The following is a 56,713-nucleotide window of genomic DNA, read 5'->3' as shown; positions in this document are numbered from 1 at the left end:
GCACCGCGGGAATCGTGTGCGGCTCGCCAACCACTTCCATGCGCGACGCGGGATGCTCGATAAAGGTGTCGAGCGGCAGCACCGACAACACCGCGCGGATCGCGCGCGGCGAACTGACGCCGTCGAGACGCAGCGGCTTGCCGAGCACGGTATCGCGCGCGACGGCGTCGGCCGGGAAGTTGGCGTCGCAGATCACGAGCTCGTCACCGTGGCCCATCGAGCGCAGCGCGTGCAGGATATCGGCGTTCAGTAGCGGGTCCAGATTTTTCAGCACGGGGTCTCCAGGTCGTTCGGTTGGGAACATGCTGAGGGGTGAGGTCGTGAGCTTTGCGCAAGACGATGCGTGTCACGCTTCATCCGCACGACGATCGATTGTAGCAAGCGCGCCGGACGTCTTGCGGCGCTGCGCTCGCACCGCATTGCCAGCGCAGCCATCCGACCAGAGCGAGCAGCACGAGCCCCGCGCCGCCGAGCACCGGCTCGCGCCAACCGAGCAGTGCGATGAACATGAACGCCCGCGCGCCGCCGAGCAGCGCGAAACCGGCGATCGCGCTCGATAACGCATCGAGCGCGGCCGCGACGCGCAGCAACGCGAGATGGACTTGTGCGGGCTTGGCAGCGGCGGGCTCATGCATGATCGTCTCCGTGAAAGACGCCTCAGGCGGCGCCGGGGGTTTCGTCGAGAAAACCGGTGACCGCTTGCAGACGCCCATGCGCGTCCACCACGCCGAAGTCCGAGCCCTTCACGATCGCCTCGCCCGCGGGGGTCGTCAGTGCCCACGAGAAGCGCAGGCGATTCGCGAAGCCGTCGACGTCGGTCGTACGGCGAAACGTGTGATGCGGAAAACGCTCATGCACCGCGCGGATCATGGCGTCGATGCCATCGTGGCCCGCGCCCGCCAGCAGCGGGTCGCGATAGTCGGCATCGGCGCTCCACGTTGCCGCGATCAACTCGCGACGACGCGCGCCATCGGTCTCGTTCCAGGTATCGAAATAACGGTCGATCAAATCGGTATGCGCATTCATCTCGAACTCCTCGATTGACAGGACTGAGCACTTCGCGCGGCATACGCATCGCATGCGGCGGGCTCGGAATGAAGATTGACGGCTCGCGTGCATTGCGTCGATTACGTGAGAGGTAATCAAGCGGATGCAGCCTTCGCTGTCACGCAGCGCTTTTCACTGTTTTTCTCGCCAAATAGGTCATTCGGCCGAGTCGTCAAGAAACCTTCGCACCGCTAACCTCAAGTGACTCATCGAAGCCCGCCGACGACATCGCGAGGCGGGCAATGCAATGAACAGGAGGACCGCTTGGACCGCTTTATCGAGACGCTTTTCTCGCTTGCACGACCGTATCCTTGGAGATACAATCATCCGCAGATCGAAACACCGCGCGTGTACACGATCAACTGCACCGAAGAGTTCGACCGTTGGCTTCACGGCCTCACCGACCTCAAGGCGAAGGCGCAAATTCTCGTGCGGATCCGCCGCGCGGAACGCGGGCTTTTCGGCGACGCGAAGTTGCTGGAAAACGGCGTGTTCGAGATGCGCATCGATTGCGGGCCGGGTTACCGGGTCTACTACGCGCGCGAGGAACGCATGATGTATCTGCTGCTCTGCGGGGGTAACAAGTCCACGCAGCAGGCGGATATCAGGCATGCCGGAGCAATGTGGACAACCATCAGAAAGGAACGGTCATGAGCAAGATCAAAACGGCACGCTTCGATGCATCGAAGTACCTCGACAACGACGAAATGGTCGCGGCCTATCTGAACGCCGCCCTCGACGAAGGCGACTCCGATCTGCTGCTCGCCGCCATCGCGGATATCGCCAAGGCACACGGCATCACGAAGATCGCCGCCGCAGCGGGCCTGGGCCGCGAAAGCCTCTACAAGACACTCGCGCCCGGCTCCAAGCCACGCATGGACACGGTCCTCAAACTGGCGAGTGCGATCGGCGTCAAATTCACCGCCGTGCCGTTGCGCCTGGCTGCCGCCTGAGCCGGGCACGCGTCTCGTTGACTGAAATTCGCGGGGCATTACCTCTCAGGTAATCGATTGCTTGCACGCTTTGACTATGATCGGTGGCATGAACACACTCTCTATTGCACAAGCGGCTCCATCATCCGCGCCGATCGGCACTCGGGCGGTCGGCGAACTTCTCCGCGAATGGCGCCAGCGGCGGCGCATGAGTCAGTTGCTGCTCGCCACGGAGGCTGACATTTCGACCCGCCATCTGAGCTTTGTCGAATCGGGGCGCGCGCTACCGAGCCGGGAAATGGTCATGCATCTCGCCGAGCGCCTCGACGTGCCGTTGCGCGCGCGCAATGCTCTGCTCGTCGCGGCCGGTTACGCGCCGCTGTTTCGCGAACGTCCCCTCTCCGACCCGCAGCTCGCCGCCGCACGCGAAGCCGTCGAACTGGTGCTCAGAGGACATGAGCCCTACCCGGCCCTCGCGATCGACCGGCACTGGACCATCGTCGCGACCAACAATGCGATTGCGCCGTTGTTGAGCGGCGCGAGTCCCGAACTGTTGAAGCCACCGGTCAACGCACTGCGCCTGAGTCTGCATCCGCAAGGCATTGCGGCGTCGATCGTCAACTGGCATGCGTGGCGCGAGCATGTGCTGGGCCGCCTGCAACGGCAGATCGACGTCAGCGGCGACGACACGCTGAGCGCACTGCGCGACGAACTGGCCGGCTACCCCGCGCCGCCGGATGCAGACGCCTCGACGCTGGACGATGCAGTCCTCAACCAGATCGCCGTGCCATTGCGGCTGCGTACGCCGCTTGGCGTGTTGTCGTTTTTCAGCACCACCACGGTGTTCGGCACGCCCGTGGACGTTACGCTGTCGGAACTCGCCATCGAGGCGTTCTTTCCGGCGGATCGGCAAACCGCGTCGGCGCTGCGCGAATTTGCCGAACACCAGCGCGGCTAGCCGCTCGCGTACCTCCACTCCACTCGCCACGAATAAGTGAGATGTCCGTCAACGCCGACACCCTGCTGATCCGCCAACTCGGACCCGCCGACCGGGACGCCTATTTCCAGCTTCGTCTGCGCGGGCTGAAGGCGCACCCCGCTTCGTTCGGACAAAGCCGTGCGAAGTCGGCGCCTTGAACGTCGACGGGGTGTTCCATGACGAGGATCTGATGGCGCGATTCCTGGCGTAGCGCCCCCGGGAATCATTGACGACGCCTCCTTGCGGCCATTCCCGGCGCCTCGTCAACGTTGTAATGTCGTCTTATTGCACCGACATCGTGTCAGGCAACCTGCACGGCACTGGCTTCTCGCAGCCTCCGTCCGCAACGTGATCGGTACGCATCTGCGACCGCTGTTCGGTCTCGGGGTCGAACGCGTGCGACAGACCGGCTGCCCATCCTCATCGAGCCGTTACAAAGCCGGCCCTCGTTTGCGTAGTTTGTAACGGGGGACGCTTCATACGGTTACAGGCTCCATCCGCCCCTCACGCGCCCCCCAGCACGAGTATTTATTACCGTCCATTCCATCGCTTTCCGTTCCTTTCTAATCCAAAACAAATTTACCGATCGCCGCGCGGTGCGGACGCACGTCTCGGACAATCGCGTAGGATTCCCATCCAGCAAGGGTTTTCATGGATTAGAGGCCAGTGTCGAAAGGCTATAAATTCACTTGGCATCATTCATTACAATGGCGTGAAAAACTTACCGAAAAATGATGTAGCTTTTTGAGATATTTTTTTGAGAAAGGATTGATTTCTGGTTTTAGCCTTCATACAATTCGTCCCGAGCTGTTACGAAATGTAACCTCTTGTATCAAATGTTCGCTGGCTGTAGCAAGTAGCAACATGTAGCCGGAGGCCACGTTGCCGGCGAGGCAGAAAAGACATAACGGCGCAAAGCCGACATAGTAATTCGGGGCTTCGGAAACAGACAAAATGGACCGTAGCAGCGAGACGCTGGATTCAATCCGCGAGATCAACTTGTCTTACATCATGCTCGCGCAACGCATGTTGCGCGAGGACAAACCGGTCGGAATGTTCCGGCTGGGACTGTCGTCGGAACTGGCTGACTTGCTTGCCGGGCTGTCGCTCGCGCAAATCGTCAAGCTGGCCGCTTCCGACCAGCTTTTGTGCTTCTTCCGCTTCAACGACCACGCGATGCTGTCGGCGTTGACGCAAACGACAAAGCACACCGCAATTGCACCGACCCACACGGCGATCCTGCTTGCAGGCCAGCCCGCCGAGCAATTTGCCTGATCGAGGTGACTGCAATGCTCAAGCGAAGCCTGACCGAAGATGCACAGGAAGTATTTCGCGCGATCGCACTGATCGAGCTCGGCGCCCGCATGCAGGTGCTCGAGAGCGAGTTGACGCTGTCGCGCGACCGTATGATCCGCCTGTATCGCGAGGTCAAGGGCGTATCGCCGCCCAAGGGCATGCTGCCGTTCTCGGCGGACTGGTACATGACGTGGCTCGCGAACATTCACGCGTCGCTGTTCTACAACACGTACCTGTTCCTCAAGAACGAAGCGCGCTGCTCGCATCTGGATGCGCTGACCAAGGGCTATCGGCTGTATCTCGAACACTGTCAGCACAGCGAAACCGAGCCGGTGCTCGATCTGACGCGCGCGTGGACGCTGGTGCGTTTCTTCGACGCCGACATCCTGCAGTTGACCAGATGCTGCCGCTGTACCGGCAAGTTCGTCGCGCACAAGCACGACCTGCAGCACAACGTCGTGTGCGGCGCCTGCCAGCCGCCGTCGCGTGCCGGCAAGACGAAGAAGGCAGCAGCCGCGCGCCGGGAAGCGCTCGATGCGGCGCAGGTTGCGCAGGCCGCTTGACCGATCGATTCGCCGTCGCGAGACGCGCTCGACCCGATTCAAACCGAAGCTCACATGATTCCGCGCAGTGATTGAACTGCGCGGATTTTTTTTCGCCTTCGCGCCGGGCAAACGGGCGTGCCGAATACCGGTCGTTCAGATCAACCGGCCAGCCCCACCGTCTGGGCAACGAGCCACAGATTCGCCGCACTGATCGCAACAAACAGCGTCCAAACGAGCAGGCGCGTCGGCAGCGTGTTGGCGAATTCGCCCATCAGCGATCGGTCGCTCGTCATGCGGATCAGCGGATACAGCGCGAACGGCAGTTGCAGGCTCAGCACGACCTGACTCGCGACGAGCAGTTGGCCAACCGCGCCATTGCCGAGCATCCGCACACCGATCAGCGCCGGGATCAGCGCGAGCGCTCGCGTGATGAAGATCTGCGTGACCTGGTCGTGGCCCGTCGCGTAAACGCGGCGGCCGCGAGAATCAGGATCGCCATGTTGATCAGCGCCGCGATCACGAGCGATGCGATCGTGTCGATGCGTGACATGCCGATCGCCGAGCGGATGCTGGCCGGATCGCGCTTCACCGCGCGGGTCTGCACGATCGACGAGTGCAGATACAGGTTATGCGGCATCACCGTCGCGCCGAGAATGCCAAGCGTCGTTGATGAGGTCGATGAAGCGCTTGCCAACAGGCTTAGGAATTCAGCGCTTCGCCACCCGCTGCTGCGCTGACACCGATGCGGCTCCGGCCGTAGAGCCGGAAGCCGCAGCCAGCGAAGCCGCCGCGCCGCCGGAAGCACCAACCGGCACCGGCGCTGCCCCCACCGCCGTATCCCCCGCCGTCACATCGCCCCAACCGCCACCGAGCGCGCGAATCAGATTCACGGTCGCGACCGCCTGCGTGCCCGCCAGATGGCTCGCCTGCAATTGCGACTGCAGCACCTGCCGCTCGCCATCGATCACGTCGAGATAGCTGACCGCGCCCTCCGTGTACTGCGTGCGCGACAGATGCGCGGCGCGCTGCGACGCATCGACCGCGTCGTTCTGCTCGCGCATCTGATCGTCGAGCAAGCGCAGATCGGCAAGATTGTCCTCGACTTCACGGAACGCCACGAGCACCTGCTGGCGATATTGCGCGACGTCCTCGTCGTACTTCGAACGGGCCTGCGCGAGATTGGCCTTGCGGCGGCCGCCGTCGAAGATCGGCACCGTCAGCGCGGTACCCGCGAACGGACCGAGGATGAACGCGCGGCTCGACCACATGAACAGATCGCCGAGCGTCGCCGATTCAAAGCCGAACGCGCCCGTGATGTCGAGCTTCGGGAAGAACGCCGACTTCGCGAGCCCGACGCGCGCATTCGCTGCCTGCATCGCGCGTTCGGCTGCCGCGATGTCCGGCCTGCGTTCGAGCAGCGCCGACGGCAAACCCGGCGGCACGCGCACCGCCACCGGCGCGAGCGGTTCTTCCGCGAACGAGAAATCCGCGGGCGGCTTGCCGAGCAGAATCGCGAGGCTATGCTCCGAGGCCGCCCGTTGCCGCGCGACGCCGACCGCATCGGCACGCGCGCTCGCGAGCTCGTTGCGCGAGCGCGACAGATCCAGCTCGCTGATATCGCCTTCCTTGAAGCGCCGCTCGACGAGCTTCAGCGTGTCCTCGCGCAACGCGACGGTGCGGCGATACAGATCCTGGTCGGTGTCGAGCTCGCGCAACTGGAAGTAGTTCTGCGCGACGTCGGCCTGCAACGACAGTTGCACCGAGCGAAACAGCGCTTCGCTCTGCTGCTCGTCCGAGCGCGACGCGTTCACATTCGAGCTGACCCGCCCGAACAGATCCGCTTCATACGACGCGCCGACCTGCGCGCGCCAGATCGTGCCGGTCGTGCCGCCCGCGCTGTCCGGCAGGAATTGCGACGCCGCCGACGCACGCTCCCGGGTCGGGCCGAAGCCCGCGTCGAGCTTCGGGAACCAGTCGGACTTCGCCGCCTGCGTGACCGCGCGCGCCTGCTGCACGCGCGCGGCTGCGGCCTTCAGGTCCTGGTTCGCGGCGGCGGCCTGCTCTTCGAGCGCGTCGAGCTGCGGGTCGCCGAACACCTTCCACCATTCGCCACGCAGGGCGTCGTCGGCGGGCTGGGCCGGCTTCCACGTGCCGGTGTTTTGCGCCGGCGCGGCCGACGTCGCCATCGCGGGCGCTTCCTTGAACGCCGCCGGCGTATCGACGTCGGGACGCTTGTACGTCGGCTCGACTGAACAAGCGGCCAGCAGGGCGATCAGCAAACCGCTCGCGGCCGCGCGGCCCCATCCGCGCAAAGATATAAAGCGAGATTCAAAGCGTTTCATTGTTGTTTTCTCCTCAGGCGTCCGTAACGGGCGCGCCGTAGCGCGGCGCATCCTTCTGCGCGACGTGAATCGTCCCGCCCGCGAGCGAGCGCAGCACCACATAGAACACCGGCGTCAGCATCAGGCCGAACAGCGTGACGCCGAGCATGCCGAAGAACACCGCGACGCCCATCGCGTGACGCATCTCCGAGCCCGCGCCGCTCGACAACACCAGCGGCACCACGCCCATGATGAAGGCGATCGACGTCATCAGAATCGGCCGCAGACGCAGACGGCTCGCTTCGATTGCGGCCTGCAGCGGACTGCGTCCGTCGTGTTCGAGCTCACGCGCAAACTCGACGATCAGGATCGCGTTCTTCGCGGACAAGCCCACCAGTACCATCAAACCGATCTGCGTGAAGATGTTGTTGTCACCACCGGTGAGCCACACGCCGGTCAGCGCGGACAGCACGCTCATCGGCACGATCAGGATCACGGCGAGCGGCAGCGTCAGGCTTTCGTACAGCGCGGCGAGCACGAGGAACACCAGCAGCACGCTGATCGGGAACACCCACATGCCCGCGTTGCCGGCGAGGATCTGCTGATACGTGAGGTCGGTCCACTCGAGCTTCACGCCGCGCGGCAGCACCTCGGCGGCCACGCGTTCGGCCGCGGCCTGCGCCTGTCCCGACGAAAAGCCGGGCGCTGGGCCGCCGTTGATGTCGGCCGCCGTGTAGCCGTTGTAGCGCACCACCATCTCCGGTCCGTAAGTCGGCGTCACCGTGACGAGCGACGACAACGGCACCATCTCGCCCGCCGCGTTGCGCGTCTTCAGTTGCAGGATGTCGTCGGCGCGTTGACGGAACGGCGCATCCGCCTGCACGCGCACCTGATACACGCGACCGAAGCGGTTGAAGTCGTTCACGTACAGCGAGCCCAGATAGATCTGCATCGTGTCGAACACGTCCGTGACCGGCACGCCGAGCTGCTTCGCCTTCACGCGATCGAGATCGACGTTCAGCTGCGGCACGTTGATCTGATAGCTGGAGAAGGTCGGCCCAAGTTCGGGCGTTTGCGCCGCGCGCTTCACGAATGCTTCGGCAGCCTTGTTGAGTTCCGCGTAACCGAGCGCGCCGTGATCTTCGAGCTGCATCTTGAAGCCGCCGAGCGTGCCGAGCCCGAGCACCGGCGGCGGCGGGAACACCGCAACGAACGAGTCCTTGATCGCGCCGTACTGCTGGTTCAGCGCACCGGCAATCGCGCCTGCCGAGAGCTTCTTGTTGCCGCGCTCCTTGAACGGCTTCAGCGTGACGAACACGATGCCCGCGCTCGAACTATTCGTGAAGCCATTCACCGACAGACCAGGGAAGGCCACCGCGCTTTCGACGCCCGGCTGCTTCAGCGCGATCGCGCTCATATCGCGGATCACCTTCTCCGTGCGATCGAGCGAGGCACCGTTCGGCAACTGCGCGAACGCGATCAGATACTCCTTGTCCTGCGCGGGCACGAAGCCGCCGGGCACGATCCGCGCCACCAATACGGTTGCACCGATGAGGATTGCGTACACCGCGAGCATCGCGCCCTTGCGGCGCAGCACGCCGGTCACACCACGGCCGTAGGCTTCCGAACCGCGATGAAAGACCTTGTTGAAACGCTTGAAGAAGCCGCCGAGCACACGGTTCATCACACGCGTCAGCCAATCTTCCTTCTCGCCGTGGCTGCGCAGCAGCAGCGCGGACAACGCCGGCGACAGCGTCAGCGAATTGAACGCCGAGATCACCGTCGAGATCGCGATGGTCATCGCGAACTGCTTGTAGAACTGGCCCGTGAGACCCGTCATGAACGCGAGCGGCACGAACACGGCGACGAGAGTCAGCGCAATCGCGATGATCGGCCCGCTCACTTCGCGCATCGCCTTGTAGGTCGCCTCGCGCGCACTGAGCCCGCTTTCGATGTTGCGCTCGACGTTCTCCACCACGACGATCGCATCGTCGACCACGATGCCGATCGCGAGCACCATGCCGAACAGCGACAACGCGTTGATCGAGAAGCCGAACGCAAGCAGCAGCGAGAACGTACCGACGATCGACACCGGCACCGCGATCAACGGAATGATCGACGCGCGCCACGTCTGCAGGAACACGATCACGACGATCACGACCAGCGCAATCGCTTCGAGCAGCGTATGGATCACCGCCTCGATACTCGAACGCACGAACTGCGTCGGGTCGTAGACGATCCGGTATTCGACGCCGGCCGGCATGTCTTCGGCGAGTTCCTTCATCGCCGCGCGCACCTGCTCTGAAATCGCGAGCGAGTTCGCACCCGGCGCCTGATTGATCGCGAGCGCAACCGCGGGCTTGTTGTCGAGCAGCGAACGCAGACCATATTCCGACGCCGCGAGCTCGATCCGGGCGATATCGCGCAGATAGGTCACGCCGCCGTCGGGCGCGGTCTTCACGATGATGTCGCCGAATTCGCCCTCGGTCCTCAAACGGCCGCGCGCATTCACCGACAACTGCAATTGCGTGCCCGGTACCGACGGCGACGCACCGATCACACCGGCCGCGACCTGGATGTTCTGCTCGCGGATCGCGTTGACGACTTCGGTCGCCGTGAGACCGCGTTGCGCGACTTTCTGCGGATCGAGCCAGATACGCATTGCGTAATCGCCCGAGCCCCACAGCTGCACTTCGCCGACGCCCTGAATCCGCGCGAGCCGATCCTTCACGTTGAGCAGCGCGTAATTGCGCAGATACGTCATGTCGTAGCGATCGTTCGGCGAGATCAGGTGCACGACCATCGTCAGCGTCGGCGAACTCTTGATCGTCGTCACGCCGAGCCGCTGCACGTCTTCCGGCAGACGCGGCAGCGCCTGATTGACGCGGTTCTGCACGAGCTGCGTCGCGAGGTCGGGATTGGTGCCGAGCTTGAACGTGACGGTCAGCGTCAGATTGCCGTCGCTATTCGCCTGCGACTGCATGTACAACATGTTCTCGACACCATTGATCTGCTCTTCGAGCGGCGCGGCGACCGCCTCGGCGATCACCTTCGGATTCGCGCCCGGATACTGCGCGTGCACCACCACCGAAGGCGGCACCACTTCCGGATACTCGGAAATGGGCAGCTTGAACAGCGAGATGATGCCCCCGAGCAGGATCAATACCGATAGCACGCCTGCGAAGATCGGGCGATCGATGAAGAATTTGGATATGTTCATTGGAAGCTCTTAACGTTGGAGCATGCGCGTTGGAGCATGCGGCTCACGAATTGCCTTTCGCGCCGGCCTCGGCCTTGGCACGCGACTGCGCGAGCGCTGCGCTGTTCGGGTCGTCGTCGGTCGTCATCGGCACCATGTGCGCGCGCACCATGTCGCCTGGACGCACGCGCTGAACGCCGTTGACGACGATGCGATCGCCCGGCTTCAAGCCATCCTTGACGACGCGCAGATTGCCTTGCATCGAACCCGTCGTGATCCCGCGATAAACGACGTGGTTGCCCTGATCGACGACCAGCACGAACTTCTTGTCCTGGTCGGTGCCGACCGCGGCATCGTCGATCAACAGCGCCGGATGCGGTGCGCTGCCCCCCACCTTGAGGCGCGCGTAGAGGCCCGGAATCAGCGCGCCGTCCGCGTTGTCGAACTTCGCGCGCACGCGGATCGTGCCCGACGACGTGTCGAGCCGGTTGTCGACCGACTCGATCGTGCCGCTGCGCGAGTAGCCGGATTCATCGGCGAGACCGAGTTCGACCGGCACCTTGCTGCCGTCCTTCGCGCGGCTCAGGTATTGCAGGTAGGTCTGCTCGTCCGCGTCGAACGACGCGTAGATCGGCGACACCGACACGAGCGTGGTCAGCGGCACCGAACTGGCGCCCGCCGACACCACGTTGCCGACCGTGATCTCCGCGCGCGACACGCGGCCCGACACCGGCGCGACGATCTTCGTGTAGCCGAGATTGATGCGCGCGGTTTCCAGCGCGGCTTGCGCGGCCTTCAGGTTCGCGCTCGCCTCGCGCGCGGCGTTCTGCTTCTCGTCGTAGTCGCGTTTGGCGATCGCGTTGTCGACGATCAGCCGTTGCGCGCGTTCCCAGTCGCTTTGCGTGTAGCCGGTGCGTGCCTGCGCGGCCGCGAGCTGCGCTTGCGCGCGATCGACTTCGGCCGCGTACGGACGCGGATCGATCACGAACAGCGTGTCGCCCTGCTTCACGAGCGCGCCGTCCTTGAAGTTGACTGACACGATCGTGCCCGGCACCTGCGAACGCACGTCCACTTTCTGCACGGCTTCGAGACGGCCCGAATAAGACTGCCAGTCGGTGATCGTCTTCTGCACGACGGTCGCCACGTCTACTTCCGGCACGATGGTGGGTGCGGCCGGCGAGCTCGCATCGACACGAATCGCGCCGAACGTGCCAAGCCCGGCAAGGACGACGACGACCACGGCGGCTAACGCCACGCGGCGGCGGGAAAGAGGAAGGATAGTCATGTGTAGCTCCCGGTATCGTTGATTGAATTTCTGTTTATCGATGAGCGCGCGCGTCGAAGCGCCACTGGAAAAAGCGCACCGCTTCCTGCAAAGCGGGCGGATGATCGGCGAGCGCCGCGTGCGACACGCTCGGAAAGCGCACCACCTGGGTCTGTACGCCCGCGTCGATCAGATTGCTTGCATACTTCTCGGCCTCGACGTGCAGCACGTCGTTCTGCGCGGTCGCGATCAGCGTGGCCGGCAAGCCGGCGAGCCGCGACGATTCGAGCGGCGCCGCATACGGATGCATGCGCTGAGACGCTTGCGGCAGATACGCGCGATAACACGCGGCGCACTCGCGCGCGGTGATGTCCGAACCGAGCCGCTGCTCGTCGCCGAGCCGCGTCAGGCTCGGATCCAGCATCGGGCCGAACAGCGCCTGCGCGCTGATCGGCACGTCGTTACGATCGCGCGCGATGAACGCGAGACAATTGGCGAGTTGGCCGCCCGCGTCATGGCCCGCCACGCCGATCTTTCTGCTATTGCCACCAAACGCCCGCGCCCGCGTCTGCACCCACAGCGCCGCGCGATGCGCGTCTTCCGGCGCGGCTGGAAACGGAAACCGCGGCGCGAGCGAATAGCCGACCGACACCACGAGCGCCGGTAAGTGTTCTGCGAAATACCGCGCGGCGAAGTCCGCGCACTCGATCGAACCCTTCGTAAAACCGCCGCCGTGAAAATAAAGCAGTACCGGCAACGCGGTTTTTTTCGTCAGCCGATACAGCCGCAACGTAATGGGTTGAGCGTACCCATCGATATCCACGTCGGTGACTTCAAGCGTTGCGTCATTGGCCTCAGCGCCAGTGTCTTCGGCGGAAACGCCGGTGGAAAAAGGCGAGTACGGCGATTTGAATGCATCCATGTCGAGCCGCGCAAATGCGCATAGAACTTCAATGGTGCGAATTGTGCGTTCGGCAGACTCGCAAATAAATGCCTATAATCCGGCAACACAATTCGGTGCCTTTGAACAATCCCGATGTGATTGTTTTCGCGGACTCCATTCCCGCCTGTGCACCAGCCCCTTCTGGAGGTTTGCAATGGACCGGCTTCAGGCCATGCAAGTGTTCACGCGCGTCGTCGACACCAACAGCTTTACCCGCGCAGCGGAAACGCTCGACCTGCCGCGCGCATCGGTTACTACGATTATTCAGAACCTCGAAGCGTTTCTCGGCACGCGGCTGATGCACCGGACCACCCGCCGTCTGTCGCTGACGCCCGATGGCGCCGCGTACTACGAGCGCTGCGTGCGCATCCTCGCGGATGTCGAAGAGACCGAGGCGAGTTTCCAGAGCGGCAACAAGAAGCCGCACGGCAAGCTACGCATCGACATGCCGGGCTCGATTGGCCGTCTGCTCGTCATTCCGTCGCTGTGCGAATTCCACACGCGCTATCCGGACATCGATCTGCAACTGGGCCTGACCGACCGGCCCGTCGATCTGCTGCAAGAAGGTGTCGATTGCGTGGTGCGTGTCGGCGCGTTGCAGGATTCGTCGCTGGTCGCGCGCCGCATCGGTCTGTTCGAGGGCGTGACCTGCGCGTCGCCCGACTACATCAAGCGCGCGGGCGTGCCCGCTTCGCTCGAAGATCTCGACAATCACAAAGCCGTCAACTACTTCTCGAGCCGCACGGGACGCACGCTCGACTGGGCGTTCCTGGTGAACGGCAACGAAGTGGAAGTGAAGATGAAAAGCATCGTGTCGGTCAACGACGCGGATGCCTACGTGACCTGCGGACTCGAAGGCTTCGGCCTGATTCAGCCGGCGCGCTTCATGGTGCTACCGCATCTGGGCTCGGGTCAGCTCGTCGAAGTACTGCCGGACTTGAAACCCTTGCCGATGCCGATTTCGGCAGTCTATCCGCACAGTCGTCATCTGTCGCCGAAAGTCCGCGTTTTCGTAGACTGGATCGCGGAGCTGTTCGATCGTTGCCCATTGCTGAGCGGACGCGGCACTCTCGACGCCACCTGCACGAAGCGCACATTCGAGCAGCGCGAGTCCGCGCCGGCACTCGACACGCCGGTGATGACCGAATGGGTCGCATGAAGTACGGGAAGTGAAACAGTGAATTCCAGCCGCGGCGCCAATGCCGCGGCAACCGTGCAATCGCACGGCCCCGGTGAAGCCTCGCTCGCGATTGTTCCCGAATCGCGACAATTCATTTCGCAAAACCGCGATTTATCCACACCGCGTCGACGTCTACATTTCACCCTGTCGCAGCGCCATCGCGCTGCCAATGAATCGACAGGAGTGAATCATGAAACGCAATCTGTTGGCAGGCCTCGCTCTGTCGCTGCTCGTCAGCGTTCCGGCATTTGCGCAAGGCGGCGGCGGTATCGGCCGCGCGGGAACGTATGACACGCAACCGGCGCCGACCGCGAGCACGAAGACACGCGCCGAGGTCAAGGCCGAACTGGTCGCCGCGTATCGCGACGGCTCGCTGCCCTCACTGAATCGCACCTCGTATCCGGACAAAGGCCTGATCGGCCAGACGCAAGCCGCGCGCATCGCGTTGCAGGAAGGAACCAACGGCGAAGTGACGCGCGTTGCGAAGGGCCAGTAACGAGTTAGAAGAAGTTGATTCAGAACCCGGCGCGCTTGCGGCGCAAAACTGCGCGCCTCTTCATCGAGGAGCACATCATGACACCATCGGAACTCGACAACTGGAATACCGACACGCCCGTGTGGACACCGTATCGCCCGATACAGCATTGAGCGTTGGCTGTCGTTCACGGCACTCGGCGTCATGCGCCCGCGAAGTGGCTTCGCGGGCGCATTCGCATTGAAGCGATCGAAAGCGGGTGCGGCCCGTGACGACGCGCTTGCCGTCGTTTCCCTATAATCGAACTTCCTTCCCTCGCAGCGGGTTTGTGCGCTTCACTATAGGAGCAACACGATGGATTATGTGAAACTCGGCCGCACCGGCCTCGATGTATCGCGTCTCTGTCTCGGCTGTATGAGTTATGGCGTACCCTCGCGCGGCACGCACCCCTGGTCGCTCGACGACGAAGCCGCGCGGCCTTTCATCAAGCAGGCGCTCGATCACGGCATCAACTTCTTCGACACGGCCAACGTCTATTCGGACGGCACCAGCGAGGAAATCGTCGGCCGTGCGCTGAAGGACTTTGCGAAGCGCGATGAGATCGTGCTCGCCACCAAGGTCAATAGCCGCATGCATCCGGGCCCGAACGGCGCGGGGCTGTCGCGCAAGGCGATCATGGCGGAGATCGATAACAGCCTGCGGCGGCTCGGTACCGACTATGTCGACCTGTATCAGATCCATCGCTGGGACTACGGCACGCCGATCGAAGAAACGATGGAAGCGCTGCACGATGTCGTGAAAGCCGGCAAGGCGCGCTATCTCGGCGCGTCGTCGATGTACGCATGGCAGTTTGCCAAGGCGCTGCAGGTGGCTGAGCGCAATGGCTGGACGCGCTTCGTGACGATGCAGAACTACGTGAATCTGCTGTACCGCGAGGAAGAGCGCGAAATGCTGCCGCTGTGCGAAAGCGAAGGCATCGGCGTGATTCCGTGGAGTCCGCTTGCCCGCGGACGCTTGACGCGCGACTGGGACACCGAAAGCGCGCGCTCGGAAACCGATGAATTCGGCCGCACGCTGTACGCGCACACGCAGGAAGCGGATCGGCGTATCGTCGAGCGGGTCAGCGAGATCGCGAAAGAGCGCGGCGTGCCGCGCGCGCAGGTTGCGCTAGCGTGGGTGCTGCAGAAGAAGCCGATTACCGCGCCGATTGTCGGTGCTACCAAACTGCATCATCTCGACGATGCGGTTGCGGCGCTCTCGTTGAAGCTCAGTGACGACGAAGTTCACCGGCTCGAAGAACTGTATGTGCCGCATGCGGTGGCGGGGTTCAAATAAACGCTGTGAAGCGTACTGGCATCCAGTCGGGACGGGCGGAATGACCCGCGATCGCAGCGCACGTCGCTTCGCCTCATCTCGCCTCATCTCGCCTCCGCTCGTCCGCGGGGTTCATGGACCCGATTCATGCCCGAGTGGAGAAGTCTTCTTTAATTGCGCGGCACATCCGGTTCGAAGAACACCCAGCGCACCTGAGGAAACGTGGCCTGCAGATCGGCCTCGATGACGTTGATCGCATCGACCATCGCGCGGCCGCTCGCATAGTCGATCATTTCCGCCTGCACCGCCACCACCACGTGACGCCCCCACTGCAGCGTGATCAGGTTGATGATGCCGCGAATCTCGGGACGCGCGCGCAGATGCGCGTCGATGGCGCTGCGCACTTCCGGGCTCGCCGATTCGCCGACGAGCATCGACTTCACTTCACGCGCGACAAGCCACGCGATCGTCATCAGCAGAAGACCGATCCCCACCGAGCCGAGCGCGTCATACACGGGGCTGCCGGTCACCATCGTCGATAGCACCGCGACGAAGGCGATCGCGAGACCGAATAGCGCGGCAATATCTTCGCCGGCCACGACCAGCAGATCCGATTCGCGCGTCTCGCGAAACCAGTGCCACAGATTTTTATCCGGATGCGTCTTGCGAATCTCCTTGACCGCGCCCCACAACGATAGCGATTCGAGCACCACCGACACACCGAGCACCGCCAACGCGACGAACGCATATTGCAACGGCTCGCGCGCAATCAGTCGATGCACGCCCTCATACACCGAAAACGCACCGCCGACAAAAAACAGCAGCAACGCGACCAGCAGCGAATAGAAGTTGATTTCGCGACCGCTACCCATCGGATGCAAAGGGCTCACCGGCTTGCGCGCTTCGCGCAGTCCGAATAGCAGCAGCAGTTGATTGCCGCAGTCGGCGGTGGAGTGAATCGCTTCGGCGAACATCGATCCGGAGCCGGTGAACGCCGCCGCGGCGAACTTGCAGACGGCGATGCCGAAGTTGGCGGCGAGTGCGTAGAAAATGGCTTTCGGCGATTCTTCTTTCATCTGCTGGCGGGGGTCGGTGAGTGGGCTGGGTATTGTTGGGTATTGCACGAGCGAAGTGATCGGCAAGTACTCGATATTATGGATGACAACGACACACCCGGTCGCAGGAATCGGACCTGATGTGCCGTCGTGCCGCCAGTTCCCCAGGCGTCCTTCGCACCATTCGTGCGGGTCACGCCCTCTCGAGCGCCGCCATCTCCCGCACGACAACCAGCAGCACCGAAAGACTCGCGCCGCCCGTCGCGCGCAGATCGGTCAGCAGACGCGTATAACGCTCGAGCTGTGCCGCGCGTTTGTCGCGCCACGCTTGCACCAGCGAATCGGGCGTCGATGCATCGGTCGCGCCGGCCAATGCGCTCGTGGTCAGCGCGCGCTTGAGCCGCGCGAGTTCGGCGAGCGCCGATGCGCGCGCGAGCATGTCCCAATGCGTCGGCGCCGGCAACGAGGCGGCGCGCTCGCTGATCCAGCTGTAATTCAGCAGCGTGCCGAGCGCGAAGTAGACGCCCGCGACCTGTTCGAGATTGCGCCCGCACGTCGACGCGACTTCGGCGATATCGAGCAGAGCGGCCGACACCTCGCCGCTCGCGATCCGCACCGCGAGATCGCTATCGACACCCGCATCGACGAATACCCGTTGCCGCTCCGACAACGCTTCGAGGTCCGCACCAGGCAACAGCGTCGGCCATTGTGGCGCGAGACGCTGCGCGGCGTCGCGACAGCGCGCGAGCAGGCCGGTCACGTCGTCGCCGGCCGCGCCCGTTTGCAGATGCCGCAGGAACCACAGCGCCGAACGTTCGACGAGCCGCGCGACCTCCGCGAACATGCGTGCCTGCACGTCGTCGGGAACGCGGTTGTCGAGCGCGTCGATGCTGCGCCAGATCTGATCGAGATCGAACACGTCGCGCGCCATGATGCACGCGCGCACGATGTCGCCGGGCTGTGCATCGGTCTCCTCCATCAGCCGATGCACGAACTCGCAGCCGACGCGATTCACGAGCGCATTGGTCAGATGCGTCGCGAGGATTTCACGGCGCAGCGGATGGCGCTGCATCGGTTCGCGGAAACGCTGCTGCAGAGGTTTCGGAAAGTACTCGATCAACATATCGCTGACGAGCGGATCTTCCGGCATCGACGATTCGAGCAGCGCGTCATAGAGCCACATCTTGCTGTACGCGAGCAGCACCGCGCGCTCGGGTGTCGTCAGTCCCTGCTTCGCGGCCGCGCGCTCGGCGATGTCCTCGTCGGTGGGCAGAAACTCGATCACGCGATTGAGCCGCCCCGCCTTCTCCAGATAGCGCATCAGGCGCGCTTCGGCATCGAGCAGCTCCACGCCAAAACGGCCCGCGATCGACAAAGCCTGGGTCTGATAGTAGTTGTCCGTCAGCACGAGCAGACCGACTTCGTCGGTCATTTCGGCAAGCAACGCATTGCGCTGCTTCTCCGTCATCTCGCCGTCGGCGACGACGAGGCCCAGCAGAATCTTGATGTTGACCTCGTGATCCGAGCAATCGACACCGGCCGAATTATCGATCGCATCGGTATTGATGCGGCCGCCGCGCTGCGCGAACTCGATGCGCCCGAGTTGCGTCAAGCCGAGATTGCCGCCCTCGGCCACGACCTTGCAGCGCAGATCCGCACCGTTCACGCGGATCGCGTCGTTCGCGCGATCGCCCGCCTGCTGATTGGTCTCGCGGCTCGCCTTCGCATAGGTGCCGATGCCGCCGTTGTAAAGCAGATCGACCGGCGCCTGCAGAATCACGCGCATCAGCTCGGCCGGCGAGAGCGCCGCCGCGCTGATCCCGAGCGCCGCCTGCACCGCCGTCGACAGCGGAATCGTCTTCGCGCTGCGCGGGAACACGCCGCCGCCGGCCGAGATCAGCGACGGATCGTAATCGGCCCAGCTCGAACGGTCGAGCATGAAGAGCCGCGCGCGCTCCGCCATGCTCGCCGCGGGATCGGGATTCGGATCGAGAAAGATGTGGCGGTGATCGAACGCGGCGAGCAGCTTGATATGCGGCGACAGCAGCATGCCGTTGCCGAACACGTCGCCCGACATGTCGCCGACACCGACCACCGTGAAGTCCTCGCTCTGCGTGTCGACGCCGATTTCGCGGAAGTGCCGCTTGACCGACTCCCACGCGCCGCGCGCGGTGATGCCCATCTTCTTGTGGTCATAGCCGACCGAGCCGCCCGACGCGAATGCGTCGTCGAGCCAGAAACCGTATTCCTGCGAGATCGCATTAGCGTAGTCGGAAAACGTGGCCGTGCCCTTGTCGGCGGCGACGACCAGATACGGGTCGTCAGGATCGTGGCGCACCACGTCAGGCGGTGGCACGACGTCGGTGCTCGCCAGATTGTCGGTCACGTCGAGCAAGCCGCACAGGAAGGTCTGATAGCACGCGACGCCTTCGCGCATCCACGCATCGCGCTCACTCTGCGGCGGCGGATTCTTGACGACGAAGCCGCCCTTCGAGCCGACCGGCACGATCACCACGTTCTTCACCATCTGCGCCTTCATCAGGCCGAGCACTTCCGTGCGGAAATCCTCGCGCCGATCAGACCAGCGCAGGCCGCCGCGCGCGACGCGCCCGCCTCGCAGATGGACGCCCTCGACGCGCGGCGAATAGACCCAGATCTCGAACATCGGTTTCGGCTCGGGCAAGCCGGGCACCTGGGCGGGATCGAACTTGAACGACAGATACGGCTTCGGTTGGCCCTGAGCGTCATGGCGATAGTAGTTGGTGCGCTTGGTCGCCTTGATCACGCCGAGGAACTGCCGCAGGATGCGGTCTTCGTCGAGATTAGGCACCTGGTCGAGCGCGCTGTCGATCGTCTCCAGACAAGCGTTGACGCGGGCCTCGCGTACCGCGCCGAGCGCCGGATCGAAGCGCGCGATGAACAGGTCGACGAGCATGCGCGCAATCGCCGGATTGCCGGTCACCGCGCGTTCGATATACGCGTCGCTGAACGTCGAACCGACTTGCCGCAAGTACTTCGCGTAAGCGCGCAGAATCGTCACCTCGCGTGCATTGAGTTGCGCGCGCAGCACGAGGCGGTTGAAGTCGTCGCTTTCGATCGTGCCGGTCCACACCTGCTCGAACGCCTGTTCGAACAGATCCTTGACCCGCTCGATGTCGAACTCGGTATCGTCCGCGAGTTCGAGGCCGAAGTCGTGGATCCACGCGGGCATCGCACCGGGCGCCTCGATCAGATAAGGCCGCTCTTCGTCGACGCGCACGCCAAGATGTTCGAGCATCGGCAAGCTGCGCGACAGTGCGATCGGCAGCCCCGCGCGATACACCTTGAAACGGAACGCGCGCGGTCCCGATTCGATCGGCCTGTACAGGTTCATCGCGAGCCGCTCGCTGCCCTGCACGCGCTCGATCAGTTCGATATCGCGCACGGCCGTGCGCGCCGGATAGTCGTCGCGATAGCCGGCCGGAAACGAATCGGCGTAGTGCTGCAGCAAACGGTTGCCCTGCTCTTCTCCGTACGCGTCGAGTAATGCGTCGGCCAGATCGTCCTGCCAGCGTCGCGCGACCTGCACGAGGCGCGCTTCGAGCTCGCGTGTGTCGACGCTCGGCATGCCGCCCGCCTTGGCATGGACGACGAAATGAATTCGCGCGAGCGTCGACTCCGACAGCAGCGGCGTGAATTCGACGTTCTCACCATTGAATGCGTCGGCGAGCAGGTTCGCGATGCGCTGCCGCAGATCGGTGTTGTACTTGTCGCGCGACACGAACACGAGGCACGATACGAAGCGATCGAAGCGATCGCGCCGCACGAACAGCCGCGTGCGCTGATGCTCCTGCAAACGCAGCACGCCGAGGGCGGTGTCGTACAGCTGGTCCTCGTCGGCCTGGAACAATTCGTCGCGCGGATAGGTCTCGAGCACCGTCACCAGCGATTTCGCCAGATGACCTTTCGGCAGGAATGCGGCGCGTCTGACGATATTTGCGCATTTGCGCCTCACGATCGGAATCTCCGCGGCCGACACGAAATAAGCGGTCGACGTATACAGGCCGATGAAGCGCCGCTCGCCCGTCACCTTGCCATCGGCGCCGCTCAGCTTGATGCCGACATAGTCGAGATAGCCGGGCCGGTGCACCGTGGCGCGCGAATTGGCCTTAGTCAGAAAGATCGGCGACGACCCGGAGATGATCTCCGCGGCCGCCGGCGGCAACGGCGTGACTTCCGCCGCGCCGCCCGGCTGCTGCGCATCGCGCAGAATGCCGAGACCGGAGCCCGCGACCGCCCGCAAACCGAAGCCGCCGTCGTGCTGCACCAGTTCGTAATCACGGTGGCCGAGGAACGTGAAATGATCGGCGACCATCCATTCGACGAACGCGCGCGCTTCGACGCCCTCGGGACCGGTTTCGCGCACCTTCATATCTTGAATGGTCTGCTTCGCGCGTTCGATGATCTTCGGCCAATCCTCGACCGCCGCGCGCACGTCGCCGAGCACGCGCGCGATGTCGTCGCGCAACGCGTCGAGTTTTGCGGCATCGCCACAACGATCGACCTCGAAATGGATGCACGAGGTCAGATGCGAGCGCGTATCGCCGGCTTCTTCGGCACCTTGGCTCACGCGCGCGATGCTGCCGTCCGGCGCGCGCCAGACCCGAAATACCGGATGGACGACCGAATGCAGCGCGAGCCGATGCCGGTTGACCGACATCGAGACCGAATCGACGAGGAACGGCATGTCGTCGTTGACGATTTCGATCACCGTGTGATCGGAATGCCAGCCATGCTGTTCGAGGATCGGGTTATACACGCGCAGCCGCTGCTCGCCCGGCACGAAGCGCTGCGCGGTCTGCCAGTGGGCCAGCGCCGCGCCGTACAGATCGGCGATCGAGCGGCTTTGCAGATCGCCCGCGTCGACGAAATCGTAGTAATGCCGCATGAAGGGTTCGACGATATTGAAGGCCGGCTCCGACAACCGCCCCCGCGCGAATTCGACAACATCGTTCAGCAGGTGTGTGACGGCTTCTTCGTTCTTTGCTTGCATGATCGACTCCCCTGGCTGGCGGCAATGGTGAGTATCGCGTGATTCGCAGGCAACGTCTGACTTGGAATTATGCGCCTGCCGTACGCGATACGGCCGTTTCGCGCAGTCAGGTAATACCCGCTGACCGGTCGTCGAAGAATCGCCGCCCTCCCACATAGCATCTAGCATCGCTGCGGCGCGGCAACGCCGTGCGCGGCTCAACGCTCGGGCTTTGCGGGCGCCGGTGCCGGCGCGGCCGCATCGCTATTCTCGGCGCGCTGGGTGAGCCACGCGCGAATCTGCGCGGCCGTCCACGCGGGATCGTCATGGGGTAGATCGTGGCCGGCCCACGGATGCTTGCGATGCGGCGCGCCCCACGCCGCCGCGAGCTTCGCCGAACAGACCGGGTTGACGAGCCCATCGGCATCCGACGACAGAATCAGCAGTGCACACTCCGGCGCGGCGGCCGCCGCGCTAAAGCACGCGGCCGCCCACAATTGCCGCAGCGCATTCGCGCGGCTCACCGGCGCGCTGCGGCGAATCGCGGTCCAGGCAGCGAGATCCGCGCCCAAGGTGCGGAGGTTATTGCACGTGAGTCGATGGATGCCGCTCTCGGCATCGGCGGCATCGCTCCAATGCGCCGCGACGCCGAGCAGACCAGGCCACGCCGACGGCCGCAGCCGCTCGTGCATGCGGCTGAATGGCCGCATGCTCGTATTGATCAGCACGAGCCGTTCGATCTCGCCGGGATGACGCTGTGCCCAGTGGGTCGCGACCATGCCGCCGAGCGACATCGCGAGCACGTTGTAGGGGCCCGGCACACCCGTTTCGAGCGCTGCCTGCCGCACGAATGCGACCATGCCCGCGACGCTCGCGGGCGCGCGCCGCCGCACGTATTCACCGTTGCCAGGCAGGTCGAGCAGCAGCAAACGCAAGCCGGTCGTGCTCGTTGCGGCTGGGGTTGCATCGCGCAAGCGATCGCCCGAAATTTGACCCAGGGTTTCGCGCAACGCCGCCGGCAAGCGCCCCCAATGCCGCGTTTCCCGCGTCAGTCCGCGCAGCAGAATCCACGTGCTCATAAGCGATCCGGCCCGTACCAGTGATCGAGCGCGCTTTGCAGCAACTGCTCGCGACGGTTGCCTTGCGGCAGCCAGCGCTGCGCCGAAAACGCCGCGCGCGCGAGGAAGTCGAACAGGTTCGCATGGCGCCGCAGCACGCGCGCGGTGCGATGCTCCATGACCGGATTGAACATGCCCTGCCGCGAAAACAACTGCCGCGGATTTTTCTTGATCCACAGCCACGAGCCGAGTTCGAGCGTCATCGGCAGAAAGACGTTCGGCGCCGGCGTGCGGTCATACGCGTAGTCCCACAGATCGCCGTGCAGCAGATACTGATGGCTTTGCGGCTCGAACGTGTAGCCGTGATGCGGATGCGCGTGTTCGAACATGCTCTTCAACACGTACATTTCGGGCAGATGCGGCATCTGCCGGCGGGTTCGGGCGTACGGAAACCAGATGCTGTCGCTCCAGCCGTAGCCGGAATGGCAATCGAGCGCGATGCTCAACGGCCGCGCGGCGAGCTGCGTCTCGACTACATGCAGCAGCGCGGCCGCCTCGACCTCCATCGGCTCGCCCGCGCGGCCGCGATACCAGGGCAACCACGCGCCGACGCGCTGCCCGCCCGCCAGCAGCGGCACGCGCGCGTCGGCGTCTTGCGGTGCGTTGCGCATCAGGTCGACGCCGCGCGGATTCGCGCGCGTCGCTGCCCACATGCCGCCGGGATTCGCGATCGGTAAAAAGATCAGCCGGATGGACTGCAATTGCCGCACCAGCAATTCGTCCCATTCGAGCCGAGCGAGCAGCGCGCGCATATAGTCGAGGACGAGTTGCGAGCCGATTCGCTCGAGCCCGTGAATGCCGCCGAAAAAGCCAATGGCTGGCGCGAGCGGATCGGATGAACCGATGCTCGCGGTGTAGACGGAAAAGCGCCGGCCGCGTACCTCGGTCTCGCAGACCGCGCGGATTTCGAAGCTCGCCCTGCCCTGGTCGAGTATCGACTTGAGATCTTCATATTCGGCAAAACTGTCCGGAAGAAAGCTCAAAGGAGTCGGCATGACGGCGTGACCGGAGTGTCGGGATTATTAAGGACGGCCGGAAAACCCGCACTATAGCCTGGCTGTGTGTCAGCACGCGCGAGCGCGCACGTGTGCACGCGAATCGTGTCATCCGTATGTCACTGTCCGTTCGAATCACTGACTTCGCAATGACTTCGTTTTGCCATCCTGACGACACATGACACAGCGGAAAACGCGACGCACAAAGATGTAGTCGTCTAGACGTTGCGATGCCTTCACTCAACCGTCACAGTCGCTTCCTAGAATGTGCCCACACCTGCCGGCAGTGGCCGGATGCAAGAGGGAATACAGATGGAAGCGATCCGTGAAGCTATTCGAATCGAGCGTTTGAGCAAGACGTTCGGTAACGGCCGCAAAGCGCTCGACGAAATCGATCTGCGCGTCGCGCCCGGTGAAATGGTCGCGCTGATCGGCGCGTCCGGCTCGGGAAAATCGACGTTGCTGCGGCATATCGCGGGCTTTACCGCGTCGGACGCGCAGCCGTCGCAAATCGAAATTCTCGGCCGGCCGATCCAGCAGAACGGCCGCATCGTGCGCGAGGTGCGCAGCATTCGCCGCGACATCGGCTTCGTGTTCCAGCAGTTCAATCTGGTGAACCGGCTGTCGGTCGAAACCAACGTGCTGATCGGCGCGCTCGCGCGCCTGCCGTGGTGGCGCCGTCTCTCCGGCCGCTTCCCGCGCGCGGAACGCGCGCTGTCGCGGGCCGCGCTGCACGAGGTCGGGATCGGCGAATATGCGCGCGAGCGGGCCGCGAACCTGTCGGGCGGTCAACAGCAACGTGCCGCGCTCGCACGGGCGCTCGTGCAACGTGCGCAAATCGTGCTCGCCGACGAGCCGATTGCCTCGCTCGATCCCGAGTCGTCGCGCCGCGTGATGGACATGCTGCAAGCGCTGAACGTCGAGCACCGGATCACGGTGCTGGTGTCGCTGCATCAGGTCGACATCGCGCTGCAGTACTGCCCGCGCACGGTCGCGCTGCGTCGCGGCAAGGTGGTCTACGACGGCCCTTCCAGTGCGCTGACACCGGCGCTGCTAAAGAAACTCTACGGCGGCGATGCGCGCGAACTGCTCGATGACGCGACGCACGACGCAGACGAAACTCACGACGAGCCGGACGCCCCCGACACCGCCGCCGCGCGCTACGCGTTCGCGTTGAACGCCGCGCCGTCGAACTGAACCGCGCACGCTGTCGCGCGCTTTTGATTCTCTCCGTCCACTCAACCGGATCTCAACCGATGAAATTCCTGCGCTCCCTGATCACGCTCGCGGCCGGCGCTGCCGCTTTTGCCTGCATCACCGCGGCCCACGCCGAGGACATCAACCTCGGGATCATCTCGACCGATTCGTCGGCGGTGCTCAAGCAACGCTGGGAACCGCTGATCGATGACATGAAGAAACAGACCGGCCTGAACGTGAAGGCATTCTTCGCGACCGATTACGCGGGCATCATCGAAGGCATGCGCTTCAACAAGGTGCAGGTCGGCTATTTCGGCAACGCGTCGGCGATCGAAGCCGTCGATCGTTCGAGTGGCGAAGTATTCGCGAAAGCGCAGCACGCGAACGGCGACAGCGGCTACTACTCGCTGCTGATCACCAACGTGAACAGCCGCTTCAAGACGCTCGACGACGTGTTCAAGGACACGAAGAGCGTGACGCTCGGGTTCGGCGATCCGAACTCGACGTCGGGCACGCTGGTGCCTGGCTACTACCTGTTCGCGAAGCACAACGCGCCGGTCTACACGTCGTTCAAGAGCGTGCTGCCGTCGAGCCACGAAGCGAATCTGCTGGCCGTCGTCAACAACAAGATCGACATCGCGACCAACAACAGCATGATGATGGAAACGCTCAAGCGCGAGCATCCGGACAAGTTCGCGCAGGTGCGCGTGCTGTGGACCTCGCCGCTGATTCCTTCGGACCCGCTCGTGTGGCGCAAGGATCTGCCGGAAGCGACGAAGGACAAGCTGCGCAAGTTCTTCCTGAACTACGCGAAAACCGATTTGCACGAAAAAGCGGTGATGGCCGGCATCACCGAGTACAGCGGCTTCGAGGCATCGTCGGATCGGCAACTGCTGCCGATTCGCGAGATCGTGCTGTTCCAGCAGAAGCAGAAGATCGAGAACGATGCACATCTGTCCGATAGCGACCGCAAGACGCAATTGGCCGCTCTCGACGCGAAGCTGAGCGCGCTCAGCAACGCACAGTCGAAGCAATGAACTCCGCCGATCTGAGCACGTCGCCCGCGCGCGCGAGCGAAGCGGCCGCCGCGCGGACGGCGCAAGATAAAGATCGTGCCGGCAAGCGCAGCTGGTGGTCGTTGCTCGGCTGGATCGCGGTGCTCGCGGTACTCGGCGGCGCGTGGCACGGCGCCGACATGCGGCCGCTCGATCTGCTCAGCGACTCGGCCAACATGGGCCAGTTCGCCGCGGACTTCTTCCCGCCCGACTTCACCGAGTGGCGCAGCTACGTGCACGAGATGTACGTGACGCTGGCGGTCGCGATCTGGGGTACCGCGCTCTCCCTCGTCTGCGCGGTGCCTTGCGGCCTGATGTCAGCGCACAATCTCGCGCCGCAGTGGGTCGTGCAGCCGATGCGCCGCCTGATGGACGCATGCCGCGCGATCAACGAGATGGTCTTCGCGATGCTGTTCATCGTCGCGGTCGGCCTCGGGCCGTTCGCCGGCGTGCTCGCGCTGTGGGTGCATACGACGGGCGTGCTCGCCAAACTGTTCGCAGAAGCGGTCGAGGCGATCGATCCGCGCCCGGCCGAAGGCGTGCGCGCAACCGGCGCGACGCGCCTCGACGAAATTGTCTATGCGGTGCTGCCGCAAGTGCTGCCGCTGTGGATCTCGTACGCGCTGTATCGCTTCGAGTCGAACGTGCGCTCGGCGATGGTGGTCGGCATGGTCGGCGCGGGCGGCATCGGCGTCGTGCTGTACGAAGCGATCCGCTCGTTCAACTATGCGCAGACGGCCGCGGTGATGATCATGGTGATCGTCGTCGTGACGGTGATCGATCTCGGCTCGGCGTGGCTGCGTGAACGGGTGATCTGAGGATGGCGCGCGTTCGCGCGCGCGGCACTGAGCAGCCGGATTCAAAACGCCATTCCAGCCTTGTTGCTGCCGCTGCCGGTGCTGACCGCGTGGCCGTATATCGTTGCGTCGGCAGTGCTCGAGGGGCTATCTGCTCGCGCTGATTCGCGCGTACAAAAGCGGCGATTTCGGTCAGGTCTATCCGATTGCGCGCGGTCTTTCGCCGATGCTCGTGTTCGTCGGCGCACTAGCGTTCGCGGGCGAAGTGCTGAAGCCGCTCGCCGCGCCCGGCATCGCGCTCGTGTCGTGCGGCATCGTCTCGCTCGCCTTTCGGCGCTGACGAGCAGGTTGACGAAGCCGAAATCGTAGGTCGCGCCCGCACCGAGGATGCGCTGCTGGTCGGTGCCCGCGCCCGTCGGGCTCACGACGAACGGTGAACCGAAGCCTCAGCCCGTGCTGTCGACCGCGCCGCTCGTCAGATTCGACGGCGTCGCGTTGCTTCACTTCGGAAGTGACGTTAGTTGTACACGCTGCAATCAACGCGTGTAATTCACCACCGGCACGGAATACGAAGTCGGCGCGAAATCGGTGCGGCCACTGCGCTGCGACGAGCCATTCGACGGCGCACCGTAGCCGCTATTCTGCGCAGCCTGGTTTTGCGCCGCGACCTTTGCTTCGGCCGCCTGGATATTGGCCGGATAGTCGATCACGTTCGCATTGGACGGATCATGACCGGCCTTTTCGAGCTGAATCAGTTCGGTGCGGACCTGGGCGCGCGCGAGCGGCTGATCGGCCGGATTCGACTGGGCAAACGCCGCGAACGGCGCGGCAACGAGAGCGGCGATAGCCCCTGCTTCGATCAGCGACCTGATGGACTTCATGATTTCCAACCTCCCGAGATGGCTTCATGCGATTGCCGCGGAGCCTGGTGCGACCATCGGCCATCCGCAGCGGTTAAGGCAGTTTAGAAGCCGGTCGAGCCACGTAGTAAGCCCTGAACCATGAATTCACTTTTGCTATAGCGGCCACAATTCGAGGCCACCACGTTCCGGCGCAGCCTCAACGCGATGCACTACACTGATAACGCCCAACGACGCGCCGCAGCCATCGCATTCGATCGAGGAGGTAGACGCTCATGTCGCATCCCGTTGCCCTGCCCTCTTACCGCGACGGCGTGCGCGCCGAATGGGTCGATTACAACGGCCACATGCGCGACGCGTTCTACCTGCTGATCTTCAGTCTCGCGGTCGACGGGCTGATCGATCTGATCGGCCTGCCCGATGCGGTGCGCAAAGAGCGGCATCGTTCGATCTACACGCTCGAGGCGCATCTCAACTATCTGCATGAAATCAAACAAGGCACGCAGGTGCGTGTCGACATGCGCGTGCTCGGCTACGACGCGAAACGTATTCACGTGTACTTCGAAATGTTTGCGCTGGACACGACGCAAGGCCAACGCACCGGCCCCGTCGCCGCGGGCGAGCAGATGCTGCTGCACGTCGATACCAGCGGACCGCGCGGCGTTGCTTTCGATCCGGACGTCAAAGCGCGCGTACACGAACTCGCGCAAGCCCATGCGGCATTGCCGCCGGCGCGTTTCGCGGGACGTGTGATCGCTTTGCCATGCGCAGCGCAAACGGGAAACACTACTCAAACGGAGTGACCATGCTCGAGCCGGAAATCGCCGCCTTTATCGAACGAGCGAGCGCGCTCTATCCGTCGCATCACGCGGCGATGACGCCGCGCGAACAGCGCGAGCTGTATGACCGCTACGCCGCGACGTTGACGCCGCCACTGCCCAGCGAACTCACCACACGGGACGCAAGCTTTCGTACCGACGCGGGCCATGCGATCCCGCTACGGCTCTACCGGCATCGAGCGAAGGCAAGCGAACACGGCACGATCCGCGGCACGGTGCTGTATTTTCATGGCGGCGGCTTCGTGCTCGGCTCGCTGAACAGTCATCAGATGGTGACGGCGCGCCTCGCCGCCGACACCGGCCTCGACGTGATCGCGGTCGACTACCGGCTCGCGCCTGAGCATCGCGCGCCGGCCGCGCACGACGACTGCCTCGCGATCACGCGTGCCGCGTTGAACCACCGCCTGCCGTTCGACCTCCCAGAGCGCGCCGCATTGCAACTCGCGGGCGATAGCGCCGGCGGCACGCTCGCGGCAAGCGTCGCGCTACGCCTGCGTGACGAATGTGCGAGCGGGGTGCGCGGCATCGCGCTCGTCTATCCGATGCTCGGCACCGAGCCGCAATTGCCCGCGCGCGACACCGAGTCCGATGCGCCAATGCTGACGCTCGCGGACGTGCATAAGTTTCGCGACGCTTACTGGGGAAAAGGAGAGGAAGCCGACCCAACGCCCGGCCCCGCGTGGACGATCCCGCTCGCCGCAACCCGCTTCGACGGGCTGCCGCCGACGCTGGCCATCGGCGCCGAGCACGACCCCCTACGCGACGACGCGCGCGTGTTCGTCGAGCGGATTCGCGAAGCTGGTGGAGATGCCCGGCTGCTGGTCGGCACGGGGCTCGTGCATGGATGCTGGCGCGCGCTTGAAACAAGCCCCGGCGTGCAGGCCATGCACAGGGCTGTATGCGAATTTCTCCGCGAAAACGCACGCCATTAGCGCGGCGATATGCACCGCCGCGCCCGGCGCGTTATCGCGGCTCAGCAATTGTGGTCGCCGCGCCACTGCGCGAACGTGACGAGATCGAGGCCGACCTCGGCCGGCTCTATGCGGGTCCAGCCGAAAAACGCGTCGTCCCAGCCAGGAATGCTTTGGGGCGTCAGCGACCGGAACTTCATGCCGCCACGATACGCGAGGTCCGGCCAGAACAGCGGCATCACCTCGCGCGTGGCGAGCTGGCGCAGCAGGTCGGACGGGCCACCCTCGTCGGCGACGATCTCGCCCTGCGAGATCCAGTCGTTCTCGGCCCACGCGACGAACACGCTCGGGTTGCCCGCGGCGTCGAACATCAGGATCACGTTCTGCTCGGGCCGCCAGTAATACTCGACGATGCCCTGAGCGGCCACCACTTCGTCGATCATCTTGCGCGTGCGCGGATCGCAGTAGGTCATGCCGTTTTCGCCGAGCGCGAGCCAGCCCGACTCCGCGCAATGGCGGCTTTTGGCGTCCTTCAGGAAGTGCGTGAGGCGATTGGCCGAATCCGCGTCGGTCTTGCGCAGGTACAGGTCGACGATGCCGGCGTTGAAGGCCTTCACCGCGACGGTTTCATCGGCGACGCCGGTAAGCAAAACCTTCGCGCAACGCAGGTGCGAGATCGACGACAAAAACTCGACGCCGCCGATGCCCGGCATGTCGTAGTCGACGACGACCGCCGCCACTTCCTCGAAGCGCGACGGCTGCGCGACGATGTCGCGCTCCGCCGAGGTCTCGACGAAGCGCTCGACGCCCGGTTCGCTCAGACACGCCGACGCTGCCGCGAATTCGAGCGAATTCTCGCGTGCGTGCTGGCGGATGTAGTTGAGGGCCGCTTGCGGACGCGTGAAAAACAGGTTCGTGTAGGTGCCCGGGAAGAAACGGCGGAGCGCGTCGAGGTAGCTGTCGTTATCGTCGACGAAAACTACTGTGGACGGATAAAAAACGGGAGGTCGAATAAAGTTGTTCATATCTTCACGTGTTTCTCACGCCGCCGCGAAGGTCCCCGACCGACTGGTCGGTCGATCTGACGTTTCGCCAAGCGACTGCCCAAGGAATGCCGGGCGATGCCTCGCCCGCGGGTCCGCATGATCAATGGGTTCTTGTCGCTACTACCGGTGACCGCCTGCCGTCGCTGTTCGCGCGTCTCGGGTGCCGCAGCCTGGCGCGGGCCTGCCGGCATGTGCGCTGCGAGCCAGTCGCTGCAAGTCGCTTTCACACGTCGGATAATCGAACCGTGGCTGCCGGTCGTCTGCATTGGTTCGTATAGTACAGGCTCCACGCATTGGCGGCACAACTTAAATCGCATTCCTGCAGGCGCCGGCCGCGCAATTGCGGGGGACTAATTGGTCGAAAAAGAAAATCGCGGCATGCGGAAAAAATGTCCGCTTCCGTCGTGCCGGCGAATGACTTTAGCGGCAAGCGCGCGCCGTTCGTGCCAGGTCCGTTCGGACATCAATCATCGTGACGCGCCGCAATATGCCGACAAGAAGCGTCGATGTCGAAATGGTCGTTTATCATCAGTCAATCGCAGTTGCTTAATGGTTGTTGCTTAGATATGACGAATACCGGCAAGATGATGATAGTCGGGCTGCTCGTGGTCGATGCGGGCGTCGCCGGTTATCTGCTGTACCCCAGGGACGATCAGGCGCCGGCCGTGACCGGCGCGGTGACCCGCAGCGTCACCGGCGCGGTGGAATCGGAACCGCAGACCGATGCGACGCGTGCCGCTGGCGCCAGCGTGAAGCCTGCGCAACCCGTGAGCCCGCCCGCGCCGCAATCGGCGCTGCCGCAAATGGAGTCGGCCACTCCGGCTCCGGGCGCCGCTCAGGCGCCTGCTGCGGCGCCTGCTGCGGCGCCTGCTGCGGCGCCCGCCCCCGCCCCGTCCCTGCCCGCCACAGCGGCCGCGCCCGTGCCGAGCGTCACGCCCCAGTCGAGCCAGACCGCGAGCGGCCGCATCGATAACGCGGCGCCGCCCGCGGCCAATCCGGCCGCAGGCGCGCACGCCCCCTCGAAGTCGCAGTCGTACGCACAGCAAAAGGCTCAACCGAGGCCGCAGTACGGGCCGCGCATCGACCAGACCCATGCCCGCCGGCGCGACGACACGCACCCGAATGGCGCCAACCCGGTCGCCGCGATGCTGACGGACCAACTGGTCAAGGAATCGGCGAAACCCGACCCGTCGCTGCCGATGCCGTCCGGCGTCACCGTGCCGTTGCAGTCTGCCAATCCCCCGGGGGCTGGCGCGGGTAGCGGCCGCGGCACGAATCCGGTCGCGTCGGCGATGACCGATCGGCTGGTCCGCGAATCGTCGAAGGTGGGACCGACGCAGCCCGCCGCGGAGCCGCCCATCATCAAACCCTGAGCGACGCGGGGCTCACGGCCGCGACGCCACCTCGTCGAGGTGCGCGAGCAGATCGGCCGGATCGTCGTAGACGCGCAACGCCCCCGCGCGCTCCAGTTCCTCGGTGCCATAGCCACCCGACAGCAGGCCGACACCGAGCGAGCGGCAGCGGCGGGCCGCAAGCATGTCCCAGATGCTGTCGCCGACCACGACCGTGTGCTCGATCGATACGCCGAGCCGCTCGGCCGCGGCGAGGAACAGGTCGGGATCGGGCTTCGCGTATTTGACGTCGTCGCGCGTGACGACGACCGCCTTTGCCGGATCGACGCCGAGCGCCGCCAGATTCAGCGCGGCGGTTTCCATCCGCCCGCTCGTCGCGACGGCCCACGGCGTGCCGGCCTGGGTCAGCGCGTCGAGCAGTTCGCGCGCGCCCGGCAGCGGACAGACCTGGGCGCGCATCCGCTGATAGGCGGCCGCATGCGCGTGCCGCAGCCGTTCGGCGCGTTCGACGCTGATCTCGCCGTGTGTCTCACGCAGCAACTGGTCCGTGAACAGCCCACCGCTCATGCCGATCTTGCGATGGATACGCCAGACGGACAGCGGGATACCTTCGCTGTCGAGCGCCTCTTTCCACGCCAGCACGTGCTGATAGACGCTGTCGACGAGCGTGCCGTCGAGGTCGAAAAGAAAGGATGTCTGGATGCGCATGCCGGCCTCCGGTGATGATGGGTTCAATCACTATGCCATGTGTCGATGAAACGGCCAGGGCGGCTCGTCGCCCTTGACGACGCTTACGGTCTCTACACGATGTGCGCAAATTCCCGCAGATGGGCGCGTATTTGCTCCGATTTCGCTTTACCACGGTCTGACGTTCGAGACGATGAACTCGTTCAGCAAAGGCCGGCAACTTCGCGAACAACCGCTCGTACGGCTTCGGCCTTTCGTACGCGCAGGGCCCGCCGGCCGATTCGGTGTTGTCGCACGCGATGATCGACACGCTGCCGCCGTCGTCGACGAATACGCGAGTCGCGGTGACGGTGGGCATGCGTCACGCGTTCTGATCTCGCGCGGCGCAGGCGTGGCGCGCCGCGACAGTGCAATGCCCTCACGACTGCGCCGCCGCGATCACCTGCGACGCGAGCGCATGATGCTGGCCGCGTCGCGAGCGGATTGCGTGAATCTCCTCGATCACGCCGTCCGCGCGGCCGAGCCAGCGCAAGCCCCTCAATAACGTGAGATCTTCGGCGCCGAGTTCGGCGAGCGGAAACACGCCGAGCCCGCGCGCCGCGAACACCGCCATCAACGCGCTGTCCTCGAATTCGCCGACGACGCGCGGCCTGATTCCCTGAGACTCGAACCATCGGTCGAGCCGCGCGCGCAGTGCGCCGTGACGGGTCGGCAGCAGCACGGGCAGGTCCGCGAGACAGAGCGGAAAGCCGTCGCGCGCCGACTTGCGTACGACCTGCGCGGGCCCGTACCAGTCGACCGGCGAGCCCGCGACGCGCTGGCTCAGCACGCGCAGATCCGCGCCGTGCGGCGCCGGCTGACAGGCGAGCACCAGATCGAGCCGATGCAGCGCAAGCTCCGACAACAGCTGCGCGGGCTCCCCCTCGTGACACAGCAGCCTGAGCGACGGCGTGGCCAGCACCGGCGCGAGCAACGCATGCGCGGCGAGCTTGGAAATCCCATCCGACAGCCCAACCGCGAGCCGCACCGAGTCCGCGCCGCTCGCTTCGCGCATCTCGTCGAGCAACGCCTCGCCCAGCTGGAAGATTTGCTCCGCGCGATCGAACGCCTGCTCGCCGGCCTCGGTCATCGCGACGCCGCGCCCGGCCGGCTTCAACAGCTGGCGCCCAAGCGCTTTCTCGAGCTCGCGCACCTGCGCGCTGATCGTTTGCACGGCCATGTCGAGCCGCCCGGCCGCGCGCGCAAAGCCGCCCTCCTTCACGACGATCCAGAAGTAGTACAGGTGACGATAGTTGAGCATGCTAATCCGATACTTCGAAAAATCCGAAACGTCGTTCAGGTTATCACTGGTTCATTCGAACCGCGAATAGGCCCATGATGGCGGTTCCGCCGCTCGCGGCGCACTCGATTCCGCCACCTCATGGACTCCCTGTTCGCACTCGTTGCCGATCCAGCCGCGTGGGCCGCGCTCGTCACGCTGATCGTGATGGAGATCGTGCTCGGCATCGATAACCTGATCTTCATTTCGATCCTCAGCAACCGCTTGCCGGAAGCGCAACGCCCGCGCGCGCAGCGCATCGGGCTCCTGCTCGCGCTGGTGATGCGGCTGCTTCTGCTCAGCACCATCGCGTGGATCACGAAGCTGACCGCGGTCGCGTTCACGCTGTTCGATCATGGCTTTTCGTGGCGCGATCTGATCCTCGTCGGCGGCGGCCTGTTCCTCGTGTGGAAGGCGACCACCGAAATCCGTCAGCACATGATCCCCGCTGACGAACTCGCCGCGAAAACCAGCTCGACCGTGCAGTTGACCTTGGCGGCCGCGATCGGCCAGATCATCCTGCTCGACCTCGTGTTTTCCGTCGACAGCATCATCACCGCGGTCGGCATGACCGAGCACCTGCCGATCATGTTCGTCGCGGTGATCGTGTCGATCATGGTGATGCTGTTCGCGGCGCAGCCGCTCGCGCGCTTCATCGATCGCAATCCGACCATCGTGATGCTGGCGCTGAGCTTCCTGCTCGTGATCGGCATGACACTGATCGCCGATGGTTTCGGCTCGCACGTTCCGAAGGCGTATATCTATGCGGCGATGGCGTTTTCCGCGTTCGTCGAGGCGATGAACATGCTCGCGCGGCGCGCGAAAACGAAACGTCTGGCAAGCAGCGAGGAGTGATGCCGTGATGAAATGCCCAGTTTGCAAAACGACCGATCTGCTGATGACCGAGCGCCGCTCGATCGAAATCGATTACTGTCCGGACTGCCGAGGCGTATGGCTCGATCGCGGCGAACTGGACAAGTTGATTGCGCAGGATGACGGCGACGGCTCGCGGCGCGGCGAGCGTGCCCTGGAAAGCGAGCGGCAGCGTTACAAGGAGCGTCGCGACGAACATCGCGGCTATCAAAAGAAGCGCTCGATTTTCGATGTGTTCGACTTCGACTGAACGCTTCGGCGGCTTGGCGCACGCAAATTCCAACCGCCGTTAGCGCATCAGCGCGCCTATCAGCGCACCTTCTTGCGAACGCCCTTGCCGGTCGTCGCGGCGCGCGGCGCTTCCTTCTCGAGCGGTGCGCCGCCGTTCATCTGCTCGAGCCACGACAGCGTATCGACATACGACAGAAATTGCTTCAGATATTCCGGCGACAGCTCGCGCATCAACGACAGCGCGCGATGTACGAGGCTGCTCGAATTGAGCGGCCCCGCGTTGCCTGGCACCTGCGCGAGCGACTGGCGCAACTGCTTTTCGGTGCGCAGTTTGGACCAGACTTCGCGGAAGTAGTCGACTGCGGGCAGATCGGGATAGGCGGCAGCGCGCGGAGCATCGGCGCGCGCGTGGTGGCGGGCGAGGCGTTCGATCAGCGCCGCGAGCGTGGCGTCGTTGGCCGCGTTGGCTTCACCGGACGTGGCTTGCGACGCGCTCTCGTCCGCAGCGGCACGCTCGACCTCGGCCGTATAGTCGGCCAGCAGTCCTGCCAATCGTTGCTCGAGCACTCGTCGCGGCTCGCCGCTGTGCTGTGCCGCGCGCCGCGTAAGCGCGTCGAGCAGATGAAAGCGCACCGGATCGAGCCGAGCCGCGCCGCTCGCGCGCCATGCATCGAGCCTCGCGCGAGCCGCGTGGATCGCGTCGTCAAGCACCGGACTTCTCCGCTGCCGCCGCACTCGACGGCCGCGGCACCGGCGCGATTTCGACGCGGCGGTTTTTGGCGCGGCCGGGTTCGTCGGCATTCGAACTGACCGGCTGCTCCGAGCCGAACGCCGCCGCAAACACCGACGACGCCGACACGCCCTCGTCGATCAGCGTGCGCGTAACCGTCAACGCGCGCTGCGCCGACAGCTCCCAGTTATCGGCGAAGCGTCGATTGCCTTCGCGCAGGCGTTGATCGTCGGTGAAGCCGCTGACCATCAGGATCTGATCGCTCGCGCGCAGATACGCGGACAGCGGCCCGGCGAGACTCTTCAGCAGCGCGCGACCCTCAGGCTGCAGCTGGGCGGAGTTCAGCGCGAACAGCACGTTGCCGCTAATGCCGATGCGCCCATTGACGAGCGTCACGCGCCCCGCCGCGAGCGGTCCCGCGAGTGCCTGTTCGAGCGTCTTGCGGCGCTGCGTTTCAGCCTGGCGCTGCTTGACCTCCTGCTCGAGCTTGCTCGACAGTTCGAGCTGCACGCCGATCACGCTGACCAGAATCAGCACGAACGCGCCGACCAGCACCGACATCAGATCGCCGAACGCGGCCCAGATCGGCGCGGAGGTTTCCACGCCGCCGTCGATGTCCTCGCTCATACCGCGTCGGCTCCGGCGCTCGCGCGCTGCGCGGCCAGCAACTGCAGGTCTTCGACGATCTGCTTCTGCGACATCACGCTGAGGTCGACCACGTCACGCGCCTGCGCGACGTAGTAGGCGAGCTGTTCGTCGCTGCGCGCGAGCGATTTGTCGAGCGCTGCTTCGATGCGTTCGAGATGTGCGACGAGCTTGTCGTTCGCTTCGCCGAAGGTGTGCACGGCCGCGCCGAATGCTTCGCCGAGGCTCGCGACTTCGACCGCGCTGCCGGTGACCTGCGCGGCGACCGTGCCGAGCTTGCCGGTCTCGTGCTCGAGGTGTTCGGTGAAGCGATTGCCGACGCGTTCGAGCAGACCCGCCGACGTCGAGACCAAGGCATCGACGGCCGTGCGTTGCTCGGTCGACGCGTGGGTGACTGCGTCGAGCAGCGTCTCCAGCGTGGCGAGCAGACGACTGCGCTCTTCGAGCATCGCGGTGTCGCGGACCATGCTGTCGGAGAGCTTCTGGCGCAGTTCCGCGACGACTTCGGCAGCGGCCTTCGGCGCTTCGGACGCCGCTTGCACGAGGCGCCCGATTTCGGCGATCGTCGCGCTGGCATGCGTTTGCGTCTGCGCGGAGATATCGCGTGCGGTTTGCGCGAGTGCGTCGCAGATTTGCTGCTGACGGGTCGCGGTTTGCGAACCTGTTTGCTGCCATTGTTCGTCGAGCTTTGCGGTCATCGCGGCGAGCGCTTCGGTCCATGCCGCGAAGCGCTGTTCGTCGCGCGCGGCGAGTTCGGCTTGCAGGTTTGTCGCCGCCTTCGGTGCTTCAGCCGCGGCTTGAACCAGTCGATCGATTTCGGCGATCGTCGCGCTGGCATGCGTTTGCGTCTGCATGGAGATATCGCGTGCCGTTTGCGCAAGCGCGACGCAGATCTGCTGCTGATGGCTGGCGGCTTGCGCACCCCTCTGCTGCCATTGTTCGCTGAGCTTCGCACCCATCGCGTCGAGCGCCTCGGCCCACGCGCCCAAACGCTGCTCGTCGCGCGCGCTCAGTTCGGTCTGCAAGTTCGCATGCGAGCTACCGACCGCGCTCAGCAACGCCGCGGCATGCTGCTCGAACGTCGCGGCGGCGCGCGCCAAGGCCTGTTCGTTGTTGGCGGCGAGTTTGTCGCCCGCGCTTTGCTGCTGAGCCAACGCGTCGCCCCAGGCCTGCGAGATGCCGCTCGCCGTCGCTTCGAGCCGCGCGGATACGCCGTCGAGCAGCGCGAGCGAGCGCTGTTCGAACGCTTCGGCAACGCGTTCGACCGAAGCGCGCTGTTGCGCGGCCAACTCGTCGCTCGCCTGCCGATGTCGGGCGAGCGCGCTGTGGCAAATTTCGGCGACGTTCGCGCTGGTCGCCGCGAAGCCGCTCGACATGCCGTCGAGCTGGCGCTGCACGGCCTGGGTGACCGCGTCGTGCAAGGCGGCGGTTTCGCGCGAGAGGCCGGCCATCGTCGCTTCGACGACCGGCTGCAGGGCCTTGCCGGCGGCCTGCGCGCTGCCGGCCACGCTGTCCTTCAGCGACTGCTCGATCACACCGGCGAGCCGCAGATAGGCGGCTTCGGTGCGGCCGTAAAACGCGTCGAGGCTCGCGATCTGCCGCTCGTTCGACGCGGCGCTCTGCTGTTCGAGCGCGCTCATCATCGTCTGCAGACGTTCGACCAGCAGCGGCGTCGCTTCGGCCTGGCGTTGCAGCAGCCGGAAGCTTTCTTCGCGCTGATGGCTCTGCGAGTAGATGCGCAAAGTCGTCGCGATCTTCGCGTCGAGCTGTTGCGCCGCTTCGAGCCGCTCGCGGCGGGACAGCGCGGACAGCAGCCCGAGCATCGCGGACGTCGCGACACCCGCGATCGACGTGCCGAACGCGAAGCCCAGCCCCTTGACCGGCGCGGCCAGCGATGCGCGGATCGCCTGCAGGTCGCTCGCGCTCTCCAGCGCAAGGCCGGTGCCGCGCAGCGTCATCACCATGCCGAGCAGCGTGCCGAGCATGCCGAGCAGCACTAGCAGACCGACCAGATACGGCGTCAGCGCCGGTCCCGGCAACGCGACGCGCTCGCCTTCGACGCGCAGCCGCACGCTATTGCGCAGACTCGGATGGACAGGTTCGAGAAACGCGCCGAGGCTCGGCGGTGGTCCGGACAACGCGGCGAGCGCGCCTGTCAGCGTGGCGGTCGCCTGACCATAGCGGCGCAATTCGAGCGCGCCTAGCACGTAGAAGACGCCGATCAGCAGCGTGACGACGAACGCGAGCGGATTGGAAACGGCATAACCGACGGCGATCCAGCACGCCGCGGAGAGCCCCGCGAGAAATACAACGAGATCGATACGATATCTGGACATGGGGTCCCAGTTAGCAGGCACGAAGAGCCGCGAGCAGCCCTTCGACCGGTTGAAAACGAACCTCCAGCTCGGCCAGCAAAACGCTCTGCATGTCCTTGCGGAAGACGTCGAGCCACGCCTCGGACGCGAGCGGCACGGCAGCGTTGCCGCCATCGGTCGACCTGGCGAGCCGCGTGGCTGCGGTGCTTGCTTTGACGTGAGCCAAGGCTGCTTCCAGCTGCGTCGCTGCAGCGCCGGCTTCGACTTCGGCCGACTGCTGCCGCGTGGGATCGGCATCGGCGGCAACTTCGGCCGCTGCTTCCGCCTCCGCCAACCTCCGCTTCTCACCCTCGCGCAAGCGCTCGAAGTGCCCGCCGAGCAACCCGGGCACCACGCCGAGCAAACTCCGCTCGCGCTCGCCGAGCGCACGCTCCATCACCGCATCGACGACCGCGAGCCGCGCGAGCGACGGCGCCTGCGTCGCCAGCAGCGCGCGCAGCCGGCCACGCAACGTGCCGATCGACGTTTCCATCGACTGCTGAAGCGCGAGATAGCGCTGTCGGAACACCGCGTAGTCGGCCTGCGTGTCGACCGCCACGCGCGGCGCCGACATCCGGGCGGACGACGGCGACGGGCCACGCCGCCGTGAGCCGGCGAGCACGCTATCGCTCGCGATTGCGCTCACCAGCGAGCGGCGCACGCGCGCGCACTCTTCCTCTTCCGCACGGCCGAACGCGCGCGCGCCACCAGCGACGGACGGCGGCTTGCCATCCAGCGCCGACGACAACGCGATCGCGTCGGTCCAGCCGAGCCACTGGCTCAGCCGATCCGCCAGCGATTGTCGCGATTCGGCGACGTCGGCCTCGGCGAGACGGGCCAGTAAGCGAACGAGCGCAGGCCCAGTGAGGGCGCTGCGCTGAGGGGCTTGCAACATACCACCGGACGCAAAAAAGTCAGCAGTCTACACGCTGACGCCAGCGAGTCCGAAGTCGCCCGCTCGATCGTGCGTCGAAAGACACGGTTTTGCCCGATCGAACCTGGCATTCGGGCGTTTTCCCGAGCGCGGCTTTTTTGCCAATAGCGAAGCGGACCTATCCCTGTATAAGATGAAAGCTGGCGCCTCGCCGCGCACGAACACGGCGGAGCGTCGACAACACACAGAACACACGCAAGGCGGACAGGGAGCATGAAATTCGATACCGTGGTGCTCGGCGCCGGCATTGTCGGGGTGTGCGTCGCCGTGCATCTGCAGAAACGCGGCCGCGCGGTTGCGCTGATCGACCGTAAGCAGGCGGGCAACGAGACCTCGTTCGGCAACGCCGGGCTGATCCAGCGCGAAGGCGTCTATCCGTACGCGTTTCCGCGCGGGCTCGGCACCCTGCTGCGCTACGCGCGCAACCAGTCGCCCGACGTGCGCTATCACGCCGACGCGATGCTGCAGGTTGCGCCGTTCCTGTGGCGCTACTGGCGCAACTCGCATCCGGCGAAGCACGCGGAAATCGCGAAATCGTACGCGACGCTGATCGAGCATTGCGTCAGCGAACATCGCGCGCTTGCCGCGGACGCCGGTGCCAGCGCGCTGCTGCGGCCGATCGGCTGGATCAAGGTGTTTCGCCATGCCGCCGCGCGCGACGCCGAAACCAGCCTCGCCGAACAGTGGCATCGCGAGTACGGCGTCGAGTTCGAAACGCTCGACGCGCCGCGCCTGCAACAGCTCGAACCCGATCTCGACAAGCGTCTGCAAGGCGGGCTGCGCTATCCGCAATCCGATTCGGTCAGCGATCCGAACGCGCTCGTCACCGCATACGCGCGGTACTTCGAAGCGCTCGGCGGACGGTTCTTCATCGGCGATGCCGATACGCTGCGTGAAGGCTGGCAGGTCGAGACGCGGGACGGGGCGATCACGGCCGAGTCGGCGGTGATCGCGCTCGGACCGTGGTCGGATCGCGCGAGCACGCGGCTCGGGTATCGGCTGCCGCTCGCGGTCAAGCGCGGCTATCACATGCACTACGCGCCGCGTCGGAGCGCGCGGCTCAACCATCCGATTCTCGACGTCGAACACGGCTATGTGCTCGCCCCGATGGCGCGCGGCATCCGTTTGACCACGGGCGCCGAAATCGCGCGCCCCGAGGCGGCCAAGACGCCGGTGCAACTCGACGCGGTCGAGCCGATCGCGCGCACGCTGTTTCCGCTCGGCGAACGTCTGGATGCCGAACCGTGGATGGGACGCCGCCCCTGCACGCCGGACATGATGCCGATCATCGGGCCCGCGACGAAACATCAGGGACTGTGGTTCGCGTTCGGCCATGCGCATCATGGTCTGACGCTCGGACCGGTGACGGGGCGGCTGATCGCCGAGATGATGACCGGGGAGCAGACGCTGGTCGATCCGCGGCCGTTTCGAGTCGAGCGGTTTTAGCCGGATGGTCTGAGGCCCGCTCGAAATCCCCGCCTTCATCGCGCAATTATCGTCATCTCACGCCAAAACCCCTCACGGCACACCTCCGACCACGCCGCCAGCCGTCGAAGCAATAAAAAACGCCGCGCGCCAACAGCCCCGCGGCGTTCTTCATCGAGCCGGACAACCGTCGATCAGGCCGTCACGGCAGCCCGTCGCGGCGACACTGCCGACACCGCGAAGCTCACGACGATATTCGCGACGAGCGCGATCAGGCCGATATACAGCGGATAGTTCTCGTGGCCGAAATGCAGGCCATACACCGGCTTGAGCCCTTGCGAAATCGCGAGGCCCGTGCCGAGCACGATACCGACGAGCCAGCCGACGAACAGACCCGGCGTGTTCAGACGGCGCGTGTACAGCGTGAACACGATGGCCGGGAAAATTTGCAGAATCCACACGCCGCCGAGCAGTTGCAGATCGATCGCATACTGCGTCGGCAGGAACACGATGAACAGCAGTGCCCCGAACTTGACGACCAGCGAAACGATCTTCGCATTGGCTGCCTCCGCCTCGGGCGAGATGTTCGGCGACACCAGCGGACGCCACAGATTACGCGTGAACAGATTCGCCGCGCCGATCGACATGATCGCGGCCGGCACCAGCGCGCTGATCGCAATCGCGGCAGCCGCGAAACCGACGAACCACGACGGGAACAGCGTGCCGAACAGGGTCGGCACCACGTCGCTTGCCGACTTCACGTTCACGCCAGCGGCGATCGCCATATAGCCGAGCAGCGCGATCAGGCCGAGCAGCACCGTGTAGGCCGGCAGGAAGATCGCGTTCTTGCGCACCGTCTTTGCCGACGCCGACGACAGCACCGCCGTCATCGTATGCGGATACATGAACGCGGCGAGCGCCGAACCGAGCGCGAGCGATGCGAACGCCGTGTACTGATTCGGCTTCAGCAGGATACCGGTCGCGCCGCCCTTCGCCTGGAAGTGCGCATCGGCCAGTGCGAACACGTGCCCATAGCCGCCGAGCTTCACCGGAATCAGCCATACCGCCGCGATCACGACGATATAGATCATGATGTCCTTGACGAACGCGATCATCGCCGGCGCGCGCAGGCCGCTTGCATACGTATAGAGCGCGAGGATCACGAACGCGACGATCAACGGCAATTCGCCGCTGACGCCCAGCCCCTTGATCACGACCTGCATGCCCACCAGCTGCAGCGCGATATACGGCATCGTCGCGACGATGCCGGTCAGCGCGATGGCGGCCGGGAACCACTTGCCGCCGTACTCGCCGTGCACGTAGTCGGCCGCGGTGATGTGGTTCTTCGCGTGCGCAACCTTCCACAGCTTCGGCATCACTGCGAACACGAACGGATAAACGATGATCGTGTACGGCAGCGCGAAGAAGCCATACGCGCCCACCGAATAAACGAGCGCGGGCACCGCGATCACCGTATAGGCGGTATAGAAATCGCCGCCGACGAGGAACCACGAAATGACCGTGCCGAACTGCCGTCCGCCGAGACCCCACTCGTGCAGCTGAGTCAGATCGCCGCGTTTCCAGCGCGCCGCAAAAAAGCCGATCACCGTGACGAGCACGAAGAACGCGATGAAGACCGTCATCGCAACCGGGTTCACAGGATTCAGATCGCTCATTTGAGACCTCGATACACGATGTAAATCAGCAGCGAGGTCAACGGCACCCACAGAAACTGATACCAGTAGAAGAACGGAAAGCCCGCGAGCGGCGGATGCGTGTCGTTATAGAACGGCAGCCACAGCAGCGCGATATAAGGGATCAGCAAAATGAGCCAGAGCCATGAACGGCCGGCCGAGGGGGAGGTCTCCACGAACGTCTCCTGAGTATTATCGACAGCGCGCGCGATGGCTCGTGGCCCGACGCGCAAATGCCCGGTTGCCTGAGGTCAGGCGGAAAATCGGGGAACGTCGCACACTCGAGCGCCAGGCCTCGCGCGGCGCGGCATGCGACGGGCATGTAGTATTCGCCTTCGCGCGCCTGCTTTCAAGCGCGCAACTACGTAAGCCGTCTACGTAATATTACGTAGCCCGTTGACTGGCTTTTTTCAACGATGAAACTCAAAGCAAAGATAGTGCTGCTCGCGATCGTGCCCTTTCTGGCGGCGATCGCCAGCATCGAGACGGGCGTGCGCCGCGAAGCGACCGCACTCGCCGAGCGGCAGCACGCGACCACCCAGGCCGCGTACATGGCGAGTAAGGAGATCGAGCTCAAGCACTACGTCGAACTCGCGACGACTGCGATCGCGCCGCTCTACGAGGCCGGCGGCGACAACGCACGCGACGACGCGCTGCTGCGCACGCGTGCGCTCGCGGTGCTCGAAAAGATGAATTTCGGCGAGGACGGCTACTTCTTCGTGTACGACCTGCACGGCCGCACGCTGATGCATCCGCGCGAGCCGGATCTGGTGGGTCGGGATCTGTGGTCGTTGCGCGATAGCCATGGCACGCCGACGATCCAGCAGCTACTCGCCGCAGCCGCGCGCGGCGGCGGCTATGTGCGCTATCTGTGGCATCGGCCGTCGACCGGCAAGGAGGAGTCGAAACTCGGCTACGTGGTGCCGCTCGAACGCTGGGGCTGGATGCTCGGCACCGGCATCTATCTCGACGACGTCGACACGACGCTCGCGCACATCGACGAGGAGGCCGCGGCCAATATCGATCGCACGATGAAGTGGATCGACGCGATCGCGGTGGCCGGCCTCGCGGTCATTGCGCTGTGCGCACTCGTGCTGAACGTGACCGAATATCGCAGTGCCGACGCGAAGCTGAAGCGGCTCGCGCAGCAGGTCGTCGAGTCGCAGGAAAACGAGCGAGCGCGCCTGTCGCGCGAATTGCACGACGGCATCAGCCAGATGATGGTGTCCGTGAAGCTGCTGCTCGAATCGGCGCTCGCGCGGCTCGAACGCGGCGACGCACGCGTGCCCGCCGCCGAGGCCGCCCTGTCCACCGGACTCACGCGGCTCGGCGATACGCTGCGCGAAGTCCGGCGCATTTCTCATGCGCTGCGTCCGTCGATGCTCGACGATCTCGGCGTCGCGGCCGCCCTCGAACAACTGACGCGCGAACTCGGCGACGAGTCCGGCATCGCGATCGGCTTCACGCAGATCGCGCATACGCATGCCGCCACGTTGCCCGACACGGTCAACACCGTGCTGTTTCGCATCGCCCAGGAAGCGCTGACGAACATCGTGCGACATGCGCAGGCGTCGAGCGCGGCGCTTGCGCTCGAGGTTTCGCGCGATGCGGTCACGCTGACGATCTCCGACAACGGCCGCGGCTTCGACGTGACCGAAGCATTCGTCGGCGGACGTGAAGGTGTCGGCCTGCGCAACATGCGCGAACGGCTCGAAGCGCTCGGCGGCACGCTGTCGCTGAACTCGCAGCCGGGGCACACCGTCGTCGCCGCGCGCGTGCCGCTGCCCACGACGCATGCAACGGTGCCGTCCCTGCAGGAACTCTCATCATGAACGACACGACCTCTCCTTCCATCGCGCGTCTGCTGCTCGTCGACGATCATCCGCTCGTGCGCGACGGTCTGCGCGCACGGCTCGAAGCAGTGCGCCACTTCGAAGTGGTCGGCGAAGCGGGCGACGCGCAGCAAGCGCTCGCGCTGGCCGAACGACAGGCGCCGCATCTGGCGCTGATGGATGTCGGCATGAAAAGCGGCATGAACGGCATTGCGTTGGCGGGCCTCTTTCACGAGCGCTTTCCGGCGATTCGTGTGCTGATGCTATCGATGCACGACAACCTCGAATACGTGACGCAGGCGGTGCGCGCGGGCGCGAGTGGCTACGTTCTGAAGGATTCGCCGGCGCTCGAAATCATTCAGGCGATCGGCGCGGTACTCGACGGCAAGACGTTCTTTAGCGCGGAGATCGGTGCTCGACTGATCCAGGCGTCGGCAACGCAATCGCCGGTCGAACGCTTGACGCCGCGCGAGCGCGACATTCTCGATGCGCTTGCCGAGGGACTGTCGAGCAAGCAGATCGCGCAGCGCAACGATCTGTCGGTGCGAACCGTGGAGACGCATCGGCTGAATCTGAAGCGCAAGCTCGATATCGAAGGACAGGCCGAGTTGATCAAGTTCGCGGTCGAGAACCGGCGCAACAAGCGTTGAGGTTCGCGGGCGCGCGATAATGAGCGGTCCACACCTGGAGCGACCACGGCATGAAGCGCGTGTTCGAACTGAGTCTTGCCGGTCTGATGATTTGCGTGGCCACGGCTCGCGTTGATGGCGAACCGGCGCGCGTCAATCGCGGCCACGATCCATTCCTCCAGATATCCAAAGCGATCGCCGATTGCCCAACTCCGCTTGGCCCATTCGAAACCGAAAAGGAATGGCTCGACGAGAGCCATTACAGAATCGAACGCGGCAATAGCTGCTGGATCGAAGGCCGTTGCCGTTTGCCGAACGCGTATCTGTACGACGCGGAAATCGCCGAAAGCGTGCAACGGCGTCTCGCGAATCTGAACGTCGCGACGCACTGGCGCGAGCAATCGACGCTATGGCTCACGCTGCAACGCCGCTTTATCTACGTCGAAGGCTGCGTCGCGCCGGGCTTCGACAAGAAGACTTTCCTCACCGAACTCGCCAAAACGGCGGACGTCGAGCGCGTGATCGACAACACGATCACCGATCCTCACGCCGCGCAGTTGCCTTACCGCACCCAGGCGGACCCGGACAAGCCCGTGCTCAATCCGGGCAATTAGCGCGGTAGTCTCGGCTACTCCGACATCCACGCGTTCGGCGGCGAAATCAACACGCCCAATCTCGATGCGCTGGTGCAATATCCTCGCGCTGCCGTGAGCGGTGCATCGACTATATCGACACCAGTTGGCGCTGATCGAACGCAGCATCGCGCAAGCGCTCATACGACGCCGGCTCGACGACCGTCCGGTCACGCAACAACTGCGCGGCTTTGCCAATGCGTATCAACACGCAAAGGCGCGCCTCGTCGATGTGGCTGCCGTTGAACGCCGCAACGGCAAGCGAGCAGTGCGCCCCGACGTCGAGGCGTATCTGAGCAGCGCCGTTCACTGATCCGTCGGCGCTTCGTCTCGTTCGCACCGGCATTCAAAGCTGCGTGTCCAGTAGCCGCACGAATTTTTCGACGAGCTTCTCGGTGAACGAACGCCGCGTCCATGCTTCGAGCGTGACGCGCTTCGACTTCGCGATGTCGTCGTCGAACGCGGCGGTCTGCTGCGTGGCGAAATCACGGTCGTAGATGTTCAGGTTCGCTTCGTCGTTCAGCTTGAACGAGCGGCTATCGAAGTTCGTCGAGCCGACCGACACCATGTACTCGTCGACTACCAGCAACTTGCAATGGAACATGGTCGGCTGGTACTCGTAGATCTCGATGCCCGCTTTCAGTAGATCGCCCCAACACGCGCGCGACGCTTCGCGCACCGTGTGCGTGTCGATGCGTTTGCCCGGCGTGACGATCTGTACTTTCACGCCGCGTTTCGCGGCTTCGACGATCGCGTTGATGGTGAGCTTGTCGGGCACGAAGTACGCGCTCGCAAGCTGCAAACTGCGCGTGGCGGCGGTGATGGCCATCAGATACATCAACTGCATGTCGTCACTGCCGCCCGACGGCGAACTGCTGAACATATGCGCGAGACCCTGGCCCGCTCCTTTCGGCTCGGCATCGATGTGCGGAAAATACTCGGGACCGTGCAATACGCTGCTGGTCGCCTTGATCCAGTTGTCCATGAACACGGCCTGCATATGGCCGACCACTGGACCCGTCACGCGAAAATGCGTATCGCGCCAATGCTTTTCGTCCTGCGCATTGCCAGTCCACTCCGGCGCTATGCCGACCCCGCCGGTAAAACCGATCCGGCCGTCGATCACCAATAGTTTGCGGTGCGTACGGTCGTTCATGCGACCGAGTCCGGTCCAATGCGGCTTGTGATACCTGACCACTTCGGCGCCGGCCTCCCGCAGCAGTTGCAGATAGTGCCGATCCATTTTCGACGAACCGACCCAGTCGAGCAGTACATGCACGGCGACACCTTCGCGCGCCTTATCGGCCAGCGCACGCGCAATCTGTCCGCCGATCTCGCCAGACCAGTAAATGAACGTTTCAAATGTGATGGTTTCGCGCGCCGATCGAATGCCCTCGAGCATCGACGGAAAGATCTGGTCGCCGTTGAGCAGCATCTCGAAGCGATTACCCGGCACCACGGGTGGACCGAGCAATAAACCCATCGAACGAAGGAATTGCGGATCTTCGCTCTTATAAAGCCGCTCGATTCTGTGTTCTATTTTCTTCTCGCCGCTCGACAGATTGGCGATCAGGAGAACGATCACGAGCGTGACGAACGCGGTAATAGAAATGGTCAGCATGCGTGGCCTCGATGGCAGGCGGCGGGTCACGGCATACGAGTCCCGCATCCGGCGGGAGAATGCCGCACTCGTGCCTGGCTTTCACTATCAGCACGTCATGCACGGCGCGTGCCCGGATCAGGACCGCGCCTTGCTTTCTGGTTCCAATGCTTTATCTGACCAATGCAAACGCCTCGCGGCTTGCGATTTCGCCCGCGCCGAATACGCCGATGACCGTATAGTCCGATGCCACGCATTCGAACGTCGATGCCTGAAACGTAATGACGAAATGCCGCCGCGCCGGTGCCTCGGGAGCAATGGCGACGGAGTCTGTCGCCACGGCGGCAATCTCGGCGCATAACGACGAATTGACGACTTCATGCACCGCGCAGCCGACGAGACCTTGGGCCGCGAGCGGATGAATGGCGAGATCGTCACCGCCCGGCGGCCCGAGACGGTGAAAGATGGCGTCGGCGAACAGCACCGCGCAAAAAGGATCGTCGTCGGGATCGAATGGCCCGAACCGTTCAAAGTCCGACTCCGCGATGGGATAAGTGAGGATCACGCGGCGATCGCTGGCGACGATGAATGGTTCGGCGGCATCGGCTGCCGGACGAGGAGCGGAGTCCAGCAGGAAGACCTGATCTTCCTGCCGGGGTGCATCGAACGTGCTAACCATCTACTTCACGACTCCACGGCTATTACGCGCTTGCTTGCGTCTCTGGCGTTTGGGGAGCCGCCGCGACGGGTGCGGCCGTACTCTTTGCAGCAGCCTTGCGCGCCGGTGCTTTTCTTGCCGCCTTCACAACGCTTTTGCGGCCGGCGGTCTTCTTCACCGCGGCTTTCCGGCTTGCCGGAGTTGCCTTTCTGGCTGCGGTCTTTTTCACGGCCGTCTTGCGCGTTGCTTTTTTCGCCGCGGTCTTCTTGCCTACCGCACTCGCGGTCGCTTTCGCCTGGCTGCTCTTTGCCGCCGTTTTCGCCGCTTTCGGAGCGGCAGCCATGCTCGCGCCATCGATCAGGAATTTGCTGCGGTCCTTGACGGCCGCGAGCCATGCCGGCGCCGGACCGCGGCCGCTCCAGGTCGCGCCGGTTTTCGGATTCAGGTACTTCGGCGGCTGGGCGCCTTTCGGCTGTCCTTTGCCGCCCTTCGCGGAGGGAGCAGCCGCGGGCTTGCTTGCGCTCGCAGCGTCGATCAGGAACGCCGTGCGGTCCTTCACGCCGGCGATCCAGCCAGGCGCGCGGCCGTGCCCCGTCCAGGTCGCGCCGGTTTTGTGGTCGCGATACTTCGCCGGGGTTGCCGACCTGGCGGCTTTGCTCGTGCCCGCAGGTCTTCCGCGACCCGCCGGATTGCCATTCAGACCTTGCGCGGCACGTCGTGCCTTCGCCTGTGCTTCGATATCGGCAGTCGTGAGACCGTGCTTGAGCATCAATTCGCGAATCTGGTCGACCGCGGCTTGTGCTTTTCTGGCAATGAGAACGTCAGCTTGCTCCTGGAGCTTCTTAAGCTTGGCTTGGATTTGCTCTAACGAAGGCATTTGATTGCTCCTTATGTGGTAATCGTCGAACTATGCCATGAATGACGGAAGAAAGGCAGTGTATTGACCTATCCCGAGCTTCAATACATCGATACGAGCACCGATGCGGCGTTCAAATAACGAAGCTTTCAGGTTTTTTACCGGGTCATCGAAGCTTTCTTCCTTTTCCTTCCCTCCTGATTCTTCTTTTTCATTTCGGTTCCACCACCACTCAGATAGGTGTAAAAACGACGACCTGGCGATCGGCAATGTACCTCACACTCCGTATGAAGCGGTAGTGTTGACCGTCCGCCGTTATCCGGTTCAGGCCCAGGCGGGTCAGTACCAGCATTTCATCTGCCTGGAAAGCGTCGACGACGCCGGAATCCGTTAAATCCTCCAATGCCCCGGATGGATTTCCGACATAAACGCTGCGCGCCTGCTTGCCGATCCGCATCACGACCACGCTTTTTCCCTCGTCGAGCGCCAATTCGAGAAAGCTCGCGAGCGTGCGCAACGACTCCGGCGTACAAGTCCTGGTCTGATAGATCGCTGCATTCGATGGCGTCATTTGTGTTTCCCCGTCATCCGCATCGGCGACAGAAAGGGGCGCCGCCGTGCTTTCTGGCATTAGTCGCTTCTACTATAGCCAGGCCTTTGGATATTCAAAGGAGAGTAGTCCACTTTTTATTTGAAAACGGACTTTTTTCGTGGCCCGCTATAGCGAACGGATTCAAGCATGCGCGAAACGCCACTGACGACGCGTGCAAAGACACGGCCCCGGCTCCGGCAACGTGCCGTTACGATCTTGCAGCACCTGTTGCTCCTGTACCGGCCAAGTCCATTTACACTTCGTCTCCGTGCCCAGCGGCGGACGTATGGCCAATAGAGAGTCCTTTGTCAGCCGCCATGCTCGCGGCGGCTATTGAAATGGACGCCGGGCCACCCTAATTCCGATCCACTCAAACACGATGGTACTTGCAATGAAAGCTGGTTTTATTCAGATCGCCCTCGGGGCAATGGCAGTCTCGTTGGCAATGGCCGGCACCGCGAACGCGGCCGGTTGCCTGAAAGGAGCGGTAGTGGGCGGCGTCGCCGGGCACTATGCGGGACATCATGCGGTGGTCGGCGCGGTCGGCGGCTGCATCGTCGGACGGCACATGGCCAAAAAGCACGCCGAAGAACAGCAGGCGGCGACTCAGGCTGCGCCGCATCAGCAAGCCCGATTGCAGTGACTGGAGAATACGGGCGCCGCCGCAAACGTTCGCACGCGCCCTGCTCCGATCACTTAGGCAATGCGTAATCCGCGCGCGGGCAAGATCTCCTGAGTGGTCACGAAACGGTGCTGTTTGACCGCGTCGTGAAAGAGCCGGTAGTCGCTCTTCTCGAAGGCGGTCGTCCACTCCGGTCTGTCCCCGGTGTCGTCATCGCACAACAAACCAGTGGCCTGGTACTTCCACGATCCTTGTCCTTTGGCGATATAGCCGGGCACGGGTTCTTTCAAACCTGGAATACGGCCTGCATTCACCCATTCGCAAACGGTTCTCAGACGCAGGTTGTCGTCCGGTTCGCGGTTCGTATCGAGCAGCCGGGTCAGCGCGTCTTTAACGTCGTCCGGCATGCCTGGCTGGTTTTCGAAATCTTCGCGTCCGGCCAGATAAGCTCGCACAACACGACAACTCATATCCGCCGCCTGCACGAAATCCGGCAAATTATGTCGTGAGATGAAGTGATTGCGGCCGTCGATGTAATGCCAGCGCGCCCATGGCTGGTCGGGATAATGCAACGCGGCGCCATGGCCGACCGGCAACGCGATCGTCAGAACGTCCTCCTCGACATGCTCGATCAGATGCGCGACCGCTAGTTCAAGGCTCGCGAGCCAGCCTTTGCGCGTGCAATCCTGTGCCTCGAGAAGATGCACGCGATTCCACGGGCTTTCGATGCCCGCGAATCCCTGGTGCGCCCACGTATCGACATAGGTATGAAGCGTCACGCCGAGCCGGTGCAACGCGGTCTCCGAATCGCGCTGCCGGATCGCGCGCCGCACGACTTCGCGCGCAACTTCACTGTCGGGCCGGCAAACCGCCTTTTCCTCGAGACTTTCACCCTCGCCAGCCGGCAGAAAATGGAACGGCGTCCACACGAGCCGGTTCTGGTCGTTCTCGGTATTGGCGTAATCGAATAACTTGTGCGCGGTCGCGAATCGCTCGAATGTCTCGCCGCCTTTGAACCGCAGTATGCCGCTCGTCGTTGCGTCGTCGACATATTGGCAGGCATGCGCGATGGTTTGCGCATCGCCGGCCGTCATGCCGCCGACGCGCGCGGCAATGTAGACCACGCCGTAATGAAAGTCGATGTTCATGGCAAGCGCTCCTGGCGCGCATAATCACGGCCGGTTCGTGGCCGGCGATAGGGCGAGACGAATAGAGGGAGCTGCGCGTGAGTAGATAGTAGACGAGCGAGCGGCACACGCATTGAAAAAACATGCGTACTGGACGCGCTTTTCCACGTTTCGCGCCACGCAACCATTCGGGCTACTGAAGGAAACGCGGGCGCGGCCGGCGAGATGTAACCTGCCGGCACGGAAAGCCGCCGGCCAATGAGGCGGAAAAACGTAACCTGGCCCGATCGGCGCCGGTCAGGTCAAATGTGTAACGGAAAGACGACTATTCCAGTGCTGGTTCAGATATTCGAGCGCAAACATCCGGTGGCAATGATGTGGTAAATGTTCACTGCAAAGCAGGCAACCCGATTCGAATAGCGCGATATCCAGATTACTTTCCACGCGGCGGCGCGCGATGAGGTCGAAATATTCCTCCCGAAAGTTCTCCCAGCTCAATTGCTTGCCCTGGTAGCGTTTGAGCAGGTCCGGCTCGGGAGCCAGTTCCGGTATTTCCACGTACGCCGCATTGCACAACTGCTCGAGAAAGTAAGGCAGATCCTGCTTTTTCGCAAAGCCCGCGAGTTGCGACGTGTTGTTCAGGCGAACGTCGAGCACCGTGCGCACATGGGCGTCCTTCAGCAAACTGAAGAATTTCTGGGCGCTCTTGCCGGTAAAACCAATGCTGGCCACCTGCACGCTACTTTTGTCACGTTTCATGGTGAATCCCCTGGCAGGCCATTCGGCGCCCATAAAAAAGCCTCGCTGCGATTGGCGCAGCGAGGCTCGGGTGTCAGTGCATCTTTAGCGCCGCTCGCGTGCTTTATTTGACGATGTCGACCAGTTCGACTTCGAAGGTCAGATCGGTATTCGGCGGAATCGGGCCGACGCCGCGATCGCCGTATGCGGTCGCCGCCGGGCACGTGAGTCGCGCCTTGCCGCCGACTTTCATCTTTTGCACGCCTTGCGTCCAGCACGGAATCACGCGATTGAGCGGGAACGTGGCCGGCCCGCCATGCTTGGCCGAGCTATCGAATTCGGTGCCGTTGGGCAGCGTGCCGCGATAGTTGACCTTTACCACGTCGGTCGCGGACGGTTGCGGGCCCGTGCCTTGCGTCAGATGTTCGACGATGACGCCGGACGGCAGCTTCTCCGTGGTCGGCGCGGCAGCCATCGCGGTCGAGGACAGAACGGCTGCGGCCAGCAAAGCAACGAGTGATTTCAAAGCGAATCTCCAGTGGGGTAGTCCGTTTGATTGTAACGGATCGGGTGTCGGCCGAGGCTCCCACATATTGCCCGATGCCGCGGGTCGTTGCGCGCCCATCAGGAACCTCGCTGAGCCGTCGCGCGACCCCGCGGTCCACATGAACGTCCGGCGCGAGTCGCCGGCAAGCGAATCCGCCACACTTGTTGAGAGCGCTTTCGATGACCGAGCCGGCCCATTCCGACGACCCCGCTTACGATCTCTCCGCAGCGCCAGCCCCCTCCGACGAGCGCGTTCGCGCGCCAAGGCCGCGCCGGATTCCGCGCAGCCGCGCGCAACACGCGCGGCTCGATGCGCGCGAACCCGCGTTCGAACCGCTACCGTTCCCCTCGTATTCACTTGACGACGCGCGCCGCCCGTTCGCCGACAAACTCGCGCTCGCGCGTCTCACCCATTGGCGGCCCGGCTTGCAGGTGTGGGGGCTGTCGGCGACGCTCGGCAATCTGTCGTTCGCGACCGAGGTACTGCTCGCGCCGGTCGCGACGCCGCGCGTCAGCGTGCACGGCGCGCTGCCGAAAGCACTGATCGTCGACACGATCATTCCCGACACGATCGAGCGCTTTCCGTGGGGCGGTCATATGGGCATGCGGCAGGTCGATGCGGTCGCGCGCGCGATCGACGAAGCACGCACGTCGCTCGTCTTCACGAACACGCGCTCGCAATGCGAGGTGTGGTACCAGGCGCTGCTCGAGGCGCGCCCCGAGTGGGCCGGAGTGATCGCGCTGCATCACGGCTCGCTCGATCAGCAGGTACGCGAGTGGGTCGAACGTGGGTTGAAGAACGGCTTGCTAAAGGTTGTCGTGTGTACGTCTAGTCTCGACCTCGGCGTCGATTTTCTGCCGGTGGAACGCGTGTTCCAGATCGGCGCGACAAAAGGCGTCGCGCGCTTGATGCAGCGCGCGGGCCGCTCGGGACATGCGCCCGGTTTGCCGTCTCGCGTGACGATCGTGCCGACGCATGCGCTCGAATTGATCGAAGCGGCGGCCGCGCGTGAAGCCGTCGACAAGCAGCAGATCGAAAGCCGCGATACGCCGCAAAAGCCGTTCGACGTGCTGGTGCAGCACCTCGTCACCGTTGCGATCGGCGGTGGCTTCGACGCGCTCGAGCTGTACGATGAACTTCTGCATACCTATGCATATCGTGATCTGACGCAGCAGGAGTTCGACTGGACGCTGGGTTTCGTCGAAGGCGGCGGCGCGACGCTGCAATGGGCCGGCAGCCGCATGCCGCTATGGTCCGAGCTCGCCGACGCCACATTGACGATGCTCGCGCGCGCCGCCGACGGCATCTACGACGAACCGGAATTGCGCGCGGTGCGGCCGCTGCTCGAATTGCAGCAGAAGTGGTCGGCGTTGCCCGAGCCGGGCGTACTCGTCGTCGAGCTGCTCAAATCGCGCGAGGGTCACCGCTTCTTCTGCTATCCGTTCGCGGGACGCATTGCGCATATCGGACTTGGCGCTCTGCTCGCGTGGCGAGTCGCGCGCGACAAGCCCGGCACGTTTTCGATTTCGATCAACGACTACGGTTTCGAATTGCTGTGCGCGCAGGCTTTCGATTGGGCCGCGCAAATAGAGAATGGCTTGCTTTCACCTGACGAACTCGATCACGACATTCTTGCGAGCCTCAATTCGTCCGAACTCTCCTTGCGACGTTTTCGCGAGATTGCACGAGTGTCGGGACTCGTGTTTCAGGCGCATCCGGGACAGCAGAAGAGCGCGCGGCAATGGCAGGCATCGAGCGGGCTTTTCTACCAGATCTTTCGTCAGCACGATCGCGGCAATCTGCTGCTGGGCCAGGCCGATACCGAAGTACTGCTGCAGGAACTCGACGTGCGGCGCATTCGTTTTGCGCTCGAACGAATGAACGCGAACCGCGTCGTGCTCACGCGGCCCAAGAAGCCGACCCCGTTGGCGTTTCCGTTGATCGTCGGACGCCTGCGCGAAAAAGTCAGCACCGAGAAGCTCGCCGATCGCGTCGAGCGAATGCTGGCCGAGCTCGAACGGGCGGCGCAACGATGAAGCCGACCTCGCTCGCGATCAACGTCGGCGGACGACCTCTCGTGCTGTCAAGCTTGCGCGCATGTTTCGATCCGGCGCTGCGCGCGCGCGGCATTCCAGTGCCGACTGGTTCGACCGCGGAGAATCTGCTGCGGATCGAACGTCTGATCACCGAGTTCGAGCCGGCGACGCTGGTGTTTCTCGGCGATCTGCCGCATGCGCGCGAGTCGCTGTCGACGCTCACGCTCGATGCGTTGAATGCGTGGCGCGCGCGGCATGCGTCGAGGCGCGTGGTACTCGTCGAGGGCAATCACGATCGGCATGCCGGTGCGTTGCCGCTTACGTTGGATGTCGAGTCCGTGCGCGAGCCGTGGCATATCGGGGCGTGGGCGCTGCGCCATCGCCCGCATGCGGTCGATCACGCGTATGTGCTCGCGGGGCATGTGCATCCGGTCTTTCGGATCGCGACGCGGACCGATTCAGTGCGTGTGCCGTGCTTTCGCTTTGGGATCGATCGGGGGGTGCTGCCGGCGTTCGGTAGTTTTACCGGAGGCGCGCGTGAGACGGGGCGCGTTCTGGGGGAGAGGGTTTTTCTGGTGGTACAGCAAAGAGTGATCGAGTTGAGGAGTTGAGTGGACGGCGGGGGCCGTCCATTTTGTTGCCTGGTTGGTTTTTTGTTTGCGGAATGGTTGGCCGGTTCGCTGGCTGGGTTTTTTGCTGGCTCTTTCGCTGCAAACTCCCCGCGGCGCGCGAGTGCGGTCGGTGTGGAGGCCGGGCGGCGCCGGCCTCCACCCTCGGGAGCCCCGCAAGGTTCGCGGGACTCCTGCCACTGGTTAGTGGTTGCCGCCGCCGTGGCCACCATTGCCGGAGCCACCGCCGCCGTAGCCGCCACCGTGGCCGCCGCTGCCTTGACCGCCGCCGTTGCCGCCGTTGCCGCCACGGCCACCGTGGCCTCCGTTGCCGGAACCGCCGTTGCCCTGGCCGCCGCCTTCACCACCATGGCCGCCGTGGCCGTAGCCGCCGTTGCCCTGGCCGCCACCGCCTTCACCGCCATGGCCGCCGTTGCCGGAACCACCGTTACCCTGGCCGCCGCCTTCACCACCATGGCCGCCGTGGCCGGAGCCCTGGCCGCCACCGCCTTCACCGCCATGGCCGCCGTTTCCGGAACCACCGTTACCCTGGCCGCCGCCTTCACCGCCATGGCCGCCGTGGCCGGAGCCGCCGTTGCCCTGGCCGCCACCGCCTTCACCGCCATGGCCACCGTTGCCGGAACCGCCTTTGCCCTGGCCGCCGCCTTCACCACCATGGCCGCCGTGGCCGTAGCCGCCGTTGCCCTGGCCGCCACCGCCTTCACCGCCATGGCCACCGTTGCCGGAACCGCCTTTGCCTTCGCCACCGCTGCTGCCGTGGCCGCCGTCACCATGACCGCCGTCACCATGACCGCCGTCACCGTGACCGCCGTCACCGTGGCCGCCGTCACCGTGGCCGCCGTCGCCATGACCGCCGTCGCCATGACCGCTGGCGCCGTGGCCGCCATCGCCATGACCGCCGTCACCGTGGCCGCCGTCGCCATGACCGCCATCGCCGGCACCATCACCGCCGTGCCCATGGCCATGGCCGCCATCGCCGTCACCATCACCACTGTGGCCATGTCCATGGCCGCCGTCGCCGTCACCATCACCACCGTGGCCATGTCCATGGCCGCCGTCGCCGTCACCATCGCCAGCGTGACCATGACCATGACCGTGACCGCCATCGCCGTCACCGTCACCACCGTGGCCATGACCATGGCCGCCATCGCCGTCACCGTCACCACCGTGGCCATGACCATGACCGCCATCGCCGTCACCATCGCCAGCGTGACCATGACCATGGCCGCCATCGCCGTCACCGTCACCGCCGTGGCCATGGCCGTGGCCGCCATCGCCGTCACCATCGCCGCCGTGCCCATGGCCATGGCCGCCGTCGCCGTCACCATCGCCGCCGTGGCCATGGCCGTGGCCGCCATCGCCGTCACCATCGCCGCCGTGCCCATGGCCATGGCCGCCGTCGCCGTCACCATCGCCGCCGTGGCCATGTCCATGGCCGCCATCGCCGTCACCATCGCCGCCGTGCCCATGGCCATGGCCGCCGTCGCCGTCACCATCGCCGCCGTGGCCATGACCATGGCCGCCATCGCCGTCACCATCACCGCCGTGGCCATGACCATGGCCGCCATCGCCGTCACCATCGCCGCCGTGGCC

Annotated in this window: 53 protein-coding genes and 3 pseudogenes (1 of these 56 cut by a window edge); 27 read left to right on the top strand and 29 right to left on the bottom strand. The window is 64.3% G+C overall.

All coding sequences use genetic code 11. The features are described from left to right. From HDG34_RS27880 to HDG34_RS27870, 3 genes are all read right to left on the bottom strand, one after another. Nucleotides 1-274: the 5' portion of an RbsD/FucU family protein gene (locus tag HDG34_RS27880; RefSeq protein WP_090806945.1), read on the bottom strand. The gene continues 191 nt to the left of window position 1, outside the view; only the first 274 of its 465 coding nucleotides appear in the window; it begins with the start codon at nt 272-274; its stop codon lies beyond the left edge, outside the window. Nucleotides 275-353: 79 nt separating this feature from the next. Then, nucleotides 354-635, bottom strand: a complete 282-nt coding sequence (locus HDG34_RS27875; RefSeq protein WP_090806947.1) for a hypothetical protein — start codon at nt 633-635, stop codon at nt 354-356. 22 nt (nt 636-657) lie between these two features. Then, nucleotides 658-1,026: a nuclear transport factor 2 family protein gene (locus tag HDG34_RS27870; protein ID WP_176379337.1), complete on the bottom strand. Its 369-nt coding sequence runs from the start codon at nt 1,024-1,026 to the stop codon at nt 658-660. A 285-nt stretch (nt 1,027-1,311) separates the two neighbouring features. Between HDG34_RS27870 and HDG34_RS27865 the strand changes: the two genes are divergently transcribed. The 6 genes and pseudogenes from HDG34_RS27865 (at nt 1,312) to flhC (ending at nt 4,817) form a co-directional block, all read left to right on the top strand. Beyond that, nucleotides 1,312-1,701, top strand: a complete 390-nt coding sequence (locus tag HDG34_RS27865; RefSeq protein WP_221309285.1) for a type II toxin-antitoxin system RelE/ParE family toxin — start codon at nt 1,312-1,314, stop codon at nt 1,699-1,701. Continuing rightward, nucleotides 1,698-2,000 carry an addiction module antidote protein gene (locus HDG34_RS27860; RefSeq protein ID WP_184064273.1) on the top strand — a complete coding sequence of 101 codons (303 nt, stop codon included), beginning with the start codon at nt 1,698-1,700 and terminating at the stop codon, nt 1,998-2,000. Before HDG34_RS27865 ends, HDG34_RS27860 begins: the two co-directional genes overlap by 4 nt. Before the next feature lie 88 nt (nt 2,001-2,088). Then, on the top strand, nt 2,089-2,937 hold the full coding sequence (locus HDG34_RS27855; RefSeq protein WP_184064271.1) for a helix-turn-helix domain-containing protein: 849 nt from the start codon (nt 2,089-2,091) through the stop codon (nt 2,935-2,937). Between the two features lie 41 nt (nt 2,938-2,978). Further along, nucleotides 2,979-3,095: pseudogene (locus HDG34_RS27850) on the top strand (N-acetyltransferase); the annotation flags it as partial. An 817-nt stretch (nt 3,096-3,912) separates the two neighbouring features. After that, nucleotides 3,913-4,233, top strand: coding sequence for a flagellar transcriptional regulator FlhD (flhD, locus tag HDG34_RS27845; RefSeq protein WP_090807045.1), 321 nt, complete (start codon nt 3,913-3,915; stop codon nt 4,231-4,233). Between the two features lie 14 nt (nt 4,234-4,247). Next, the gene (gene flhC, locus HDG34_RS27840; protein WP_018423439.1) at nt 4,248-4,817 is read left to right on the top strand and encodes a flagellar transcriptional regulator FlhC; all 570 of its coding nucleotides are present in this window, start codon (nt 4,248-4,250) and stop codon (nt 4,815-4,817) included. 140 nt (nt 4,818-4,957) lie between these two features. Here flhC and HDG34_RS27835 read toward each other — a convergent pair. From HDG34_RS27835 to HDG34_RS27815, 5 genes and pseudogenes are all read right to left on the bottom strand, one after another. Continuing rightward, nucleotides 4,958-5,460: pseudogene (locus tag HDG34_RS27835) on the bottom strand (divalent metal cation transporter); the annotation flags it as partial. Between the two features lie 46 nt (nt 5,461-5,506). After that, nucleotides 5,507-7,141: an efflux transporter outer membrane subunit gene (locus tag HDG34_RS27830; protein WP_184064268.1), complete on the bottom strand. Its 1,635-nt coding sequence runs from the start codon at nt 7,139-7,141 to the stop codon at nt 5,507-5,509. Nucleotides 7,142-7,154: 13 nt separating this feature from the next. After that, nucleotides 7,155-10,340: an efflux RND transporter permease subunit gene (locus HDG34_RS27825; protein ID WP_184064265.1), complete on the bottom strand. Its 3,186-nt coding sequence runs from the start codon at nt 10,338-10,340 to the stop codon at nt 7,155-7,157. 43 nt (nt 10,341-10,383) lie between these two features. Then, the gene (locus tag HDG34_RS27820) at nt 10,384-11,604 is read right to left on the bottom strand and encodes an efflux RND transporter periplasmic adaptor subunit (RefSeq protein ID WP_090807049.1); all 1,221 of its coding nucleotides are present in this window, start codon (nt 11,602-11,604) and stop codon (nt 10,384-10,386) included. 34 nt (nt 11,605-11,638) lie between these two features. Next, nucleotides 11,639-12,505, bottom strand: coding sequence for an alpha/beta hydrolase (locus tag HDG34_RS27815; RefSeq protein ID WP_184064262.1), 867 nt, complete (start codon nt 12,503-12,505; stop codon nt 11,639-11,641). A gap of 175 nt (nt 12,506-12,680) precedes the next feature. Here HDG34_RS27815 and HDG34_RS27810 point away from each other — a divergent pair, with 175 nt between their 5' ends. The 3 genes from HDG34_RS27810 (at nt 12,681) to HDG34_RS27800 (ending at nt 15,516) form a co-directional block, all read left to right on the top strand. Beyond that, entirely contained in the window at nt 12,681-13,685 is a 1,005-nt protein-coding gene (locus tag HDG34_RS27810) for a LysR family transcriptional regulator (RefSeq protein ID WP_018423444.1), read from the top strand. A 211-nt stretch (nt 13,686-13,896) separates the two neighbouring features. Continuing rightward, nucleotides 13,897-14,202: a DUF4148 domain-containing protein gene (locus HDG34_RS27805; protein WP_184007176.1), complete on the top strand. Its 306-nt coding sequence runs from the start codon at nt 13,897-13,899 to the stop codon at nt 14,200-14,202. A 333-nt stretch (nt 14,203-14,535) separates the two neighbouring features. Next, nucleotides 14,536-15,516 carry an aldo/keto reductase gene (locus tag HDG34_RS27800; RefSeq protein ID WP_184064259.1) on the top strand — a complete coding sequence of 327 codons (981 nt, stop codon included), beginning with the start codon at nt 14,536-14,538 and terminating at the stop codon, nt 15,514-15,516. A 149-nt stretch (nt 15,517-15,665) separates the two neighbouring features. On the opposite strand, the gene HDG34_RS27795 is transcribed toward HDG34_RS27800, so the two are convergent. From HDG34_RS27795 to HDG34_RS27780, 4 genes are all read right to left on the bottom strand, one after another. Further along, nucleotides 15,666-16,571, bottom strand: a complete 906-nt coding sequence (locus HDG34_RS27795) for a cation diffusion facilitator family transporter (RefSeq protein WP_184064256.1) — start codon at nt 16,569-16,571, stop codon at nt 15,666-15,668. Between the two features lie 172 nt (nt 16,572-16,743). Further along, on the bottom strand, nt 16,744-21,582 hold the full coding sequence (locus tag HDG34_RS27790) for an NAD-glutamate dehydrogenase (RefSeq protein ID WP_184064253.1): 4,839 nt from the start codon (nt 21,580-21,582) through the stop codon (nt 16,744-16,746). A gap of 197 nt (nt 21,583-21,779) precedes the next feature. Next, nucleotides 21,780-22,640, bottom strand: a complete 861-nt coding sequence (locus HDG34_RS27785) for an alpha/beta fold hydrolase (RefSeq protein WP_184064250.1) — start codon at nt 22,638-22,640, stop codon at nt 21,780-21,782. Continuing rightward, nucleotides 22,637-23,674 carry a M14 family zinc carboxypeptidase gene (locus tag HDG34_RS27780; protein WP_184064246.1) on the bottom strand — a complete coding sequence of 346 codons (1,038 nt, stop codon included), beginning with the start codon at nt 23,672-23,674 and terminating at the stop codon, nt 22,637-22,639. Before HDG34_RS27780 ends, HDG34_RS27785 begins: the two co-directional genes overlap by 4 nt. Before the next feature lie 312 nt (nt 23,675-23,986). Here HDG34_RS27780 and phnC point away from each other — a divergent pair, with 312 nt between their 5' ends. From phnC to HDG34_RS27760, 4 genes and pseudogenes are all read left to right on the top strand, one after another. Continuing rightward, entirely contained in the window at nt 23,987-24,871 is an 885-nt protein-coding gene (gene phnC / locus HDG34_RS27775; protein ID WP_184064243.1) for a phosphonate ABC transporter ATP-binding protein, read from the top strand. Nucleotides 24,872-24,930: 59 nt separating this feature from the next. Further along, nucleotides 24,931-25,908 carry a phosphonate ABC transporter substrate-binding protein gene (phnD, locus tag HDG34_RS27770; RefSeq protein ID WP_184064240.1) on the top strand — a complete coding sequence of 326 codons (978 nt, stop codon included), beginning with the start codon at nt 24,931-24,933 and terminating at the stop codon, nt 25,906-25,908. After that, on the top strand, nt 25,905-26,744 hold the full coding sequence (phnE, locus tag HDG34_RS27765) for a phosphonate ABC transporter, permease protein PhnE (protein ID WP_184064237.1): 840 nt from the start codon (nt 25,905-25,907) through the stop codon (nt 26,742-26,744). The genes phnD and phnE overlap by 4 nt, the downstream gene beginning before the upstream one ends. 63 nt (nt 26,745-26,807) lie before the next feature. After that, nucleotides 26,808-27,060, top strand: a pseudogene (locus HDG34_RS27760) (EamA family transporter); the annotation flags it as partial. A gap of 199 nt (nt 27,061-27,259) precedes the next feature. Here HDG34_RS27760 and HDG34_RS27755 read toward each other — a convergent pair. Beyond that, nucleotides 27,260-27,604, bottom strand: a complete 345-nt coding sequence (locus HDG34_RS27755; protein WP_184064234.1) for a DUF4148 domain-containing protein — start codon at nt 27,602-27,604, stop codon at nt 27,260-27,262. A gap of 254 nt (nt 27,605-27,858) precedes the next feature. On the opposite strand from HDG34_RS27755, the gene HDG34_RS27750 reads away from it, so the two are divergent. Beyond that, nucleotides 27,859-28,386: a thioesterase family protein gene (locus HDG34_RS27750; protein WP_184064231.1), complete on the top strand. Its 528-nt coding sequence runs from the start codon at nt 27,859-27,861 to the stop codon at nt 28,384-28,386. A gap of 2 nt (nt 28,387-28,388) precedes the next feature. Beyond that, nucleotides 28,389-29,354, top strand: coding sequence for an alpha/beta hydrolase (locus tag HDG34_RS27745; protein ID WP_184064228.1), 966 nt, complete (start codon nt 28,389-28,391; stop codon nt 29,352-29,354). Between the two features lie 41 nt (nt 29,355-29,395). Here the strand turns inward: HDG34_RS27745 and HDG34_RS27740 are convergent, their stop codons facing one another. Continuing rightward, nucleotides 29,396-30,358 (bottom strand): response regulator, encoded by a 963-nt coding sequence (locus tag HDG34_RS27740; RefSeq protein WP_184064225.1) that lies wholly within the window; start codon nt 30,356-30,358, stop codon nt 29,396-29,398. 587 nt (nt 30,359-30,945) lie between these two features. Here HDG34_RS27740 and HDG34_RS27735 point away from each other — a divergent pair. Further along, the gene (locus HDG34_RS27735) at nt 30,946-31,752 is read left to right on the top strand and encodes a hypothetical protein (RefSeq protein WP_184064221.1); all 807 of its coding nucleotides are present in this window, start codon (nt 30,946-30,948) and stop codon (nt 31,750-31,752) included. Nucleotides 31,753-31,764: 12 nt separating this feature from the next. Here HDG34_RS27735 and HDG34_RS27730 read toward each other — a convergent pair whose 3' ends face one another. Beyond that, complete coding sequence (locus HDG34_RS27730) at nt 31,765-32,439, bottom strand: HAD family hydrolase (protein ID WP_018423463.1); 675 nt, start codon at nt 32,437-32,439, stop codon at nt 31,765-31,767. Between the two features lie 397 nt (nt 32,440-32,836). Further along, a complete protein-coding gene (locus tag HDG34_RS27725) occupies nt 32,837-33,718 on the bottom strand; it encodes a LysR family transcriptional regulator (protein WP_184064218.1) in 882 nt (293 codons plus the stop codon). 120 nt (nt 33,719-33,838) lie between these two features. On the opposite strand from HDG34_RS27725, the gene HDG34_RS27720 reads away from it, so the two are divergent. Beyond that, entirely contained in the window at nt 33,839-34,591 is a 753-nt protein-coding gene (locus tag HDG34_RS27720) for a TerC family protein (protein WP_090807084.1), read from the top strand. A 7-nt stretch (nt 34,592-34,598) separates the two neighbouring features. Further along, a complete protein-coding gene (locus HDG34_RS27715) occupies nt 34,599-34,859 on the top strand; it encodes a zf-TFIIB domain-containing protein (protein ID WP_184064215.1) in 261 nt (86 codons plus the stop codon). Nucleotides 34,860-34,918: 59 nt separating this feature from the next. On the opposite strand, the gene HDG34_RS27710 is transcribed toward HDG34_RS27715, so the two are convergent. Genes HDG34_RS27710 through HDG34_RS27695 form a run of 4 tightly spaced genes read right to left on the bottom strand, consistent with a single transcriptional unit; the run spans nt 34,919 to nt 39,464 of the window. Beyond that, a complete protein-coding gene (locus HDG34_RS27710; RefSeq protein WP_184064212.1) occupies nt 34,919-35,551 on the bottom strand; it encodes a DUF2894 domain-containing protein in 633 nt (210 codons plus the stop codon). Further along, the gene (locus tag HDG34_RS27705; protein ID WP_090807091.1) at nt 35,544-36,197 is read right to left on the bottom strand and encodes an OmpA family protein; all 654 of its coding nucleotides are present in this window, start codon (nt 36,195-36,197) and stop codon (nt 35,544-35,546) included. The genes HDG34_RS27710 and HDG34_RS27705 overlap by 8 nt, the downstream gene beginning before the upstream one ends. Further along, a complete protein-coding gene (locus tag HDG34_RS27700; RefSeq protein WP_184064209.1) occupies nt 36,194-38,551 on the bottom strand; it encodes a DUF802 domain-containing protein in 2,358 nt (785 codons plus the stop codon). The genes HDG34_RS27705 and HDG34_RS27700 overlap by 4 nt, the downstream gene beginning before the upstream one ends. 10 nt (nt 38,552-38,561) lie before the next feature. After that, nucleotides 38,562-39,464 (bottom strand): DUF3348 domain-containing protein, encoded by a 903-nt coding sequence (locus tag HDG34_RS27695; RefSeq protein ID WP_184064206.1) that lies wholly within the window; start codon nt 39,462-39,464, stop codon nt 38,562-38,564. 252 nt (nt 39,465-39,716) lie between these two features. Between HDG34_RS27695 and HDG34_RS27690 the strand changes: the two genes are divergently transcribed. Then, nucleotides 39,717-40,949, top strand: coding sequence for an FAD-binding oxidoreductase (locus HDG34_RS27690; protein WP_184064204.1), 1,233 nt, complete (start codon nt 39,717-39,719; stop codon nt 40,947-40,949). Nucleotides 40,950-41,122: 173 nt separating this feature from the next. On the opposite strand, the gene mctP is transcribed toward HDG34_RS27690, so the two are convergent. Continuing rightward, nucleotides 41,123-42,604, bottom strand: coding sequence for a monocarboxylate uptake permease MctP (mctP, locus tag HDG34_RS27685; protein WP_184064201.1), 1,482 nt, complete (start codon nt 42,602-42,604; stop codon nt 41,123-41,125). Continuing rightward, nucleotides 42,601-42,798 carry a DUF3311 domain-containing protein gene (locus tag HDG34_RS27680; RefSeq protein ID WP_090807102.1) on the bottom strand — a complete coding sequence of 66 codons (198 nt, stop codon included), beginning with the start codon at nt 42,796-42,798 and terminating at the stop codon, nt 42,601-42,603. Before HDG34_RS27680 ends, mctP begins: the two co-directional genes overlap by 4 nt. Nucleotides 42,799-43,038: 240 nt before the next feature. Between HDG34_RS27680 and HDG34_RS27675 the strand changes: the two genes are divergently transcribed. The 4 genes from HDG34_RS27675 (at nt 43,039) to HDG34_RS27660 (ending at nt 46,028) form a co-directional block, all read left to right on the top strand. Beyond that, a complete protein-coding gene (locus HDG34_RS27675) occupies nt 43,039-44,454 on the top strand; it encodes a cache domain-containing protein (protein WP_184064198.1) in 1,416 nt (471 codons plus the stop codon). Next, complete coding sequence (locus tag HDG34_RS27670; protein WP_184046652.1) at nt 44,451-45,104, top strand: response regulator transcription factor; 654 nt, start codon at nt 44,451-44,453, stop codon at nt 45,102-45,104. Before HDG34_RS27675 ends, HDG34_RS27670 begins: the two co-directional genes overlap by 4 nt. Before the next feature lie 50 nt (nt 45,105-45,154). Then, nucleotides 45,155-45,697 (top strand): hypothetical protein, encoded by a 543-nt coding sequence (locus HDG34_RS27665; protein ID WP_184064195.1) that lies wholly within the window; start codon nt 45,155-45,157, stop codon nt 45,695-45,697. A gap of 124 nt (nt 45,698-45,821) precedes the next feature. Then, entirely contained in the window at nt 45,822-46,028 is a 207-nt protein-coding gene (locus tag HDG34_RS27660; RefSeq protein ID WP_260321366.1) for a hypothetical protein, read from the top strand. A 33-nt stretch (nt 46,029-46,061) separates the two neighbouring features. Here the strand turns inward: HDG34_RS27660 and cls are convergent, their stop codons facing one another. The 4 genes from cls to HDG34_RS27640 form a co-directional block, all read right to left on the bottom strand. Further along, nucleotides 46,062-47,336, bottom strand: coding sequence for a cardiolipin synthase (gene cls, locus HDG34_RS27655; protein WP_184064192.1), 1,275 nt, complete (start codon nt 47,334-47,336; stop codon nt 46,062-46,064). A gap of 151 nt (nt 47,337-47,487) precedes the next feature. Further along, complete coding sequence (locus HDG34_RS27650) at nt 47,488-47,994, bottom strand: hypothetical protein (RefSeq protein WP_184064189.1); 507 nt, start codon at nt 47,992-47,994, stop codon at nt 47,488-47,490. Nucleotides 47,995-48,016: 22 nt separating this feature from the next. Further along, nucleotides 48,017-48,850, bottom strand: a complete 834-nt coding sequence (locus tag HDG34_RS27645) for an H-NS family nucleoid-associated regulatory protein (RefSeq protein ID WP_184064186.1) — start codon at nt 48,848-48,850, stop codon at nt 48,017-48,019. Between the two features lie 211 nt (nt 48,851-49,061). Then, on the bottom strand, nt 49,062-49,400 hold the full coding sequence (locus HDG34_RS27640) for a hypothetical protein (RefSeq protein ID WP_090807114.1): 339 nt from the start codon (nt 49,398-49,400) through the stop codon (nt 49,062-49,064). A gap of 412 nt (nt 49,401-49,812) precedes the next feature. Here HDG34_RS27640 and HDG34_RS27635 point away from each other — a divergent pair, with 412 nt between their 5' ends. After that, the gene (locus tag HDG34_RS27635) at nt 49,813-50,064 is read left to right on the top strand and encodes a hypothetical protein (RefSeq protein WP_184064183.1); all 252 of its coding nucleotides are present in this window, start codon (nt 49,813-49,815) and stop codon (nt 50,062-50,064) included. A 53-nt stretch (nt 50,065-50,117) separates the two neighbouring features. Here HDG34_RS27635 and HDG34_RS27630 read toward each other — a convergent pair whose 3' ends face one another. The 3 genes from HDG34_RS27630 to HDG34_RS27620 all read right to left on the bottom strand — a co-directional run bounded on the left by HDG34_RS27630 (nt 50,118) and on the right by HDG34_RS27620 (nt 52,383). Then, nucleotides 50,118-51,191 carry a DUF6765 family protein gene (locus HDG34_RS27630; protein ID WP_184064180.1) on the bottom strand — a complete coding sequence of 358 codons (1,074 nt, stop codon included), beginning with the start codon at nt 51,189-51,191 and terminating at the stop codon, nt 50,118-50,120. A 276-nt stretch (nt 51,192-51,467) separates the two neighbouring features. After that, on the bottom strand, nt 51,468-51,929 hold the full coding sequence (locus HDG34_RS27625) for a DUF488 family protein (protein ID WP_184064723.1): 462 nt from the start codon (nt 51,927-51,929) through the stop codon (nt 51,468-51,470). A 103-nt stretch (nt 51,930-52,032) separates the two neighbouring features. After that, nucleotides 52,033-52,383 carry an FKBP-type peptidyl-prolyl cis-trans isomerase gene (locus HDG34_RS27620; RefSeq protein WP_373685682.1) on the bottom strand — a complete coding sequence of 117 codons (351 nt, stop codon included), beginning with the start codon at nt 52,381-52,383 and terminating at the stop codon, nt 52,033-52,035. Nucleotides 52,384-52,634: 251 nt separating this feature from the next. Here HDG34_RS27620 and HDG34_RS27615 point away from each other — a divergent pair, with 251 nt between their 5' ends. From HDG34_RS27615 to HDG34_RS27605, 3 genes are all read left to right on the top strand, one after another. Beyond that, nucleotides 52,635-54,491 (top strand): helicase-related protein, encoded by a 1,857-nt coding sequence (locus HDG34_RS27615; protein ID WP_184064177.1) that lies wholly within the window; start codon nt 52,635-52,637, stop codon nt 54,489-54,491. Beyond that, nucleotides 54,488-55,102, top strand: coding sequence for a ligase-associated DNA damage response endonuclease PdeM (pdeM, locus tag HDG34_RS27610; RefSeq protein WP_184064174.1), 615 nt, complete (start codon nt 54,488-54,490; stop codon nt 55,100-55,102). The genes HDG34_RS27615 and pdeM overlap by 4 nt, the downstream gene beginning before the upstream one ends. A gap of 219 nt (nt 55,103-55,321) precedes the next feature. Continuing rightward, nucleotides 55,322-56,713 (top strand): hypothetical protein (locus HDG34_RS27605; RefSeq protein WP_184064171.1); only part of this gene is annotated, 1,392 nt, incomplete at its 3' end.

Origin of the sequence: Paraburkholderia sp. HC6.4b (genome assembly GCF_014200875.1) — a bacterium.
Lineage (GTDB): Bacteria > Pseudomonadota > Gammaproteobacteria > Burkholderiales > Burkholderiaceae > Paraburkholderia > Paraburkholderia tuberum.
Note: the sequence above shows the minus strand (reverse complement) of the source record. Positions and strands in the feature narration are given on the sequence as shown.

Coding starts and splice junctions, on each gene's coding strand:
- HDG34_RS27620 (WP_373685682.1), bottom strand. CDS start 52,383: ATGGCTGCCGCGCCGACCACGGAGAAGCTGCCGTCCGGCGTCATCGTC.
- HDG34_RS27725 (WP_184064218.1), bottom strand. CDS start 33,718: ATGCTCAACTATCGTCACCTGTACTACTTCTGGATCGTCGTGAAGGAG.
- HDG34_RS27800 (WP_184064259.1), top strand. CDS start 14,536: ATGGATTATGTGAAACTCGGCCGCACCGGCCTCGATGTATCGCGTCTC.
- HDG34_RS27700 (WP_184064209.1), bottom strand. CDS start 38,551: ATGTCCAGATATCGTATCGATCTCGTTGTATTTCTCGCGGGGCTCTCC.
- HDG34_RS27745 (WP_184064228.1), top strand. CDS start 28,389: ATGCTCGAGCCGGAAATCGCCGCCTTTATCGAACGAGCGAGCGCGCTC.
- HDG34_RS27860 (WP_184064273.1), top strand. CDS start 1,698: ATGAGCAAGATCAAAACGGCACGCTTCGATGCATCGAAGTACCTCGAC.
- mctP (WP_184064201.1), bottom strand. CDS start 42,604: ATGAGCGATCTGAATCCTGTGAACCCGGTTGCGATGACGGTCTTCATC.
- HDG34_RS27750 (WP_184064231.1), top strand. CDS start 27,859: ATGTCGCATCCCGTTGCCCTGCCCTCTTACCGCGACGGCGTGCGCGCC.
- HDG34_RS27795 (WP_184064256.1), bottom strand. CDS start 16,571: ATGAAAGAAGAATCGCCGAAAGCCATTTTCTACGCACTCGCCGCCAAC.
- HDG34_RS27640 (WP_090807114.1), bottom strand. CDS start 49,400: ATGACGCCATCGAATGCAGCGATCTATCAGACCAGGACTTGTACGCCG.
- HDG34_RS27870 (WP_176379337.1), bottom strand. CDS start 1,026: ATGAATGCGCATACCGATTTGATCGACCGTTATTTCGATACCTGGAAC.
- HDG34_RS27695 (WP_184064206.1), bottom strand. CDS start 39,464: ATGTTGCAAGCCCCTCAGCGCAGCGCCCTCACTGGGCCTGCGCTCGTT.
- HDG34_RS27875 (WP_090806947.1), bottom strand. CDS start 635: ATGCATGAGCCCGCCGCTGCCAAGCCCGCACAAGTCCATCTCGCGTTG.
- HDG34_RS27735 (WP_184064221.1), top strand. CDS start 30,946: ATGACGAATACCGGCAAGATGATGATAGTCGGGCTGCTCGTGGTCGAT.
- HDG34_RS27810 (WP_018423444.1), top strand. CDS start 12,681: ATGGACCGGCTTCAGGCCATGCAAGTGTTCACGCGCGTCGTCGACACC.
- HDG34_RS27690 (WP_184064204.1), top strand. CDS start 39,717: ATGAAATTCGATACCGTGGTGCTCGGCGCCGGCATTGTCGGGGTGTGC.
- HDG34_RS27665 (WP_184064195.1), top strand. CDS start 45,155: ATGAAGCGCGTGTTCGAACTGAGTCTTGCCGGTCTGATGATTTGCGTG.
- HDG34_RS27755 (WP_184064234.1), bottom strand. CDS start 27,604: ATGAAGTCCATCAGGTCGCTGATCGAAGCAGGGGCTATCGCCGCTCTC.
- cls (WP_184064192.1), bottom strand. CDS start 47,336: ATGCTGACCATTTCTATTACCGCGTTCGTCACGCTCGTGATCGTTCTC.
- HDG34_RS27740 (WP_184064225.1), bottom strand. CDS start 30,358: ATGAACAACTTTATTCGACCTCCCGTTTTTTATCCGTCCACAGTAGTT.
- HDG34_RS27830 (WP_184064268.1), bottom strand. CDS start 7,141: ATGAAACGCTTTGAATCTCGCTTTATATCTTTGCGCGGATGGGGCCGC.
- HDG34_RS27855 (WP_184064271.1), top strand. CDS start 2,089: ATGAACACACTCTCTATTGCACAAGCGGCTCCATCATCCGCGCCGATC.
- HDG34_RS27645 (WP_184064186.1), bottom strand. CDS start 48,850: ATGCCTTCGTTAGAGCAAATCCAAGCCAAGCTTAAGAAGCTCCAGGAG.
- phnE (WP_184064237.1), top strand. CDS start 25,905: ATGAACTCCGCCGATCTGAGCACGTCGCCCGCGCGCGCGAGCGAAGCG.
- HDG34_RS27650 (WP_184064189.1), bottom strand. CDS start 47,994: ATGGTTAGCACGTTCGATGCACCCCGGCAGGAAGATCAGGTCTTCCTG.
- pdeM (WP_184064174.1), top strand. CDS start 54,488: ATGAAGCCGACCTCGCTCGCGATCAACGTCGGCGGACGACCTCTCGTG.
- HDG34_RS27675 (WP_184064198.1), top strand. CDS start 43,039: ATGAAACTCAAAGCAAAGATAGTGCTGCTCGCGATCGTGCCCTTTCTG.
- HDG34_RS27805 (WP_184007176.1), top strand. CDS start 13,897: ATGAAACGCAATCTGTTGGCAGGCCTCGCTCTGTCGCTGCTCGTCAGC.
- HDG34_RS27825 (WP_184064265.1), bottom strand. CDS start 10,340: ATGAACATATCCAAATTCTTCATCGATCGCCCGATCTTCGCAGGCGTG.
- phnC (WP_184064243.1), top strand. CDS start 23,987: ATGGAAGCGATCCGTGAAGCTATTCGAATCGAGCGTTTGAGCAAGACG.
- phnD (WP_184064240.1), top strand. CDS start 24,931: ATGAAATTCCTGCGCTCCCTGATCACGCTCGCGGCCGGCGCTGCCGCT.
- HDG34_RS27785 (WP_184064250.1), bottom strand. CDS start 22,640: ATGAGCACGTGGATTCTGCTGCGCGGACTGACGCGGGAAACGCGGCAT.
- HDG34_RS27615 (WP_184064177.1), top strand. CDS start 52,635: ATGACCGAGCCGGCCCATTCCGACGACCCCGCTTACGATCTCTCCGCA.
- HDG34_RS27720 (WP_090807084.1), top strand. CDS start 33,839: ATGGACTCCCTGTTCGCACTCGTTGCCGATCCAGCCGCGTGGGCCGCG.
- HDG34_RS27705 (WP_090807091.1), bottom strand. CDS start 36,197: ATGAGCGAGGACATCGACGGCGGCGTGGAAACCTCCGCGCCGATCTGG.
- flhC (WP_018423439.1), top strand. CDS start 4,248: ATGCTCAAGCGAAGCCTGACCGAAGATGCACAGGAAGTATTTCGCGCG.
- HDG34_RS27625 (WP_184064723.1), bottom strand. CDS start 51,929: ATGAAACGTGACAAAAGTAGCGTGCAGGTGGCCAGCATTGGTTTTACC.
- HDG34_RS27815 (WP_184064262.1), bottom strand. CDS start 12,505: ATGGATGCATTCAAATCGCCGTACTCGCCTTTTTCCACCGGCGTTTCC.
- HDG34_RS27790 (WP_184064253.1), bottom strand. CDS start 21,582: ATGCAAGCAAAGAACGAAGAAGCCGTCACACACCTGCTGAACGATGTT.
- HDG34_RS27730 (WP_018423463.1), bottom strand. CDS start 32,439: ATGCGCATCCAGACATCCTTTCTTTTCGACCTCGACGGCACGCTCGTC.
- HDG34_RS27715 (WP_184064215.1), top strand. CDS start 34,599: ATGAAATGCCCAGTTTGCAAAACGACCGATCTGCTGATGACCGAGCGC.
- HDG34_RS27635 (WP_184064183.1), top strand. CDS start 49,813: ATGAAAGCTGGTTTTATTCAGATCGCCCTCGGGGCAATGGCAGTCTCG.
- HDG34_RS27670 (WP_184046652.1), top strand. CDS start 44,451: ATGAACGACACGACCTCTCCTTCCATCGCGCGTCTGCTGCTCGTCGAC.
- HDG34_RS27820 (WP_090807049.1), bottom strand. CDS start 11,604: ATGACTATCCTTCCTCTTTCCCGCCGCCGCGTGGCGTTAGCCGCCGTG.
- HDG34_RS27780 (WP_184064246.1), bottom strand. CDS start 23,674: ATGCCGACTCCTTTGAGCTTTCTTCCGGACAGTTTTGCCGAATATGAA.
- HDG34_RS27630 (WP_184064180.1), bottom strand. CDS start 51,191: ATGAACATCGACTTTCATTACGGCGTGGTCTACATTGCCGCGCGCGTC.
- flhD (WP_090807045.1), top strand. CDS start 3,913: ATGGACCGTAGCAGCGAGACGCTGGATTCAATCCGCGAGATCAACTTG.